We start from the raw sequence: 56,224 nt of genomic DNA on the forward strand, positions 1-56,224 counted from the left end.
AACCAGCCGGCGGGGAGTTGGCCGATGGCATAGGTCCAGAAGAACGCGCCGAGGACGAGCCCCATCTCGCCGTCATTGAAGCCGAGCTCCTTCTTGATGTGGGGCGCGGCGATGGCGAGGTTGATACGGTCGATGTAGCTGATCCCGAGGATCAGGAAGCAGAGGAAGATCATCACCCAGCGGATCGCCGGCAGTGCGCCCTTCTCTTTCGTGGTGTCAGTCATCAGCAAGCTTCGCGGGACTTGGCTTCGTTGAGCTGTGGGCCCCGCTGGCGGGGATGAGAGGGGTGCCGCCGTCAGGAGGCGGGTTCGAGGCCGCTCGCCCGGTAGGCCTCAGCCGCGCTCGGGGCGGTGAGGACGGAGAGGAAGCGGCGGGCTTCCTCGGGCGCCATGGCTTCGCGCAGGATGGCCGCGCAGAAGGTGGTCTCCTCCTGGGCGCCCTCCGGATAGGGGCCGACCACCTCGATGCCCGGAACCACCATCAGCTCGGAGATCTGCTGGACGGCGATGTCGGCCTCGCCCGAGACGAGTTTCGTCGCGGTGAAGCCGGCCGGAATGATCGTCGCCTTGGCGTTGACCGCCTCGGCGATACCGAGCCGCGGCAGGAGGCTGGCGAAGTAAATGCCGCTGGCGCCGGCGCGAGAGTAGGCGACCGAGCGCGCGCCCGTCAGGGTGTCCTTGAACGCCTCCAGCGTGTCGATGCGCGGATGCGGGGCGCCGGCTTTCACTGCTACGCCGTAGCGCGAGCGGCAGACGTCGACGCGGCTGCCCGGAAGAACCAGTCCCTCCGCCTCGAGCTTGTCCATGGCGCCGGACAGCACCAGCACCACGTCCGGTCGCGCGCCCTCGGCGAGCCTGCCCTCGATAACCGTGGTCGGCCCCCACAGAATGTCGAGCGTGCCGCCTTCTGCCTCGAAGCCTGGGATCAGGCTTGCATCGAAGGCGCCCTTGACCGCGAGGGCGCACATGGCGCGCACCGTCTTGCTCTGATCCATGCCGCGATTCATTCTCTGATGATGGATGGGCCGCTCAGTCACTGCGCCCGACCTTGCGGAGGATCTCCGGGCCGAGTTCGTCGAGGCGGTTGGCGCCGAGGAAAGCCATGTCGCGAAGGATCTCCTCCTTCAGGATGCCGATGGCATGCGACACGCAGGGCGCCCCGCCGAGGGCCGCCGCGAACATAAACGGGCGGCCGAGCAACACGAAGTCGGCGCCCAGCGCCAAGGCCTTGAGTACGTCGGTGCCCCGGCGGATACCGCTGTCGACGATCACCTTCATTGATCCCTTGGCGGCCGCGATCTCCGGCAGGACGTCGAGGGGGGCGACGGCGTAATCGAGTTGGCGGCCGCCATGGGTCGAGAGGATGACGCCATCCGCGCCGCAGGCGCGGGCGATCTCGACATCGGCCGGATTGAGCAGCCCCTTGACCAGCAGGTTGCCCTTCCAGCGCCGGCGGATCGCCTCGAGATTGGCCCAGCAGAGCTTGTCCCGCGCGATCGTGTTGCGGACCGCGTTCTGCGACATCATCGGCGGCCCGCGCTCGGCCTCCATGTTCTCGAAATGCGGCACGCCGTGCTTGATGAAGGTCTGCGCCACCACGCCGAGCGCCCAGCGCGGATGCGTTACGCTCTGCCAGAGCACTTTCGGCGTCACCTTGATCGGCATCGAGAAGCCGCTGCGGGTGTTGTGCTCGCGGTTGCCCAGGGTCGGCGTGTCGGCGGTGACGACGAAGGTCTCAAAGCCGGCCCGCGCCACACGATCGACGAGGCGATCGATGCGGTTCTGATCACCCGGAAGATAGGCCTGGTACCAAGCGGCCCGGTTCTGGGCGTGCACGTCCTCCAGCCTGATCAACGACGAGGCGCTCAAGACCATCGGGATGTTCTGCGCGCCGGCGGCCTCCGCAAGTACGAGGTCGCCGCGATAGGCGATGAAGGCCGAGCCGCCGAGCGGGCCGATGCCGAAGGGCGCGGCGTAGGTCTTGCCGAACAGCTCAGTCGTGCAACTCCGCGCCGAGGTGTCCACCATCGTCCGGGTCAGAAAGGCATAGTCGGCATAGGCGGCGCGGCTCCGGTGCATCGCCGTGCCGGTCTCGACGCCGCCCGACACGTACTGGAAGATCATCGGCGGGAGGCGCCGCTTGGCATGCCGTTCGAAATCGTCGAGCGCCAGCAGGTCGCGGAACGCGCGCGGCGTGGTGACGGGTGCGCGTTTCAGGCTCGTGACCAGCGGCTCGTGTGACGCAGTCGCCTGGGCGGTCTGCCCGTCAGCCTTCAGGGCAATTCCGGTATCCGGGTCGACGGCCGATGCCGGCGCGGCTGCCCCCGCAGCAGGCAGCGCATCGGGATCCAACTCCTGGCGCGCCAGCGCAGGCATGCTCGTCCTCCCGCCCATTCGGCCCCGCGACGTTTCTCCGGGCCTAAGTCACCTGCACCCGTGCCAAATGTCACTTTTTGAAACCGATTACAGGTGACGATGTCGGGGAATGGATGTCAATATATTTCTCCCTCCCGTCCCAAACCGATGGTTGGCTTGCCTGCTACGAGACGGACATGTGATCTGTGGCGCAGCCTGAACCGAGAAAGTCCGAGGGCGTGACGAAGCCGGCCATCATCCAGGAACCAGCGCGCTTTCCGGTGACGAAGGATGTCGCGGAACGCGCCGGAGTCTCCACGGCGACGGTGTCGAGGGTCCTAAACGGGACAGCCCGCGTCCGGGCAGACAAGCACGAGGCCGTGATGAAGGCGGCCGAAGAGTTGGGCTTCGTCGCCAACGGCGCCGCGCGCGCCTTGTCCAAGCGGCGCTTCATGGCGGTGGGGGCCGTCGTTCCGAACATCGAGAACGAGGCTTTCATCCGCCTCCTGTCGAGCTTCCAGGATCGCCTGAGGCAAGAGGGCTACACATTGATCGCGGCCAATTCCGGCTACGACATCGACAACGTACTGCGCGAGGCGACCTTTCTGATCGAGCGCGGAATCGATGGGCTGATGCTCGTCGGCGACATCCATCACCCGCTGTTGCATGCACGGATCGAACGCCAAAAGATTCCGATGGTTCAGGTATTTACCCTGTCAGCCGAGCGGGCCTGTATCGGCTTCGACAATGCCGCCTCGGCCGCGCGCGCGACCAGTTACCTGCTCGATCTCGGCCATACCCGGATCGGCGTGATCTCGGGCCTGCGCAAGGACAACGACCGTGGCGGCGCGCGCGTCGAGGGTATCCACCAGGCGCTCGCAGCGCGGGGGCTTCGCATGCTGCCCGAGCACGACGTCGAGATTTCCTATGGCATCGGCGGCGGCCGCGATGGCTTCCGCCAAATGCTCGCTTCCGGCGTGGAGCCGCCTACGGCGATCATCTGCGGAACCGATCAGATCGCCTTCGGAACGATGATCGAGGCGCGTTCGCGTGGGCTCGACATTCCCGGCGATCTCTCAGTCATCGGCCACAACGACTCGGATTTCGCAGCCTTTCTCAGCCCACCGCTGACGACGATCAACGTGCATTCTGCCGCCATCGGGCGCGCGGCCGGCGACCACCTCCTCGCCCGCATGTCCGGCCGAGCGACGATCCGGCTCACGGAAATCGATGCGGAGTTGATCGTCCGCGGCAGCACGGCTCCGCCGCGAAGCCACCTCCGAGCTTAGGTGCGGGCTGCATCCGGCGATATCTTGCACATGATTTGAAATCGCTTACAAGATCGGCGACCTTCACGGTGGACCGGTCATGGCACCTCGCATCGTCCTTCTCCACGCGACCCCCGTCGCCATGCAGCCGATCCAGACGGCGATGGCCGAGAACTGGCCAGACGCCGAGCCGATCAACCTTCTCGACGACGGCCTGTCGATCGACCGCGCGCGGGAAGGCAATGGTCCGATCTCGCCATCGATGATCGAGCGCTTCGTCGCCTTCGGCCGATACGGCTACAGCAACGGCGCCGATGGCATCCTCGTCACCTGCTCCGCCTTCGGCCCAGCGATCGAACTGCTGGCCGAAGTCTTGCCGATCCCGGTGGTCAAGCCGAACGAAGCCATGTTCGAGGCAGCGATCGCCCGAGGCGGCCAGGTCGGCATGCTCGCCACCTTCGGCCCCTCCGTCGCCCCCATGACGGACGAGTTCGACGCCTTCGTCGCCGGGTCCGAGAAGTCGGCGAGCCTTCGCACCGTCGTCGTGGGCGACGCGATCCGGCACCTGCGCCAAGGTGATGCCGAGACCCACAACCGTCTCGTCGCCGAGCAAGCGCCCGAACTCTCGGATTGCGATGCGATCATGCTCGCGCATTTCTCGACCTCGCGCGCGGCTCAAGCGGTGCGGCAGGCTGTCTCCGTGCCGGTGCTCACGGCCCCGCACGCGGCAGTGGACCGGATGCGCGCCCTGGTCGAAGGCAAGGCGGGCGGGCAGGGCTGACCATGCTGCTCGGCGTCATCGCGGACGATTTTACCGGTGCGAGCGACATCGCCGCGACGATCGCCAAAGGCGTTGCGGGCGAGGGCGGCTTGCGGACGGCGCAGTTCCTCGGCGTTCCCGCCGCGCCCGCCGCACCCGAGGTCGAAGCCGGCATCGTCTCCCTCAAGAGCCGTTCCATCCCCGCTGCCGAGGCGGTGGCCCAATCCCTTGCCGCGCTCGACTGGCTCAAGGCCCAGGGCGCTCGGCAGATCGTCTTCAAATACTGCTCGACCTTCGACTCGACGCCAGCCGGCAATATCGGACCGGTGGCCGAGGCACTCGCCGAACGCCTTGTAACCTCCGGCGTCGTGGTCTGCCCCGCCTTCCCGGGAGCGGGGCGCACAATCTACCAGGGGCACCTCTTCGTGAACGATCGCCTGCTCAGCGAATCGGGCATGGAGAACCATCCGCTTACGCCGATGACCGATCCCGACATCCGCCGCGTGCTCTCGGCCCAGGCGCGTAGGCCTGTCGGGCATGTCGCGCAGCCGACCGTCGCAACCGGCTCCGACGCGATTGCGAAGGCGCTCGCCGCAGCCGGCGAACGAGGCGAGACCCTGGTTGTGGTCGACGCGATCGGCAATGACGACCTCATGACGATTGGCGCCGCGCTGGCTGACGCCCCCCTCGTCACCGGAGGCTCGGGCATCGCACGCGGCCTGCCGCACAACTTCATCGCCCGTGGGCAAGCCTCTGGCAGCGGCGCGGAGGCACCTGCCGTCGACGGACCCGAGGCGATCCTGGCTGGAAGCTGCTCCGGCGCGACGCGCAGCCAGATTGCCCATCACCGCAAGCACCATCCGGTCGAGACCATCGCGGTGGATGCGGTGATGGAAGGCTGCTTCGAGCACGAAGCGGTGCTCCGCTTCGTATTCGACAATGCCGGCCGGGCGCCGCTGGTCTATTCCTCGGCCGAGCCGGCCGACATTGCTGCCGCGCAGGCCAAATATGGACGCGAGCGTCTGGCCGCAGCCCTGGACGCCGTGTTCGGAGAACTCGCATGCGGCTTGGTCGAACGCGGCCTGCGCCGACTCGTCGTCGCCGGCGGCGAAACCTCTGGCGCGGTGGTAGGCGCCCTCGGCCTCACGGCCCTCATGGTCGGACGCGAGATCGATCCCGGCGTCCCGGTTCTCGTGTCACAGAGCGCGCCGAGGCTCGGCCTTGCCCTCAAGTCCGGCAATTTCGGTGCCGTCGATTTTTTCGATAAGGCACTCGCCCAGATCGCAGGCAGGGTATGACGGAAGCGGCCCTACGCAACGACATCGCCCGGCTATGCAAGTCGCTGTTCGACCGCGGTTTTTCCGTCGGCTCGGCCGGCAATGTCAGCGTGCGTCTCGACGACGGCTACCTCATCACGCCGACGAATTCCTGTCTTGGCTTCCTCGACCCCGCCCGGATCAGCAGGCTCGACCGGAAAGGGCATCACGTCGGCGGCGACAAGCCCTCCAAGGAGGTGTTTCTGCACCGCGCCTTCTACGACACGAGGGCGGAGGCTCGCGCGGTCGTGCACCTGCACTCGACCTACGCCACCGCCCTGTCGTGCCTCGCCGATACCGATCCCGACGACTGCATCCCCCCGCTAACGCCCTACGTCGTGATGCGGGTCGGGCAGGTACCCCTCGTGCCGTATTTTCGTCCGGGCGATGCCAGGGGCGGGGAGTTGATCCGGGCCCTGGGCGGACGCCATGCGGCGGTGCTGCTCGCCAATCATGGTCCGGTCGTCAGTGGCCGGGATCTGACGAGCACAGTCTATGCCGCCGAGGAACTGGAAGAGACCGCCAAGCTCCTTGTTACCCTGCGTGGTCAAAGCCTGCGAATGCTCGATGTGGCTCAGGTCGCCGAGTTGAAGGCGACGTTCGGCTGACGCTCTGCAACGTCTCGCGATTGGAGAATAAGTCGATGCCGATCGACCTCGGTCCCTTTGCTGGCCGCCTCAGCGCGCATCTCGGCTTTCTCTATACCGAGCACCCGCTGCCCGAACGCTTCGCCGCAGCCGCGGAGAACGGTTTCCGCATCGTGGAGCATCCTAACCTGTTCGCACATGCGGCAAACGAAATCGCCGGCTGGCTCGCGGCATCAGGCCTGACACTCGTCCAGACCAGCTTTCCTGCCGGCGAGACGGCTCGAGGCGAGAAAGGCTTCGCCGCCCTGCCGGATCGCGCTGGGATCTTTCGCGAGAGCGTCGAGCCGACCCTCGACTTCGTTGAGGCGATCGGCGGCTGCCGCCTCGTCCATGCCATGGCCGGGGTCAGTCCGGTCGGCGTGCAGCAGGACCGGCTCCTCGACATTTATCGCGAGAGCTTGGCTTACGCAGCCGATGCGGCGGCACGGCGCAACATTGAGATCATGATCGAGCCAATTGGGCCCGGATCGATCGCAGACTACATCGTCGACGATCCACTGCTCGCAATCCGGCTGATCCGCGAGGTCGGGCGGCCGAATATCAAGCTCCTGTTCGACGCCTACCACTGCCATTGCCTCGGCCATGATCCCGCATCGCTGATCCGTGAGCACGCGCCGCTGATCGCCCATGTCCAGATTGCCGACGATCCGGGCCGCCACGAGCCCGGTACCGGCACGATCCGTTTCGAGCCGATCTTCGAGGCACTCGCCGAGGCTGGATACGAAGGCGCTATTGGCTGCGAGTACCATCCGGCCGACACGACGGAGGAAGGGCTCGGCTGGATCAGAGGAGCAGCCTGAACAGCTCACCCGATAAGACAGGGGAAGAGATCGTGACGTACGCTGATCACAGCAGACGTACCGTGTTCGGCGGCGCGATGGCGGCTTTCGGAGCCTCAGTCGGGATTCGCCTCACCCGCCCGGCCTCTGCCTGACCCTCCGTTGTATCAGGCTCCGACCTATCGCGTTCCCGCCAACCCCACCAATTGCCACTTCCACATCAACTGCCGAGGCGCTCTTCTCCAATCGGCGCCGCGGAGAATAATCCAGCGAAGGTCCTGGCTCGTCGCGCACGACAACAACGGCTGTAGCAGCGTCGATGTCAGCTTTTCGAGTTTGTACCGGCGCGCCCGATACTCCAGCGGAGGCCCTCAACGAAAAAGTCCCGCCGTTAGGCAGGACTTTCATGTCGTACTATGCGGAGCCGACTTACGCCGGCCCCACAATTCGAGGGCGCTTACGAGCAGCCCGTCGTGCCTCCACAGGTGTCGCATTTCAGGCAAGTGCCGTTGCGGACCAGCGTGAAGTTCGCGCATTCGGGGCAGGCTTCGCCGACATAGCCCTTCATCTTCGCCTCGGCGCGGCGGTCGGCGACCGTGCGCTCGGGTTTGGCGAAGGGGAGGGTATCCGCGATCGTTTCGGCATGGCCTGCCTGGACTGGCTCCGCCTTCAGCGCCGTCGCGCCGCGGGTGGCGTGGACCACGGCGCCGGCCGGTGACGAGGCGCTGGCAGCGCCGACGCCTGTGGCTGCACCGCCCGGGCCGCCCTGGATCAGGGTGAGCCGGTCGGCCGAGCCGCGCAGCAGGCCGCGGGAAACCACGCTGGAGGCCACAGGGCCTGGCTTGCCCGCATCGCGAGTGGTGTCGCCCTCGCCGCCGCCGAGCACGGTCGAGCCGATGTCCGATGGGTTGACGTGGGCGAGGTCGGTGCGGCCGAGATACGAGATGGCGAGTTCGCGGAAGACGTAGTCGAGCAGCGAGGTCGCGTTCTTGATCGCGTCGTTGCCCTGCACGAAGCCCGACGGGTCGAACCGGGTGAAGGTGAAGGCCTCGACATACTCCTCCAGCGGCACGCCGTATTGGAGGCCGAGCGAGATCGCGATGGCGAAGTTGTTCATCAGGCTTCGGAAGGCAGCGCCCTCCTTGTGCATGTCGATGAAGATCTCGCCGAGGCGGCCGTCGTCGTATTCGCCGGTGCGCAGATAGACCTTGTGGCCGCCAACCACCGCCTTCTGGGTGTAGCCCTTGCGGCGGTCGGGCATCTTCTCACGCGAGCGGATGTGCTCGACGCGCTCGATCACTCGCTCGACGATCTTCTCGGAGATCGCGGCGGCCTTGGCCGCGGCCGGGGCCTGAATCACGGCCTCGATGGCGTCGTCCTCATCCTCCTCGTCGGCAATCAGCGCGGCGTTGAGGGGCTGCGAAAGCTTGGAGCCGTCGCGGTAGAGCGCATTGGCCTTGAGCGCGAGCGTCCAGGACAGGCGGTAGGCCGCCTTGCAATCCTCGACGGTAGCGTCATTCGGCATGTTGATGGTCTTGGAGATCGCGCCCGAGATGAAGGGCTGTGCAGCCGCCATCATGCGGATGTGGCTCTCGACCGAGAGATAACGCTTGCCGGTACGGCCGCACGGGTTGGCGCAGTCGAACACCGCGTAATGCTCAGGCTTGAGGAAGGGCGCGCCCTCCAGCGTCATCGCCCCGCAGACGTGGATGTTGGCGGCCTCGATCTCCTTCTTCGAGAAGCCGAGGAAGGGCAGCAGTTCGAAGGTCGGGTCCGCGAGCTTCTCGGCGGGCACCTTGAGGGTGTCCTTCAGGAAGTCGTCGCCGAGCGTCCAGCGGTTGAACACGAACTTGATATCGAAGGCCGACTTCAGGCCCTTCTCCACCGCGGCGATCTTCTCGTCGGTGAAGCCGCGGGCCCGCAGGCTCGCCGGGTTGATGGCCGGCGCCTGGCCCAAGGAGCCGTGGCCGACAGCGTAGGCCTCGATCTCGGCGATCTCGCTCTCACGGTAGCCGAGCGCCCGCAGGGCATCGGGGGCCGCCTGGTTGATGATCTTGAAGTAGCCGCCGCCAGCGAGCTTCTTGAACTTCACTAGGGCGAAGTCGGGCTCGATGCCGGTGGTGTCGCAATCCATGACGAGGCCGATCGTACCGGTCGGCGCGATGACGGTGGCCTGGGCGTTGCGGTAGCCGTGGGTCTCGCCGAGTTCGAGCGCGCGGTCCCAGGCGGCCTTGGCATGAGCGCCGAGATCGTCTTGCGGGATGTTGGCGTGGTCGAGCGGCACCGGGGCGATCGAGAGGAACTCGTAGCCCGTGGCCTCGCCATGGGCCGCGCGGCGGTGGTTGCGGATCACCCGCAGCATCGCATCGGCATTGTCCTCATAGGCGGCGAAGGGGCCGAGTTCGGACGCCATTTCGGCGGAGGTCGCGTAGCTCACGCCGGTCATGATCGCTGTGAGCGCGCCAGCCAACGCGCGGCCTTCCTTCGAGTCGTAGGGCAGGCCCATGGTCATCAGCAGGCCGCCGATATTGGCGTAGCCGAGACCGAGTGTGCGGTAGCGGTAGGAGAGCTCGGCGATCTCCTTCGAGGGGAACTGCGCCATCATCACCGAGATCTCGAGCACCACCGTCCAGAGGCGGTTGAGGTGCTCGAAGGCCTCGACGTCGAAGCGCCTGGTGGCGCGGTCGTACATCGTCAGCAGGTTGGCCGAGGCCAGGTTGCAGGCGGTGTCGTCGAGGAACATGTATTCCGAGCACGGGTTCGAGGCCCGGATCCGGCCGCCCTGCGGGCAGGTGTGCCAGTCGTTCATCGTGGTGTTGAAGTGCAGGCCCGGATCGGCCGAGGCCCAGGCGGCCTCACCGATCTTCTCCCAGAGGTCGCGGGCCTTCAGGGTCTTGGCGACCTTGCCGGAGGTGCGCGAGGTCAGGTGCCAGTCGCCGTCGGCATCCACCGCGCGCAGGAAGTCGTCGGTGAGCGAGACCGAGTTGTTGGAGTTCTGGCCGGCGACCGTCAGGTAGGCTTCGGAATCCCAGTCGGTGTCGTAGACGGGGAATTCGAGCTTGGTGAAGCCCTGCTTGGCGAACTGGATGACGCGCTTGACGTAGGCATCCGGCACCATCGCCTTGCGGGCAGCCTTGATCTCGCGCTTGAGGGCCGGGTTGCGCTCCGCGTCGTAGCAGGCATCGCCCTCGGCCTCGCACTGGGTGCAGGCCTTCATCACGGCGGTGAGGTGCTTCGAGACGACCTTGGAGCCGGTGACGAGGGCGGCGACCTTCTGCTCCTCCTTCACCTTCCAGTCGATGAAAGCCTCGATGTCGGGGTGGTCGATGTCGACGATCACCATCTTGGCGGCGCGGCGCGTGGTGCCGCCCGACTTGATCGCCCCGGCAGCCCGGTCGCCGATCTTGAGGAAGCTCATCAGGCCGGACGACTTGCCGCCGCCGCCGAGCTTCTCGTTCTCGCCGCGCAGCATCGAGAAGTTGGAGCCGGTGCCCGAGCCGTACTTGAACAGGCGCGCCTCACGGACCCAGAGGTCCATGATGCCGCCCTCGTTCACGAGGTCGTCCTGGACGCCCTGGATGAAGCAGGCATGCGGCTGCGGGTGCTCGTAGGAGGAGGTCGAGCGGGTCAGCTCACCGGTCTTCCAATCGCAGTAGAAGTGGCCCTGGCCGGGGCCGTCGATGCCGTAGGCCCAGTGCAGGCCGGTATTGAACCATTGCGGCGAGTTCGGCGCGACCATCTGCTTGGCGAGCATGTAGCGAAGCTCGTCCATGAAGGCCGAGGCGTCCTCCTCGGAGGTGAAATAGCCGCCCTTCCAGCCCCAGTAGGTCCAGCAGCCGGCGAGGCGATCGAAGACCTGCTGGGACGAGACCTCGGAGCCGAACCGCTGATCCTCCGGAAGCTCGGCGAGCGCCTTCTCGTCGGGCACCGAGCGCCACAGGAAGGAGGGAACATCGTTCTCCTCGACCTTCTTCAGGCGCGCGGGCACGCCGGCCTTGCGGAAATACTTCTGCGCCAGCACGTCGGCGGCAACCTGGCTCCAGCTCTCGGGCACGGAGATGCCGTCGAGGCGGAAGACGATCGAGCCATCCGGATTGCGGATCTCGCTCACCGCCTCGCGAAACGCGATCGCAGCGTAAGGGGACTGACCCGCCGTGGTGTAGCGACGCTCAAACCGCATGAAACATCTCTCCATCGAGACACGAGGTCTCGGCCCGCGCCGAACGCAGGTCTTCGATCAGAAAATGGGGCGACCGCTCCCGACGGAACTCACGCTCGCGAGCGGGTCCGATAAACCCACATCGACCGTCCGAAGCAGTGCACGAAGAGTAACGCTGGCCGCGCTCTCACGTCAACAACTGGTAGCGGCCGACTCCGGATCCTCTAGATCTTGTGTTTCTGGACGGCTTCCTGTGGATAAGTCCGGTCCGGCCCTAAGTGCGCTTGCCGCCCCATAAAAATCGCCCGGGAATTTTTTGCCTCCACAGGATCGGATGTGGAAACGTGGCCGGAGGCTGCGCACCACCCTTCGCGAGGCGCCCGAACGTGGCCCGAAAGCGACAGTCGGAGGGTGCTGGACTTCGCGGGGCCCTCTCAGCATAAGAGCGGCGGCTTCCATGCCCTCCGTTCGGTGGCCGTATCCGGCAACCCTGCGGCCGCGGCGTCGTTCAAAAGCGCTCAAGCGAGAGCAACCATGGCCCTCAAGGACACGCTCCTGCGGATCTTCACCTGGTGGAACGGCCAGACCGTCTCGCTGGCGCTCCTGACCGCGCGCAGCGGTCAGTTCGTCGGAGCGGACGAATTCGGCAACCGGTACTACAAGGCCCTCGGCCCCTTGATCGACCGCTCGGTCGGGCCGGAGCGGCGCTGGGTTGTCTATAACGGCTACGCGGACGCCTCGCGCGTGCCGCCCGGCTGGCGCGCCTGGCTCTGCCACAATGGCGACCTGCCCCCGAGCGAGGAGGACTATCAGCCTCGCGAGTGGCAGAAGCCCCACCTCGAGAACCAGACCGGCACCGCGGCAGCCTACCGGCCGAAGGGCTCGCAGCTCTCCTGGGGCTCGCGACCGGCTGCGACCGGGGATTACGTGCCGTGGACACCGGGCGAGTAGGCAAGAGCGCCTCCTGCTGAGCCGCCCTTTTTCCACCAAGCTTCCCGTGTCTACACCGCGCCATGCCGGCGCAGCTCCGGCCACACGCCCAGCACTGTCTTGAGAGGGGCGCGCCTTGAGCCGCAGAACTGCACGTCTTGTCTCCTCGATAGCCCTCGCGGCGGCGCTCGGCCTCGCTGCGGGTCCTGCCTCGGCCGACAAGATCAAGAACCCCACCGCGGTCTTCTCCGGCCTCGACAAGATCACGGGCCGGATCGTGTCCTTCGAGGTGGCCGTCGACGAGACCGTGCAGTTCGGTGCCCTGCAGCTGACGCCCCGCGTCTGCTACTCGCGTCCGCCCACCGAGACGCCGAAGACCACGACCTTCCTCGAGGTCGACGAGGTCACCCTCGACAACAAGTACCGGCGCATCTTCACCGGCTGGATGTTCGCCTCCAGCCCCGGCCTGCACGCGATCGAACATCCGATCTATGATGTCTGGCTCGTCGATTGTAAGGGCGGCACCGACGTGATCGCCGAGGTGAAGGAGCAGGAGGACACGCCTGCGCTCGCCTCTCGCGCCGACAAGAAGAAGCGCGATCGCGGCAACGATCCGACCAAGGCGACGGCTCAGATCAACCAGCAGGGCCAGGTCGACGTCGAGGGTCCGCGCGGCGTGCCGGTTCAGCCGAAGCAGAAGCCATCGCGCAAATTCTTCCCGACGAACGAGGGGCCGACCGCCGCCGCGCAGCGTCCGTCCCAGCCGCGGGAACCGGAGAATTTCTTCGACCGCCTGTTCCGGTAGCCGGCTAGGCGGCGATGCGCTGGCGGGAGGTCATGAACGGACCGACCGGCGCCTGCTCGGCCGCGAATGTCGCGAAGCCGATCGGTTTCGGCAGGTTCAGATAGATCGCTTCCATCCCGCCCGAGCGGCGATAGGCTTCGTGCCAGAAACCCGAGCCGGCGGGGTCCCTGCCGAAGTCCCGCCACCAGGTCTTGTGCGGTTCCGAGCGGGTGAACGCCTCCAGGCTCTCGAAGTCGCGCCAGTACTGGCGCATGCCGATGTGGTTGAGGCCGTAGATCACGGTCTCATGGCATAGAAGCCCATCGGGTTTCACCCGGTCGATCCGGTTCAGTCCCTTGCCGATGCCGAGCAGCGCCTTCAGGCCGCGCCAGGTCGTTACCCGAAACCCGAGATAGACCACGACGAGATCGGGATAGCCCGAGGGGTCGACGGAGATACGCGGCGTTTGCCCTGCCGTCGCCGTGCTTTTCCCTTGCATGGCCGAGCCTCCTGCTGACACTGTAAACATACGCGGGATGATTACAGTGTCAACATCAGCCAATCGATCAGCCAGCTACCACCATGGCGACCTGCGCGAGGCCCTCGTCGTGGCTGGCCTCGCGATCCTGGAGGAGGGGGGTGATCCGAAGGCGCTGTCCTTGCGGGAGGCGACCCGTCGGGCCGGCGTCTCCGCCATGGCGCCCTACCGGCATTTCGCGGACAAGGACGCTCTGCTTGCCGCGGTCGCGACCATCGGCTTCCAGCGGCTTCGGGAGGCCCTTCTCGCGGCGGATGGGCAGGGAGGCGGCATCATGGCTCTTCGAGAGCAGGGCGTGGCCTACGTCGCCTTCGCCTGCGCCAACCCGGCGCTGTTTCGGCTGATGTTCGGCTCGGCCACCGCCAAGGACGACGCCATGGTTGCGGCGTCAAACGCGTCCTACGCGGTCATGGAGGAGCGGGTGCGCAGCCTCGTCCCGGCAGACAGGGTTGAGGACTGGGCTCTGCATTGCTGGGCGACGGCGCATGGCCTGGCTGCACTCGCCGTCGACGGACAGTTCGACGATACCGCCGAGACCATTGAGGCCATGACTCGCCGCGTGATGAGCCTCGGCGCGGTGCCCGCGGTCTGCTGAGCGATCAGGCCTCCGCAGAGGCCAGGGCCGCCAGCACCTCTCCTCCGCCGACGGCGCGATCGCGCGGCCAGACGTTCCAGTTCGCGTCCTGCGCCACGGCCTCGTTGAGCCGCCGCTTGTAGACGTTGCGGGGGATCTCGGCGGCGCCGAACTGGCTGAGGTGATCGGTCAGGAATTGCGTGTCGGCGAGGCGATAGCCACCGGCGCGGAGCCGCGCGACGAGATGGACGAGGGCCACCTTCGAGGCATCGCGGGCCTCGTGGAACATGCTCTCGCCGAAGAAGGCCGCGCCGAGCGAGACGCCGTAGAGGCCACCGACCAGCCGGCCCTCGGCATAGACCTCGATCGTGTGGCAGCGGCCGGCATCGAACAGGGCCCCGTAGAGCTCACGGATGCGGCGATTGATCCAGGTCCGACTAGAATCGCGCCGCGGCGCCGCGCACCCATCGATCACCGCGTCGAAGTCGCGGTCGCTCACCACCTCGAACACGTCAGAGCGGACGGTGCGGGCGAGACGGCGCGGGACGTGGAAGCGGTCGAGCGGCAGCACCCCGCGGGCGCGAGGCTCGACCCAATAGATCGTCGGATCGTCGGCATCCTCCGCCATGGGAAAGATGCCGGCGGCATAAGCCTTCAGCAGGACGTCCGGCGTGATCTCGACGGGGATCCGATCGTGCATCCCATCTTGTCGCGCGCCGGTCGCGCGAGCGCCAGTGCCCTTACACGCCGTCGAGGCCGCCACGCTCGAGGAAATGCTCGAGCCAGTGGATGTCGTAGAGGCCGTTCTGCACGTCCGCGTTGCGTACCAGCGTGCGGAACAGCGGCAGCGTGGTGTCGACGCCGTCGACCACGAACTCGTCCAGCGCCCGGCGCAGCCGCATCAGGCACTCGTTGCGGGTGCGGCCGTGCACGATGAGCTTGCCAATCAGCGAGTCGTAGTTCGGCGGGATGCGGTAGCCCTGGAACACGGCCGAATCGACGCGCACGCCGAGGCCGCCCGGCGGATGGAAATAGGTGATCAGGCCGGGGGAGGGCCGGAAGGTCGAGGGGTGCTCGGCATTGATCCGGCACTCGATGGCGTGGCCATTCACGTGGATGTCCGACTGCGTCACCGAGAGCGGGTTGCCGGCCGCCACACGGATCTGCTCGTTCACGAGGTCGATGCCGGTGATCATCTCCGTGACGGGATGCTCGACCTGGATGCGGGTGTTCATCTCGATGAAGTAGAAGCGCCCGTCCTCGTAGAGGAACTCGATGGTGCCGGCGCCGAGATAGCCGAGCTCCTCCATCGCCCTGGCGCAGATGCCGCCAATCTCGGCGCGCATCTCGGCGTTGAGCGCCGGCGAGCCGCCCTCTTCCCAGACTTTCTGGTGGCGGCGCTGCAGCGAGCAGTCGCGCTCGGCCAGATGCACCGCATTGCCCCGGCCGTCGCCGAGAACCTGCACCTCGATGTGGCGCGGCTTCTCCAGGTACTTTTCGAGATAGACCGCATCGTCGCCGAAGGCGGCCTTGGCCTCGGTGCGGGCCATGGAGAGCGCCGCTTCGAGATCGGCCTCGGTACGAGCCACTTTCATGCCGCGCCCGCCGCCGCCGGAGGCCGCCTTCACGAGCACAGGGTAGCCGATCTCGGCCGCGACCTTCTTCGCCTCGTCGGTATCGGTGACGCCGCCTTCGGAGCCCGGCACGCAGGGGATGCCGAGGCGCTTGGCCGTGCGCTTGGCCTCGATCTTGTCGCCCATCACACGGATGTGCTCGGCCTTGGGGCCGATGAAGCCGATATTGTGGTGGGCGAGAACCTCGGCGAAGCGGGCGTTCTCCGAGAGGAAGCCGTAGCCGGGATGGACCGCGTCCGCCCCGGTGATCTCGCAGGCCGCGATGATCGAGGGAATGTTGAGGTAACTGTCGCGCGCGGCCGGCGGGCCGATGCAGACGCTCTCGTCGGCGAGCCGCACATGCATCGCGTCGGCATCCGCCGTGGAGTGGACCGCCACGGTGGCGATGCCGAGTTCCTTCGCCGCCCGCAGGATGCGCAGTGCGATCTCGCCGCGATTGGCGATCAGGATCTTGTCGAACATTTTTTCCGACTTACTCGATCACCATGAGGGCTTCGCCGAATTCCACCGGCGTGCCGTCCTCGACGAAGATCGCGGTGACAGTGCCGGCGCGCGGGGCGACGATCTCGTTGAAGGTCTTCATCGCCTCGACGAGCAGCACCTTGTCGCCCGCCGCCACCTTGGAGCCGACCTCGACGAAAGGCTTCGCCTCGGGGGAGGGGCGCAGATAGGCGGTGCCGACCATGGGCGAGGGAACAGCGCCGGGATGGGCTCCACCCTTGGCCGGCGCCGCCGGCGTACCGGGCGCCGAGGCCGAGGCGATGGCGGCGGGAGCCGGCGCGGCTGCCGCGACAGGAGCCGCAGCCGGGGCCACCTGCACCGCGATCTGCTCGATCTTGCGGGCGACGCGGATGCGCAGGTCGCCCTTCTCGACCTCGATCTCGGTCAGGTCGGTCTCGGCGACCATACGCGCGAGTTCGCGTACGAGGTCCGGATCGAAGGGTTCGTTCTTGGCCATCGCCTGCCGTCTTATGCGTCGGGGGAGGGGGACTGCCGTCCCCGAAGAAGATGCACGAGGGCGTCGAGCCCCGCGCGATAGCTATAGGCGCCGAAGCCGCAGACCACCCCGGCACAGACCGGCGCGATCAGCGAGACGTGGCGGAATTCCTCGCGGGCATGCACGTTCGAGAGGTGGATCTCGACGGCCGTGACCTTGGACCCTGCGATCGCGTCGCGCAGCGCGATCGAGCTGTGCGTATAGGCGGCCGCGTTTATCAGCACGCCGGCCCCCGCCTCGCCCGCCTCCTGCACGAAGCCGACGAGTTCGCCCTCGTGGTTCGTCTGCCGGAAGGTCAGGGAAACGCCGAGCTCACCGGCCCGCACCACGCAATCCCGCTCGATCTCGGCGAGCGTGACACTGCCGTAGATCCCCGGCTCGCGGCGACCGAGCAGGTTGAGGTTCGGCCCGTTGAGGACGTGGATGGCGAGCATGGACCCCTAGGGCTGCGGCGGCCGGGCGTGCCCGGCCGTGACGATGCCGGTCTTAGACGACCGGCGAAGGCTGCGACAAGGGGCCACGCAGTCGAGGCCCACCGCCCGATCCGCCGAGATCAGCAGCTCGCGTGGCCGCACTGGCGAACGTCGGCGATGGTCTTCTTCATCGGATCGACGCCGACGGCGCCGGGCAGGATCTCGTCGCCGATGATGAAGGCGGGCGTGCCGGAGAGGCTGAGCTTGTCGCCGAGCCCCATATTCTCGGTGAGCGCAGCCTTCACCTCGGGACCGGCTGCGTCCTTCTTCAGGCGCTCGATGTCGAGGCCGAATTCCTTGGCGACGGCCAGCGCGCGCTCGCCGTTGACGCGGCCCTTGCTCTCGAGAAGCTTCACGTGGAAGTCGAACATCTTCTCGGGCTTGAGCTGCTGTTTGGCGGCCAGCGCGATCTTGCTGGCTTCCACTGATTCGTTGCCGAGAACCGGGAAATCCTTGAGCACGACCTTCAGCTTCGGGTCGGTCTTCATCAGCGTCTGCACGTCGGACAGTGCCTTGCGGCAGTAACCACAATTGTAGTCGAAGAACTCGACCAGGGTGACATCGCCCTGGAGGTTGCCGGTGACCACGCTGTGCGGCGAGTCGATCAGGGCGGAGCTCGCCTCCTTGAGTGCCGCGGCCTGTGCGAGCTTCTGCGTCTCCTGGGCGCGGCGCTCGCCCTCGGCGACGGCTTCCTGAAGCACCTCGGGGTTCTTGACGAGGTAGTCCTTCACGATCGCCTCGATCGCCTTGCGCTGCGCGTCGTTGAAGACCGGCGCGTCCTCGGCCGAGACGGACGAAACAGCGCTGAAGGCAAGGGCGGCGGCGAGGGCAAGCGCGGAGACGGAGCGGAGCAGGGGCATCGATGTCCTCGAAGAAATCAAGGCGGGCCTCGCAACGGCGGCAAGGCGGCACGCTTCGGGGTCTGCGATAGCGGCGGGGTTAGGCGTTTTCGCGGCGCTGGGTCAAATCGCGGCGCGATCGGTGAGAACGCGCCCGCGGCGTGGAGGGGAAGCCTGCCATGAGCGATGAGGTCGAGCGTCTGCGCAGGATCTGTCTGGCGCTGCCCGAGGCGAGCGAGAAACAGGCCTTCGGCGGCCCGACTTTTCGCGTCGGCGACAGGATTTTCGCGATGCCGCGCAAGGGCGATGGCCGACCTTCGGTCTGGATGAAGGCGCCCCCGCATGCACAGGAAATCCTGATCGGCGCCGATCCCGCACGCTTCTTCGCACCGCCCTATGTCGGCCCGAAGGGCTGGGTCGGGATGCGGCTGGACGACGGCGTAGACTGGGCGGAGGTCGAGGCGCTGGTCACCCGCAGCTACCGGCTGATCGCGCCGAAGCGCCTCGCCGCGAAAGTGCCGCAGGCAAGTGGCGCGAGCTGAATTCCCCTCACCATGCGCCCCGGCCGGGTGGAACGGCGGCGGAACCCGATCCGCGGCCTGGCACGAAGAGCCGCGCAGCGTCCGAAGCTCGGCGCCGTCCATATCGACTCGCTGGGTTTAGGATCATCTCCGCCGGCGTTCCAGGCGGCTGGTGAGAGCGCTTTCATCGTCTCCTCGATCGTTCGAGGCCTTGCCAGCGGCGCCATCTCGCCCGATCGAAGCGCGATGAAGAGCCAACTCGAGCCGATCTCCCGCCGCGCGCAGGCCGTGGCCCCCTTCCTCGCCATGGACGTGATGGCGGCGGCAGCGGCCAAGGCGCGCAGTGGCGCGAGCGTGATCCGGATGGAGGTCGGCCAACCCTCGGCGCCGGCGCCGCGGGCGGTGATCGCGGCGGCGCAGGCTGCGCTCGCCGATGGACGCGTGCCCTACACGGAGGCGCTCGGCATCCCGGCTTTGCGCGAGCGCATCGCTCGGCACTATGCCGAGACCTACGGCGTCGCGGTTCCGCCGGAGCGCGTCGTCGTCACGACGGGCTCGTCGGCCGGCTTCATCCTCGCCTTTCTCTCCCTGTTCGATGCGGGCGCGCGGGTCGGTGTGCCGCAGCCCGGCTATCCTGCCTATCGCAGCATCCTCACCGCCCTCGATCTCGTGCCGGTGCCGATGGCGCTTCAGCGAGCCGATCGCTTCGCGCCGACGAGCGCCCTCATCCGCGACGCCCATGGACAGGGCGGGCTCGACGGCGTGCTGGTGATGAGCCCGGCCAATCCGTCAGGCACGGTGATCGAGCCGGCTCGCCTCGCCGAACTCTGCGCGACGGCGAAGGCGCTCCGCCTGCCCTTCATCTCGGACGAGATCTATCACGGCCTCAGCTACGGCGTGCCGACGGCGACCGCGCTGCAGTTCGAACCGGACGCGGTGATCATCAACTCGTTCTCGAAGTTCTACTGCATGACCGGCTGGCGCATCGGCTGGATGGTGGTGCCCGAGGCCCTGGTGCGCCCGATCGAGCGGCTGGCACAGAACCTCTACATCTCGGCGCCCTACCTGTCGCAGGTGGCCGCGCTCGCCGCCTTCGACACCCTCGACGAGATCGGCGCAATCCGCGACGGCTATGCCGAAAATCGCACGATCCTGCTCGACGCGCTGCCGGGCCTCGGACTCGGCGAGACGCATCCCGTGGACGGTGCCTTCTACCTCTACGCGGATGTCGGGCGGCTCACGAATGACGCCACCGCGTTCTGCCGCAGGATGCTGGACGAGGCGGGCGTGGCGGCCACGCCCGGGCTCGATTTCGATCCCGTCGAAGGTCACCATCACGTCCGCTTCTCGTTCGCGGGATCGCGAGAGGAGTGCGTCGAAGCCGTGAAGCGGCTGCGAGCCTGGCTCGGCTGACGCCTCGGCTCAGGCAGCGCGCAAGGTCGCGGACGATCCCGAGAGACGGACCGCCTCGGCGCAGGCAGCCTCGAAGCCCTGGAACGCGGTCGTGGCGACGCTCCAGTCCTGGAACTTCACGCGTTCGACCATGAGCTTGGCCTGACGTTCGGCCTCGCCCAGGACGTTGCGAAGGGCGCTGTCGAGGCCTGCTTCCGCCGCCGCATCGGCGCCTGGACGCTGCGCCACGGAGAGATCAGCCGGCGACAGCCCGACGAGGACGGAGGCCATGCCACGCTTCCAGGCCGCGATATCGGCAGGCAGCCGAGCCCGCAGGATGGGGCACTTATCCTCTGCATCGACGTCGAGCAGGGCGCGGCTGGTGGTTTCCAGGCCGACGAGGCGGGTGATCGCCGAGGAGATCTCGGTGCGTGCCTTCGCGGTACCGGCGGCGATGCGCTCGACGCTCGACGAGATCTCGCCGGTCGCCTGCTGCTGCTGGTTCATGACGTCGGCGATCGCCCGCATCTCGGCAGCGGCCTCGGCGACGGCACCACTCTCGGCCTCGACGCGGAGGTTGGCGCGCTGGACGGCGCCGGCACCGGCCGCGACGGCCTCACGGGTATGGGTGACGGTGTCGCGCATGGCAGCGAGCTCACCGCGCAGGCCGTCGAGCCGCGTGCGGATCTCTTCCGTCGCCTTGGCGGTTTGGCCAGACAGAGCCTTGACCTCGCCAGCGACCACCGCGAAGCCGCGGCCGGCCTCACCCGCGCGGGCCGCCTCGATGGTGGCATTGAGGGCGAGCAAGTTGGTCTGAGCCGAGATCCCGGCAATGGCGCTCGCCATCTCTTCGATCTGGGTCGCGGCGCGCTCGAAGGCGGCGAGACAACCGGCGATCTTGCCGGCATGGGTTTCAATGGCGCTCATGCGGGCGCCAGCCTGGGCGATGTCGCCGGCACAATCGGCGATGCCGGTGCGGGCGCGCTCCGCGGTGGCCGCGGCGTTCTGCGAGCGACTGGCGATCTCGACAGTCGAGACAGCAACCTCCTCGCTCGCCGCAGCGATGGTGCGGGCTTGGTCGGCAATCTGCGCGGCGTCGTGGGTCAGCCAGCCGATCGCCATGCCCGCCTCGGAAGCATCGGCTGCCATGCCGGCCTGGCGGGCCAGGAGATCAAGGTCAATCTTGGGGGCAACCGGTTCGGCGGCGGGAGCCGGCACCGAGGCGCGCTCCTCGGCCGGGGCAGATACAGGATTGGCCGCAGCATCCGTGATAAGGCGAGGCTTGCGGAAGCGTCCGAGCATGATGATGGCTTCTCCCATCGGCCGGACAGGACCGGCTCGACGACGTCCATCGTTAGTCCTCAGATGCAAATCCGAGGTTAACGCAGGCCCGGACAAGCTAAAAACCAATATTGGTCCAATGCTGCGCTGCAAGATGCAACACCGACTGCAGCCAGCTCCAATAACATAAAGTTATTTTTGCGAATGCGCTCTAGGCCATCTCGACGACAGTGTTCGCGAGCCTCCTGCTGCATCCGCAACCACAGGGCACAACCAGACATTCGCGACGCACGGATTGCAACGCAGAGACGCCGAGCCGATGGGTCGGCTCGGCGTCTTCATGTCCGCGCAGAATGAAGGCTTCGTCGGCGAATGGCTTCGCCGATCGACGATTACTCGCCGGTCAGGGCCGCCTTGGTGCGCGACCACCAGCCGGCGCGCTTGGGCCGGTTGGGATCGACCGGCGTCAAGGCCACGGCGACGGGCTCGGGCAGGGGCTGCGGTGCAGGTGCCGGCTCCGGAGCGGTTTCCGCGACCGGGGCGGACTCCACGGGGAGATCGACGGCGTCCTGAACCGCGGCCTCGGCCTTCGTGGGCGGCTCGGCGCCGTCCGGACCGGTCTCCCGGGCTGCTTCGGTAGCCACGGCGATCACTGTCTCGGCGCTGACCGGCTCCTCGGTGAAGGCGACCGCCTCACCGGTTTCGCGCTCGTCGGAGGCGCTCTCATCATCCCGCTCGGAACGGCCACGGCCACCGCGCTCGCGACCGCGACCACCACGGCGACCCCGGCGGCGACGGCGCGCGCCCTCACCCTCACCCTCGCTCTCACTGTCCCCATCGGAGACGGTCTCTTCGCCCTCGGCACCGGCCGTGAGCTCGGAACCCTCTTCGGCGACGGCCTCGGCATCCTCGGAGGCCTCGCCGGACTCGTCACCCTCGTCGTCTGCGCGGGCGCGATCGTTCTCCGAGCCTCCCCGGCCACCACGCCGACGGCGACGGCGGCGGCGGCGGCGGCCGTTCTCGTCGCTGGACTCGCCACCGGCCTCGCGGCTCTCGGCACCGTCCTTCGCCTCGGTCTCGGCGTCGCCCTCGGCGTCCTCCGTGACCTCGTCCTCGATCTCGTCCTCATCGACCTCGTAGGTCGGCGAGATGGCGACGGCGCGCACGCCGGTGATCGGGGCTGCCGACTTCACGGCGAGATCGCCGCGATCGAGCTGGAACGGCGAGCTCGCCGGAAGCCGATCGTCGGCGGCGACCGTAACGGTGACGCCGAAGCGCGTTTCCAGTTCGTAGAGATGCGCGCGCTTCTGGTTGAGGATGTAGAGGCAGGCCTCGGTGCGCGTGCGCAGCACGAGGTTATGGCTGCTGCTCTTGACGAGCGCCTCCTCGATCGAGCGCAGAATGTGCAGCGCCACGGACGAGGCCGCGCGCACCATTCCCGAGCCGCCGCAATGGGCGCAAGGGATCGACGAGGATTCGAGCACGCCGGTGCGGATGCGCTGGCGGCTCATCTCGAGCAGGCCGAAGGGCGAGATCCGGCCGACCTGGATGCGGGCGCGATCGTTCTTCAGCGCCTCGTTGAGGCGCTTCTCGACGGCGCGGTTGTTGCGCTTCTCCTCCATGTCGATGAAGTCGATCACAACGAGGCCGGCGAGATCGCGCAGGCGAACCTGGCGGGCGACCTCGTCGGCCGCCTCGAGGTTCGTCTTGAGCGCAGTGTCCTCGATATCGTGCTCGCGGGTGGCGCGTCCCGAATTCACGTCCACCGAGACCAGGGCCTCGGTTGGGTTGATGACGAGGTAACCGCCCGACTTCAGCGTGACGTGGGTCGAGAACATCGCGTCAAGCTGCTGCTCGATCCCGTATCGGGCGAAGAGCGGTATCGTGTCGGAATAGGGCTTCACGACCTTGGAGGAGCCGGGCATCAGCATCCGCATGAAGTCCTTGGCCTCGCGATAGGCCTCGGGACCCGCGACGAGCACCTCTTCGAGTTCCTTGTTGTAGAGGTCGCGGATCGCCCGCTTGATCAGCGAGCCCTCCTCGTAGACCAGCGCAGGAGCGGTGGAGGACAGCGTCAGCTCGCGCACGCTCTCCCACAGGCGCATCAGGTACTCGAAGTCGCGCTTGATCTCGGGCTTGGTGCGCGAGGCTCCGGCCGTGCGCAGGATGATGCCCATCCCCTCCGGCACATCGAGATCGGCCACGACCTCCTTGAGGCGCTTGCGGTCTGCGGCCGAGGTGATCTTGCGGGAGATACCGCCGCCACGACCGGTATTGGGCATCAGCACCGAGTAGCGGCCGGCGAGCGACAGATAGGTGGTGAGCGCTGCGCCCTTGGTGCCGCGCTCTTCCTTGACGACCTGGACCAGGATGATCTGGCGGCGCTTGATCACCTCCTGGATCTTGTAGTGGCGGCGGTAGGCGCGGGGACGCTCAGGGAGCTCGGCCATCGCATCGCCGGCGCCGCCGACCTGGGCGACGCGGGCCTCGCCGTCCTCGTCGTCGGAATCCTCGTCGGATTCATCATCCTCATCGTCGTCGGACTCTTCGTCGGACTCGTCCTCTTCCTCCTCGTCGTCGTCGTCGTCCGACTCCTCGTCTTCGTCGGAGGTGTGCTCGTCAGAGGAGACCGGCGCATCGGCGGTCTCGACCGCGGGCTCGGCCTCGTCCACGGGGGCGGGATGGGGCGCCTCTGAGATCGCCGCGACCTCGGAGGGCTCAGGCGTCGTCTCGGCGGCCGGAGCGTCGGCCGAGGCCTCTTCCCCACGGGTGCTGGGATCGAGCACTGCCGCCGGCAGGTCCGACACAGCCTCGGCCGACACCGCCTCATCGGCCGGCTCGGTGGGATCGTCGGACATCGTCTCGGCCGCCGCTGCGGCCTCGGCCGTGCGCTCCTCGGCGGAGGGGGCCTGATCGTCCTCGGCGCTCACCGACTCGTCGGGCTTGGCGGAGGCGGCCTCGGCGCGGTGCCCACGATGACGGCGGCCCCGCGAGCGGCGCTCCTCGCGCTCGTGGTGCTCTTCCTCTTCCTGCTTCTCCGCCTCGATCAGGGCGAGGCGGTCGGCCACCGGGATCTGGTAGTAGTCTGGATGGATCTCGCTGAAGGCGAGGAAGCCGTGACGGTTGCCGCCATACTCGACGAAGGCGGCCTGGAGCGACGGCTCCACCCGGGTCACTTTGGCGAGATAGATATTGCCGCGCAGAGGTTTGCGACTGGCGGACTCGAAGTCGAATTCCTCGACCCTAGAACCGTGGACCGTGACGACCCGGGTCTCCTCCGGATGCGTCGCATCGATGAGCATCTTGTTGGTGTTGGCCATGACGAACTTTCGACATGGCGGCCGACGGAACACTCCTTGGACCTTGCCGTCCCGGTGGCGCCTTCCCCGGCCGCTGGGCCGAGACTAGGAAGGCGCGAACCGGGCTCGTCGCCGAGACCTGCGGGCTCTGGGGCGAGGGGCTGCGGGAAAGGGGATTGCCGTCAACCGCCGCACGGCGCCGACGAGCGGCGCACCGGGGGTTGAACATGGCCGGCGGGAGAGAGGAGAAATCACGACGCAACAGGCGTGCGCGGGGAGCACGAGCAACGGCAACCGATGCTGTGTGTCCTCCCATCCCTTCCGGCCTCACGAAGCTTGATGACCGGTCATGCCGGCCGCATGTCACTCGAAACAGGTGCGGCGAGAGAAAAGCTCGTCGCGCTTGCCGACTCCGATCCAGCCTCGAAACATGTCCGAAGATCACACGAGGAGCCGGCTGCGACAGCGCACGAGGGGGCTTCCGCGTCCGAAGGCTGCAACAGTGACCATCGGGACCGGATGGGGTCAGTTTCATTAGCGTTCGTTACGGGCTTTTGGCAAGAGTCCGCTGCGACAACTTGGTTATTCCAACAGATCGCGGGGCCGGATAACGCAAGCTCGTCTTTCGTGTTTCTGTCACTGCGAAGCAACGCTTGGTTGCATCGAGAGGCCCGAGCGGAAAGATACGATTAACCACGCTCGTCCTATGTCCTAGAGGAAAGGCCCCGGGAACCCGACGCCTGCCGATGCCGCTACGCGCCCGCCCCGTTTCGACCGTCCTGCTCGCGCTGGCCCTCGCTGTCAGCGCGCCGGCGCGCGCGCAGGACAACGACAAGGCCCGCATGAGCGCGGTGGCGATCGCCGCGGAACTCGTCGCGCAGGGGGGCGCCACCACCCTGACCCTCGTCCTGTCCAAGCCGGTGGAGGCCCGCGCCTTCGTGATGGAGCGGCCGGACCGGGCGGTGATCGATTTGCCCGAGGTGAACTTTCAGATCGCATCCGAGGCCGGCACCCGGCGGGAGGGCGTCGTCACCTCCTACCGCTACGGCCTGTTCGCGCCGGGCCGCTCGCGCATCGTCGTCGACCTCGCCGGACCGGCGTTGGTCGATGGAGTCGAGACGAAGACGCGGCGCGACGGCGCAACGCTGCTCTCGATCACCTTCCGGCGCACCGAGCGCGATGCCTTCCGCAAGGCGGCGGTGGCAAGCGATCCCGCGCCGTCCCTGCGCAAGGCGCCGCCGGTCGAGGCCGTCGACAGCCGCCCGCTCGTCGTCGTCGATGCGGGCCATGGCGGCACCGATCCCGGCGCCATCGCCAAGACCGGCGTTCAGGAGAAGGACATCGTCTTCGGCTTCGCGACCTCGCTGGCCGAGCGCCTGCGGTCGTCCGGCCGCTACCGCGTGACCATGACCCGCGACCGCGACGTGTTCGTGCCTCTGGGCGAGCGCGTCCGCGTCGCCCGCGAGGCCAAGGCCGATCTGTTCATCTCGATCCACGCGGATTCGATCTCGGCGGCGCCGCAAGTGAAGGGCGCCACGATCTATACGGGCTCCGAGAAGGCAACCGACACCGAGTCTGCCCGGCTCGCTGAGCGCGAGAACAAGGCCGATGCCGCCGCCGGCACCGACTCGGCGACCGGCCCGGCCGACGTCAGCGACATTCTGCAGGAGCTGACGTTGCGCGAGACGCGCGGCTTCTCCTCCAGCTTCGCGCATCGCCTGATGGGCCAGCTCTCACCGGTGATGGAGATGAGCTCGAAGCCGCATCGCGAGGCCGGCTTCGTGGTGCTGCGCTCGCCCGACGTGCCCTCGGTCCTGGTCGAACTCGGCTACCTGTCGAGCAAAAGCGACCTGGAGAAGCTGCAATCCGAGGAATGGCGCACAGACGTCACCGGCTCGATGGCCAAGGCCGTCGACCTGTTCTTCGCCGGCCGCGCCACCTCCGCACAGCCGATCGGCGCACCGCCGAGCACCACGGGTTCGGTGCCGTTCGGCCTTGGGACGCGCGGCGCACGGATGCCGCGGCAGCGCTGAGAGCCGTCACGCCCGCCGCAGTTTCACCATAGAACCAGTGTCGATACGGGGCCGAACGAGCCCGGTCGGGCCGAGGCCGCCTGAACGGCTCGCGACCGCGCCGACGCCACAGCCTTTCGAGGCCGCATCGTCCTGACGCCGCCCCCCTGGGACCGTCGGCGGGCGGCCAAGCGACGGAACGGACATCCGGATGCGATTCATCCTGCGGCTCTTCGGGATCCTGTTCTCGGCCGGCACCGTGCTGTTCCTGGTCGCGGCCGTGGTCGGAGCGTTCTTCTACTGGAAGTACAGCCAGGACCTGCCGGACCACGCCGCGCTCGCCAATTACGAGCCGCCGGTGATGACCCGCGTCCATGCCGCGGACGGCTCGATGCTGGCGGAATACGCCCACGAGCGCCGTCTCTACCTGCCGATCCAGGCGATGCCGAAGATCCTCGTCGCAGCCTTTCTCTCGGCCGAGGACAAGAACTTCTACAAGCATGGCGGCATCGATCCCGAGGGCATCGTGCGCGCCTTCGTGACCAATGCGTCCTCGGGTAAAAAGCAGGGCGCCTCGACGATCACGCAGCAGGTCGCCAAGAACTTCCTGCTCTCAGCTGAGCAGACCTACGACCGCAAGATTAAGGAAGCGCTGATCGCCCTCCGGATCGAGTCGACCTACTCGAAGGACAAGATCCTCGAGCTCTATCTCAACGAGATCTTCCTCGGCACCATCGTGCCCGGCCGCAACCTGCACGGCGTCGCTGCGGCCTCGCTCGACTATTTCGGCAAGTCGGTTCACGAACTGACCATCAACGAGGCGGCCTACCTCGCCGCCCTGCCGAAGGGCCCGAACAACTACCACCCCTATCGCCGCACCCAGCAGGCGCTGGCGCGCCGCAACGAGATCATCGGTCTGATGGCCCAGAACGGGTACATCACCGCTCAGGAAGCCGACGAGGCCAAGAAGCGGCCGCTCGGCGTCAACCCGCGCGTCGCCTTCCCGAACGCGGCCGTGTCGAACTACTTCACCGAAGAAGTCCGCCGCGAGATCGCAGAGCGCTACGGCGAGACCAAGCTCTACGAGGGCGGACTCTCGGTGCGCGCTACCGTCGACCCGAAGATGCAGGCCTGGGCGCGCAAAGCCCTGGTGGACGGCCTCGTGCGCTACGACCAGGCGCATGGCTGGCGCGGCGCCACCCACAAGGTCGATCTGACCGGTCGGGACTGGGGCCTTGCGGTCTCCGAGGTGCCGCTGCTCAACGACATCGCCCCCTGGCGCGTCGCCGTAGTGCTCAGCACCCAGGGCGGCAACGCCCAGATCGGCCTTCAGCCGAAGCGCGAGCCCGGTGGCGTCGTCAGCAAGGACCGCGAGACCGGCATCATCAGTGCCGAAGGCGTGAAATGGACGGGCCGCAGCGTCGCCGCGGCGCTCAGCCCGGGCGACATCGTCTATGTCGAGGCCATCGAAGGTGGCCAGGGCCGTTTCCGTCTGCGCCAGAAGCCTGAGATCTCAGGCGCCATCGTTGCGATGGACCCCTATACGGGCCGCGTGCACGCCATGGTCGGCGGCTTCTCTTACGACGATTCCGAGTTCAACCGCGCCACCCAGGCGATGCGCCAGCCGGGCTCGTCCTTCAAGCCGATCGTCTACTCGGCGGCGCTGGACAACGGCTACACACCCTCCTCGATCGTGCAGGATTCGCCGATCACCATCGAGGCCGGCCCCGGCCAGGAGGCCTGGACGCCCTCGAACTACGACGGCAAGTCCGGCGGTCCGCATACGCTGCGCTACGGTATCGAGCACTCGAAGAACCTGATGACCGTGCGGCTCGCCAAGGACATCGGCATGCCGCTGATCGCGGAATATGCCCGCCGCTTCGGCGTCTACGACGACCTGCTGCCCGTGCTGCCAATGTCGCTCGGCGCCGGCGAGACCACGGTCATGCGCATGGTCACGGCCTACTCGATGCTCGCCAATGGCGGGCGCCGCATCCGGCCGACCTTGATCGACCGCATCCAGGACCGCACCGGCGAGACCATCTACAAGCACGACAACCGCAAGTGCCTCGGCTGTGAGGCCGAGAAATGGTCGGGCCAGGACGAGCCGAAGCTCGTCGACGAATCCGAGCAGGTGCTCGACCCGCTGACCGCCTACCAGATGGTCTCGATCATGGAGGGGGTGGTCCAGCGCGGCACCGCGACGATCCTGAAGCAGATCGGCAAGCCACTCGCTGGCAAGACGGGTACCACGAACGACGCCAAGGACGCCTGGTTCGTCGGCTTCTCGCCGGATCTCGCCGTCGGCGTCTATCTCGGCTTCGACAAGCCGCGCTCGCTCGGCGACCGCGCCACGGGTGGCGGCCTCGCCGCGCCGATCGCCCTCGACTTCCTGAAGGTCGCCCTCAAGGACAAGCCGCCGACCCCTTTCCGGGTGCCGCCGGGCATCAAGTTGATCCGCGTCGCGGCGGGCTCTGGCGCTCGCGCTGGAGCAGGCGACGGCGCGGGCACCATCCTAGAGGCCTTCAAGCCGGGCACCGCACCTCCGGACGCGTATGTCGCTCGACCCGACGCCCCGACTGCGGTGCCCGATGGAGCCGGTGCCGCTGTGCAGACAGGCGGAGTCTACTGAGCTACGCCGGCAAATCGCCGTACGCACAAGAGAGGGCCATCGCCCTCTCTTTTTTATTTCTTCCCAAGTATTTGCAGGTATCTTTTGATCATTCAGTCAAAGGGGATCGACTGACGGCGTCAGGTAGAGCAGTCGCTCAACCGGCCCCTTTGCGCGCCATCGCCAGCTCGGCCAGCGCGTCAATCCGCATGCCGTAGATCGGTGGCTCGATCATGAAGCGCTCGGCAATCTCGCTGATGATGAAATCAGGACGCACGCTGGCGACGTAGTCCCAGTCGATGCTCGTCGACCAGAGGAAATGCACCTCGCGGAACGTATCTGCGAGGAAGGGTGTGAGCACACCCAGGGCGTACATCGGGCCGTGCTCGCAGTAGGAATCGCCGAACAGCACGACGCGGCGCGGATCGGCCTGCGGGTCATCGTTGCGGAAGATCGCGTGCGCGCCGATATGCGCCTCCCTGGGCTGGCCGAGCGCCTCGAAATGCGCGAGCAGGCTGTTGGCGTAGATCCGCTGCGCCTGCGTCTCGAAGCGGCATTCCTCAACGGTCTCCACGGGCGCAGGCGAGAGCTTGGCGGCGAGGTCGCCGAGATAGGGGAGGCTGTGTGGAAGCCGCCTCGCCGCGATATCGTCGCGGGGTGCGACACCGAGGCGGGCAAGGATCGTGCGGTAGGCGAGGTCGCAGCCTTCGAACGTCCAATGCGTGTCGGTGCGCCGGTAGAGCGGCGTCTGCCAGCGCGCGGCGCGCATCGGGCCGACGAGGTCGACGAATGCCCGCGCGCCCGGCGAACCCCAGAGCCAGCGCCTGAGCCGTAGAGCCGGCGCCCGATCGGGATCGAACACCAGCCCGTCCACCGCGTCGTGGTAGATCGTCAGCTTCTCCGGCGCGACCACATGGAGGTAGGTGGCGCCGAGGCGGCGGCTGCGGCGGCAGCGGTCAGCCAAGTGCTTGCGCCAAAGCCACAAAGTCTCGCGCGCGATGCCCGGTCTTCCGAACTGCGTGAGAACACGGTTCGAGCCGCCCGTGAGGAAGAGCCAGCCATCCCGTCCGACATGAATCTCGGCGACAGGCGAGGGCGGTTCGGGGTTGTCCTGCTGTCGGGGGCCGAGCATCCAATCCGTCTAGCCGGGAGAAGGAGCCGAGGCCAAGCCGACGGCAATGTCCGGCACGGATCCGGAGGGAACCGCTCGCGCCAGGCATGTTCCAATCGTCAGTGCTGGTGTTCGCCCGGAGCGGAGCCGCCGGGCCCCTGCGCGCCGATCGGCGCGACGGCGAAGGTCACCGGAACCTGACCTGCCCGCTCGAAGACGAGTGTGCCCTGGACCGACTCCCCGGCCTTCAGCCCCTGTTTCAGGTCGAGGAACATCAGGTGGAGGCCACCGGGCTTCAGCGCCACGCTGCCGCCGGCAGGAACCGCGAGACCGCCCTCGACGGGGGCCATCTTCATCACGCCGCCCTCCATCGTCATGGAGTGGATCTCACCGCGGCCGGATTGCGGAATCGAGGCGCTCAGAAGCCTATCGGGTTCGGCGCCGACATTGGTGATGGTGACGTAGCCGCCAGCCACCTTGGCGCCGCCCGGAGTGGCACGCAGCCACGGCGTTTCGATTGCGAGATCACCTGCCTTCGTCGGAGCCGCCGAAACGGCAGCATGGCCGGCTGCCTTTGCGGCGACGATCCGCACGCCGGGCGCGGGCGTCTTGAGATCATGCGGGTTCTGTCCTGCCTGCGGCACCTGCGCCCAGGCAACAACGCTCTTATCACCCATACCGGCACATTCCTGCTCGACCGGGAAATAGACGGTCGCACCCGGCGCAAAGTTGTCCGAGATCCGAGCAAAGAAGGTGAACTCGTCGACCTCGTCGTCGCCGAGGCTGCCGCCGCTCCAGGTGATCGCGGTGACACCCTCGGAGACCTTACCGTGGAAGGACTGGTAGGCCTTGGCGTAGCTGCCCTTGGTCGTGGCAAGTTGCCAGCCGGGCTTCGGCATCGGCTTCGCACCGATTACGCCTTCGGGAATCGTCACGGTGACGCGGGTGGTCGCCTTGCCCTCGCAGCCATGCATGATCTGGACGACGCCGCGATAGGCCGCGTTCGGGGAGGCCTCCTTGCGCTCAAGGACAGCGTGGGCCAACGCGGCGGAGGCGGACAGCGTCAGGGACAAGGTGGCAAGGAGAAGGGCGCGGCGAAGGCAGTTCGACATGAAGACTGTCCGAGGTCCCAAGAACGAAGCAGCGTGATCTAAACCCGCGCCTGCCGGACCGCCAAATCCTCCGGGAGCCGTGCGCCTTACTGTTGCCTGCGGGCCGCAAGTCGCCCCGCAATCAAGTTCACGTGCGCCAACACACGGCCAAGGTGTGAAGCGCCACAATATGGCCCGGTGATCATGCGTTTTTAACCTGAGCCCGACATTAGGGACGGCAGGCGAATTCCGGCGCGTATCAAGTCAGGCCGGCTCCGTATCTCCGCCCTCTCAACCGGATCAGAGCATTGGATCGATGCTGAACCAGGTCATCACCACCCGCCCCGCCCTCCGTCTGGCCAGCGCCCTGCTGGCCGGCTCCGCGCTGCTGCTCCCGCTCGTCTCGCCGGCCTCCGCGCGTGAGGATGCTGGGCAGGCTGAGTGGGCCCAGGACTACGCCGCGCCGCAGACGATGCAGGTCCGCCGCTCCTCGACCCCGATCCTGTCGCCGCAGACGATCGCCGCGACCGAGCAGGTGATCGAGAAGTATCGCAGCATCGTCTCCCGCGGCGGCTGGCAGCCAGTCTCCGGTGCCGCAAGCCTGCGGATCGGCTCGCGCGGCGCGGCGGTTGGAGCCCTGCGCCAGCGCCTGATCGCCACCGGCGACCTCGACGCGCAGGCCGGGTCTGGCGTCATCTATGATTCCTACGTCGCGGCCGGCGTGAAGCGCTTCCAGGCCCGCCACGGCCTCAGCCAGACCGGTCAGATGAGCCCGGCGACGCAAGCCGCCATGAACGTCCCGGCCGATATCCGCCTGCGCCAGCTCGAGACCAACCTGATCCGCCTGCGCTCCTATTCGGGCGATCTCGGCCACCGCTTCGTGATCACCAACCTGCCCGCCGCCCTAGTCCAGACGGTCGAGAACGGTCAGGTCGTGACGATCCACGCTGCCGGCGTCGGCAAGATCGACCGCCAGTCGCCGATCATGAACACCAAGGCGACGCAGATCAATTTCAACCCCTTCTGGACGGTCCCGGCTTCCATCGTGAAGAAGGACCTCATCCCCAAGATGCAGAAGGACCCGAACTACCTCACCGACAACAAGATCCGCATCTTCCGCGGCGAGACCGAGATCTCGCCGCGCTCGGTGAACTGGAATTCGAACGAAGGCACGCAGTACCGCTACCGCCAGGATTCGGGCGCCGACTTCAACTCGATGGGCGTCGTGCGCATCAACATCCCGAACCCCTACGGCGTGTTCATGCACGACACGAACTCGCGCGGCGTGTTCGGCGACGACTTCCGCTTCATCTCCTCGGGCTGCGTGCGCCTTCAGAATGTGCGCGAGTACATCACCTGGCTTCTCAAGGACACGCCCGGTTGGGACCGTGCCCATGTCGAGCAGGCCGTGGAAAGCGGCCAACGCATCGACGCGACCCTGGCTCAGCCCGTGCCGGTCTACTGGACCTACATCACCGCCTGGGCGACCCCGGACGGCACCGTCCAGTTCCGCGACGACATCTACAAGCGCGACGGCGTGAACGTGCCCTCGACCATCGAGGCGCCGACCCCGGTGGCCAGCGCCGCATCGACCCAGCCCGAGCGCTTCGAGCAGTTCGACGACGAGAACTGATTGTTCGATAGCGGCGTCGAGGCCAACGCGCCTCACGCGGACTTTCGCGAAAGACCCGCGCCTCCCGACGGAGGCGTGGGTCTTTCTTCATTCTATTCAGGAGAGAACACCGCCTTGGCACCCATCGTGGCGATCGGCCTGCACCTTGTTGCGCTCCTCGGGGGCGCCGCCTTCGTGCTTCAGCAGGCAGCCAATGCCAATCTCAGGGGTGCTCTCGGCTCGCCCTTCTGGGCAGGTCTCACGAACTTCCTCGCCGGCGGCCTCGCGCTGAGCCTCGTCCTCATCGCCATCCGGGAACCGATCCCATCCCTCCAGGTCGTGACCCGGGCACCGTGGTTCGCGTGGTTCGGCGGTTGCCTCGGGGCTCTCTACATCATCGGGATCATCTTACTGCTGCCGAGGCTCGGCGCCGCGACCGTTGTCGCGCTGTTCATGGTCGGGCAGATCCTGACCTCGCTCGCCTTCGACCATTTCGGCCTACTCGGTGCGCCGATCCGGGAGGTCGGTTTGCCGCGCCTGATCGGCGCTTCTCTGATGGTCGCCGGAGTCGGGCTGATCTGTGTCTTCTGAGAACGCGTAACGGCCGGTCCGATCGGCGAGCTATGCGGGCCGATGGAACGCTCGGAAGGACTTAGCTCAGCGCCTTCAGCCGGTGACGACGCCCATCGTCAAAAAATTTGAGCCTCGCGGCAAATTCCCCTGCTGTTGGCGTGCCTCATACCTGCGTGTAGTAAGGCGGGCTGAAACGCCCCCCGTGAACGCCCACGGGTCGACGGGTGCGCGACACCCCTAAGAACACGCAAACGAGGCCATTTTCATGAGCGCCGGTACAGCAGCCGCCAACGACGCCACCAGCCGCTTCTTCTCCGCCCACGTCACGGAGACCGATCCCGAGCTCGCGAAGGCGCTCGAACAGGAACTTGGCCGTCAGCGGCACGAGATCGAGCTGATCGCCTCGGAGAACATCGTTTCCCGCGCTGTGCTCGAGGCCCAGGGTTCGGTGCTCACCAACAAGTACGCCGAGGGCTATCCGGGCCGTCGCTACTACGGCGGCTGCCAGTTCGTCGACGTCGCCGAGAACCTCGCCATCGACCGGGCCAAGCGCCTGTTCAATTGCGGCTTCGCTAACGTGCAGCCGAATTCCGGCTCCCAGGCGAACCAGGGCGTGTTCATGGCGCTCATGCAGCCGGGCGACACCTTCCTCGGCCTCGACCTCGCTGCTGGCGGCCACCTCACCCACGGCGCTCCCCCGAACGTTTCGGGCAAGTGGTTCAAGCCGGTCTCCTACGGCGTGCGCCGCGAGGACCAGCGCATCGACATGGACGAGGTCGCCAGGCTCGCCGAGGAGCACAAGCCGAAGGTCATCATCGCTGGCGGCTCGGGCTATCCGCGTCACTGGGATTTCGCGCGGTTCCGTGAGATCGCCGATTCCGTCGGCGCCTACTTCTTCGTCGACATGGCTCACTTCGCCGGCCTCGTCGCGGCGGGCCTGCATCCGTCGCCGTTCCCGCATGCGCATGTCGCCACCACGACGACGCACAAGACGCTGCGCGGCCCGCGCGGCGGCATGATCCTCACGAACGACGAGGCGCTCGCCAAGAAGTTCAACTCGGCGATCTTCCCCGGCCTGCAGGGCGGCCCGCTGATGCACGTCATCGCCGGCAAGGCAGTCGCCTTCGGCGAGGCGCTCAAGCCCGAGTTCAAGATCTACGCGCAGCAGGTGATCGAGAACGCCAAGGCGCTGGCTGAGACGCTGATCTCGGGTGGCTACCACATCACTTCGGGCGGCACCGACAACCACCTGATGCTCGTCGACCTCACCGGCAAGGGCCTGACCGGCAAGGCCGCAGAGGCTGCCCTCTCGCGCGCCGACATCACCTGCAATAAGAACGGCATCCCGTTCGACCCGCAGAAGCCGACCATCACCTCGGGCATCCGTCTCGGTACCCCGGCCTCGACCTCGCGCGGCTTCGGCGTCGCAGAGTTCAAGCAGGTCGGCGGCTTCATCGTCGAAGTGCTCGACGGTCTCGTCGAGAAGGGCGAGGGCGGCGATTCGGCGATCGAGGCGAAGGTCAAGGAGCAGGTGCACGCGCTGACGGCGCGTTTCCCGATCTACTAGTCGCGCGGGCGCCCTTTCAGCGCCTTCGTCACCACGCTAGAAGCGGCCGCGGATCGACATCCGTGGCCGTTTCTTTTTGGCGTCAGCGAGGTGTACCCAGCCGATGCGATGTCCCTATTGCGGCGGCCCCGATACCCAGGTGAAGGACTCGCGCCCCAGCGAGGATTCCGCCGCCATCCGCCGGCGCCGCGTCTGCCCGGATTGCGGCGGGCGCTTCACCACCTTCGAGCGCGTTCAACTGCGTGAGCTGACTGTGCTCAAGCGCTCCGGCAAGCGCGTGCCTTTCGACCGCGACAAGCTGGAGCGCTCCATCGATGTCGCCTTGCGCAAGCGGCCGGTCGATCCCGAGCGCGTCGAGCGGCTCATCTCCGGCATTACCCGGCAGTTCGAGAGCGGCGGCGAAAGCGAGGTGACGAGTGAAGCGATCGGCGAGGCTGTGATGGAGGGGCTGAAGGGCCTCGACGACGTCGCCTATGTGCGCTTCGCCTCGGTCTACAAGAACTTCGCCGAGCCACAGGACTTCAAGGATCTGCTCGGCACGCTTGCCGGCGACGCGACGCTGCCCTTCGGCGACACGCCCGAGAAGGCCGGATCCCCGCGCAAGCGCGGCCGACCAGCGAAGTCAGAGGCGTGAGCGGGCAGGCGGCGGCCGACCAGCGCTTCATGCGGCTCGCCCTCGCGTTGGGCCGGCGCAATCTTGGCCGGACATGGCCGAACCCCTCCGTCGGCGCCATCGTCGTCAAGGACGGCATCATCATCGGGCAAGGCCTGACCGCACCGGGCGGACGCCCTCATGGCGAACCGCTGGCACTTGCCATGGCCGGCGACCTCGCTCGCGGCGCGACGCTCTATGTCGGCCTGGAGCCTTGCTCGCATCATGGACGCACGCCGCCCTGCACGGACGCGATCACGGCGGCTGGAATTGCACGCGTCGTCTCGGCGCTCGAGGACCCTGATCCGCGCGTCGCAGGGCGGGGGCATGCGCTGCTGCGGGAGGCGGGCATTTTGGTCGAGACGGGCCTGCTGTGCGACGAGGCCGCCCGTGACCATCGTGGCCACGTCAGCCGCGTCACGCGAGGAAGGCCGAGCCTGCACCTCAAGCTCGCCCGGACCCAGGACGGCTTCGCGGCCCATGCCAGCAGCGATCGCCTGCGCATCACCGGGCCGCTCGCCGATGGCGCCGTGCATCTCTGGCGAGCTCATGCTGACGCAATTCTCGTCGGGATCGGTACGGTGCGGGCCGACGACCCTGTGCTGACCGTACGCCTGCCGGGCCTCGCAGATCGCTCGCCGCTGCGCATCGTGCTCGATTCGGATCTGCGGTTGAACTCGGCCTATCGCCTGGTACGCGGTGCACGGGAGGTGCCAACGCTCGTGATCACCACACGCAAGGCACCGGCCCACAGCAAGCGAATGCTCGCCTCCTTCGGGGTCGAGGTCGTCTGCGTCGATTCCGGCGCCAACGGCCGAGTCGATCTCCATGCGGCGCTCGCCGCTCTCGCCGAGCGGGGGATCACGCGGTTGTGCAGCGAGGGCGGACCGAGCCTCGCCGACGCCTTGGCCGAGGCCGACCTCGTCGACGTGCTGACCGTCTTCACTGGTCCGACGGCGATCGGCCCGGGCGGCCTGCCGGCGATCGGCCCGTATCTGGACAAGGCGCTCGCCGAACGCCACCTGCACGAGATCGAGTCCCTGATGTTGGGACCGGATCGTGCCACCACCTATGAGCGGAGCGCCTGACGCGTGTTCACTGGTCTGATCAGCGACGTCGGCCGCATCGTCTCCGTAGAGGGGGACGAGAGGCTGCGGCGCCTGGTCATCGAATCCGCCTACGACCCGGCAACGATCGCACTCGGCGCCTCAATCGCCTGCTCTGGCCCCTGCCTGACCGCGGTCGCCGTCGAGGCTCACGGCGTGGGCTGTCGCTTCTCCGTGGACGCCGCCGCCGAGACGCTTGCGTGCACCACGCTCGGCACCTGGCAGGAGGGCCGCCGGATCAACCTGGAGCGCTCCCTCAAGATCGGCGACGAACTCGGCGGCCATCTTGTCACCGGCCATATCGATGGCATCGCCGAGATCGTGGCGCGCGAGGAGGTGACGGGCAGCGACGGCCCCTGGGGGGCAAGCACCCGCTTCACCCTGCGCGCCCCGGATACGCTCTCGCCTTTCATCGCGGCGAAGGGCTCGGTCTGCCTCGACGGCACCTCGCTGACTGTCAACACGGTGGAAGGCGATCTCTTTTCGGTGCTGCTGATCCCGCACTCGCTCTCGGTAACCACATGGGGCGAGCGCGTTGCCGCCGATCAGGTGAACCTCGAGGTCGATCTGATCGCCCGCTACGCCGCGCGGCTCACGGATGCGCGAAACGGCACGGGCGCCTGATGCTACGTCAGAGGTTGGCGAAGTCCAACATCTCGTAGAGCGGACGGATCTCGATCTCGCTTGGGCCGGGCATCGGATTGGGGCACCGCTTCACCCAGGCCACCGCCTCGTCCATGTCCTTGACCTCCCACAGCCAGAATCCCGCGACGAGCTCCTTCGTCTCGGCGAAGGGACCGTCGATCACGGCGCGGCCCGTGCCGTCGAAGGCGACGCGCTTACCCTGCGAGGAGGGCTTCAGGCCGTCGGCCGTGATCAGGATGCCGGCGGCTTTCAGCTCCTCGTTATACGCCCCCATTGCCGAGAGCAGCTCCTTGCTGGGCAGTTGACCCGTCTCGCTCTCCGCGGTCGCCTTCACCAGAACCATCACGCGCATCGCTGCCTCCCAAACATCCCTCGAAGCCGCGCTGGCCTCAGCTTGAAGACGTGCCGTTGCGAGTGAGGCCGACAACTGATTCGAATCTTTTTCGGCATCGCTGTGGGCTTGATGAAATCGGCGGGCTCGGCCGAGTTGCTCTGCCCGGTCCTAGAAATTCCCCTGCGCGACCGCGCGCGGGCCAATCTCGTCGTCTGCGAGCGCCGCATGCGCGGGTGCTTCCTTTGCCAAGGTCGCGTGAAGCGCGAGCACATCAGCCTCGCATCCGCTTGCCTTGCCGCTCCGGCCCGTTCCGGGCTAACGCTCGCGGCGTCCCAAACACCGCGACAAGGCCTGTAACGGCTCGCGAGGTTGCACCGCTTCTTCCTTCGGATCACGGTTCCATGGTTTCTCACCGCCGCGAGGCGTCCGCGCCGATCGATTCCGACGGCGCCCGCGTCCTCGTCATCGAGGCGCGCTTCTACGATGACGTTGCCGACGCCCTGCTCGACGGCGCCCGCCACGCCCTCGACGAGGCCGGCGCTCAAGCCACGCTCGTCACCGTGCCGGGCGCGCTGGAGCTGCCAGCTGCCATTGCGATCCTGGTCGATTCCGCCAAGCGCGCCGAGCGGCCGTACGACGCCGTGGTGGCGCTCGGCTGCGTGATCCGCGGCGAGACCAGCCATTACGACACCGTCGCCAACGAGAGCGCACGCGGCCTCATGGACCTCTCAGTCGCTGAGCGCCTGCCACTCGGCAACGGCATCCTCACCGTCGAAAACCACGAGCAGGCCATGGCCCGCGCGCGGCGCGAGGAGATGGACAAGGGCGGCGGGGCGGCGCGCGCGGCACTCGCCGTGCTTGCCCTGAAGCGCCAGGCTGCGGAGCAGGCTCGATGAGTAAGGTTCCGCAGACGAAGTCCGAGCGCAGCGGCGCCCGCCTTGCGGTCGTGCAGGCGCTCTACGAGATGGAGATCTCGGGCAAGGGCACATTAGAGGCGCTGGCCGAGTTCGAGGCATTCTGGATCGGCAGCGAGGTCGAGGGCATCACCCATCCGCCCGCTGATGCCACGTTTTTCCGCGACCTGCTGCGCGGGACCGTCGACCAGCAGCGCGCTATCGATCCGGTGCTCGACAAGGCGCTGGTCAAGGGTTGGCCGCTGAAGCGCATCGAGGCGGTTCTGCGCGCCATCCTGCGCGCCGGTGCCTACGAACTGATGTTCCGGCGCGACGTACCGGCCCGCTCGGCCATCTCCGAATACGTCGACGTCGCACACAGCTTCTACGAGGGCGACGAGCCCGGCCTCGTCAACGGCGTTCTCGACCGCGTCGCCCGCGACGTGCGCGCCGAGGAGCTGGCCATGCCCGCCGGCCGCCAGGGGTGACGGCGGACCGCCCTGGCGAAGAGGCGCTGATCGCGCGCTATTTCGCGCCGCTGGCCGGCCCCGGCGCCGAGGGGCTTCGCGACGACGCGGCGAGTCTGACACCGAGCCCAGGCCATGACCTTGTGGTCACCGTCGATGCCGTCGTCGCCGGCATCCACTACTTCCCCGGCGATCCGCCGGCCTCCATCGCCCGCAAGGTGCTCGGAGTGAACCTGTCCGACCTCGCGGCGAAGGGCGCGAACCCGCGCGGATTCCTGCTCACCCTGGCTCTACCCGGCGACTGGACCGAGGACTGGCTCGCCAACTTCGTCGAGGGCCTTCGCGAGGCGAGCGCGGCCTTCGGTTGCCCGCTGCTCGGCGGCGACACCGTCCGCTCGGGCGGACCAATGCTGCTCTCCGTGACTGCCTTCGGCGAGGTGCCTATGGGTGCGATGGTGCGCCGACAGGGCGCGCAGCCCGGCGACCGCCTCTACGTCACCGGCACGATCGGCGATGCGGCTCTGGGACTCGTCCTGCAGGGGGCAGGTGCACCCTCCCTCGATCCCGAGAGCCGAGCCGTCCTGATCGACCGCTACCGCCATCCGCAGCCTCGCCTCGCGCTCGCCCCCGCCCTAAGACGGCATGCCCGCGCGGCGATGGACGTCTCCGACGGTCTCGCCGGCGATCTCGCCAAGATGTTGGGTGGAAGGATCACCGCGCGGGTGCGGATCGCCGACGTGCCGCTCTCGGCTGCGGCCCGGCAAGCACTTCGCATCGACCCTTCGCTGCTCGCTACCGCACTCACCGGCGGCGACGATTACGAAGTGCTCTGCGCCGTGCCACCCGAGGGCTCAGATGCCTTCCTTGCCGAAGCCCGAGAGGCCGGCGTAGCGATCGCGGAGATCGGTACCGTCGAAGCCGGGGAGGGGCCCGCGCTGTTCTTGCGCCAAGATGGCAACGTGCAGCCGTTCGAGCGCGCGTCGTTCAGCCACTTCTGACCGTCGTCCGGGGGCTCGCCGCTAGCGAGAACCCGGGATTCATGACGAGCCTCGTTGCGTCACAGCGGACGGTTTCCCTGTTTCGCCCCGCGTCCCTGAATGTGGGATTAGGAATTGGCAGGCAGCAAGGCCGAACCGGCTCGCGCGATCTCATAATGAATCGGCTTGAAGCTGCCGCCGTTCGACTGAAGCGCCGAGCAGGCCGTCAGCCCGATGATCAGATCCGTCTCTGCCTCGAACACAATGCGGTCACCGGCCCGGCTCAGCGGCGGCTCAACCGTAAGCGCGCCGGTCGTCGCGTCGATTGGCACGTTCATGAAGCAGTTGAAGGCCACCGGGATCGCGTCCGGCTCGATCCCGTAGGGCGCGAGCGCCGCGGCGAGGTTGCCGAAGCAGCCGCGATGCGGGTTGGTGTCTCCGTAGATGATGCGGAAGGTGTCGGCAGAGCACGGCGTGAGCAGGAAATCGTGGCGCCCCACCGTGTCCTCGATGATGCGCAGCAGCACGTTCGACCGGTTGGAGTAGAGCGGGTCGCCCGTCGTCAGGTAGATCCGGCTCGCGTAATCGAGCGTGCGCCCTGACGAGATCACCTCCCCGATATCGTGCCGGTTATAGGCGAGGAGGTCGGCGACCTGCTCGCCCCGCGGGTCGATCACCGTGAGCCGGTCTCCCCGATCAAGGGTGAAGGCCGTGCCAGAGCGCGGCGGGATCTCGTGATGGTGGCACTCAGCGGTCATTGAGAGCCATTTCCTTGACGCGCCCTTGAAAGGGGCATTTCCAGGATTCGTCGACGACGCGTCCGCTATACTGGCGCGCCTCGGAAGCCTCGCCGTGGCGGGCCAGCATCGGGTTGATCGACCCGGCGAGCGCCTCATCCCGCTTGAGGATCGAGCTGCGCAGGGTCTCGTAGCGGCCCTCCTCGCGAAGCTGCTCGAACTGCGCATGCAGGTTGAAGACGAGGGCAGGGGAGGAGAAGCGCCGCGCCGGACGGCTGGCACGCGGATGCAGCCCGACGATGAAGAAGCCCTCGCCGCCAAAACTCAGTGAGAAATGCGGATTTTCAGGGTCGGCATTCACCCGCTCATCGAGGGGCTGGCCGAGCCAGGAATCCTTGTCCGACAGGGATTGCGCGCGCGTCCAGAGGTGGTGCTCGAAAGCCTCCTCGGAGAGATCGTCCGGCCCCTCGAACACCACGACGAAGCTCTGAAAGAGCGCCGGATCACGACGGTAGCGCGCGATGAAGGCGAGCAGCGCCGGGTAGATCCGCATGTCGTCCCAACCGGAAGTGATGTCGCGCGCCACCACGATCTTCATGCGTCCCTTGGCGGCCGCGGATTTCGCGCCGACACAGGGGAAGGGCCGACTGCCTATGAACTCCCGAAACTCGCGTGCGCGCGCATGGTCGTGGTCGTCGCGGGGGAACTGCATTGAGGTCCGTTGCTGGGGAGATCGACAGGGGAGGGAGCCCCTTCGGGAGTCGAGGAACGACACATGCCGAGGCGTGTTCCGAGAGGGTCTGGTATCGGACAGGGGTTTTCCACAGCGCCGACGCCCTACCAGTTGGGGCCAACCTCGCCTTCCCTTCCATAGCCAACCACCCACCTTGCCTCGGGTTCGAAATCCACCTGCCACGCGATGAGGGGAGCCGCTGCGCCGTTACCAGGAAAAGGCCCAGCGCGCGTTCGCTTAGAAAGATCAGGGGGGCCGGGCGCGAGATCATGCTCCAGTTGGCCATTCGACAGCGTGTAGTCGAACAGCGCGTCGACCGGTCCGTCATAGGCGGGATTGCAGAAATGCACGCCGAGATCGTCAGGCCCGCGCAGAAGCATCAGCGAGCCCCAGCCCCTGCTGACTAGCCTGCAGAGCCGCTAGGCTCCGGAACCTTCGAGCCAAACCTCGCAGAACTTTGGCCAGGTCAGGGCTCGGCTTCGATCAGCGGCCCGAATTCACCCAGTGCACGATATCGGCGAGCACCCGGCCGAGCGCCGCGTCGAGAGCGACCGCGGCATTGCCGGCATCAACGGCGGAAACCGGGACGCGGGCCGAGAAGATTCTGGCGTTGACCACCCGGCCACTGCTCTCCGCGATGATTTTGGCGGAGATGTCGACCACCGCCTCGCGGGAACCGGCGGCGATATCGAACTCACGAATCTCGCTGACGAGTTGGTAGTCCGAGACGACCTTGTCGCCCGGACGCGTCACCGAGCGCAGCCGGCCAGAATTCTCCAGGCTTTGGATGATGCGGGTCTGGATCAGGCGCGGCAGCCGGTCCGACCATTGCCCACCACCCAGGAATGAGAGCGAGCCGTTCGCCTCACGCACCAGGATGCGATCGGCTTCGAGCGTCTGCAGCCCGATCGGCTCGGCCACGACGATTGAGCGCGAGGAAGCGGCCGCACGCGCGTTGCCGGGAACTGCGGCGAGGTCGAAGGTCAGCGGCGTGGCCCCGCCCCCGCATCCGGCGAGACCCACGGCGACCAGCGCAAGCCCGGCCGCCCGCAGCCGCATCGGGCCACGGCAAAGCGCCGGGAACGCGAAGGTCGAGGCCGTCGTCATGGGCGAAGTCGTCCGCACTCCACGGGCCGCAAACGGCCCCACCACACTAAAATACGGCAAAGCTTGGCACGTGCCCGTGCGCCGCGGCACATTCGGCGGTCAGCGCAGTCTTCAGCGGCCACCGTTGTATTCCGGCAACGACGGCTTTCCACCGAAGATCACCTGCGACGGGTCGCGTTCCAGGCTCTTGGCGGCACGGTTGAGGGTGTTCAGCGTACGCTGACCGTCGCTCGCCAAGGCCTCGACCTCGCGGCGGCTCGACCCGCTGAGGCGGGTCACGCTCGACGAGATGTTAGCCGTGCGCTTGTCGAGATTTTCCGACAGCAAGCGGAAAGCCTTACCGGCGTCACGTACCGAGATCGCGGCCTCGCGGATCTCGGCGAAGGTCGAGGAACCCTGCTCGCCCGAGGCCGAGCCGAGGAACCCTTGCGCTCCCTTCAGCACGGCATCGATCTGGTCGGAGGCGGAATTGAGCTTGGCCATCATCGCGCGGGCATCGGTGAGGCCGGCCTCGATGTTCGGACTCGAATTCGCGAGTGCTGAGGAGAAGCGGTCGACGTTGTCGATCACGCGGTTGAGCTTCTCGCCGTCGATCGCCTTGACCAGCGTACCGATCGCCGGGCCGGCATCGGCCAGGGCCTTGGAGAAGGTGTCGACGTTGGCGAGCGTGCGGCTGATGGCACCCTCGTTGCTGGAGATCACCTTGTCGAGGCGCGAGAGCATGTCGTCGGCACGCTGCGCGATTTGGCGCGCGGCTGCCATCATGTCCTGGATGTCGCTGGAATCGGCGAAGATCGTCGGAATAGAGTCGTCTGCGGCCGGCTTGAGGGCAGGAGCATCGGCGCTGCCGCCGGAGAGCGAGATCTGCGAGACGCCGGTCAGCATGGCCGAGTCGAGGCGGGCGCGGGTGTCGGCACGCAGCGGCGTGGAAGGCAGCACCTCAACAAGGGCCACCACCCGGCGAGGATCCTGGGGCAGCAGGCGCACGTCGGTCGCCTCGCCGACCTTGATGCCGTTGAACGAGACGGTCGAGCCCTTGGCGAGGCCGCCGACGCTGCCGGAGAAGACGATGCGCAGCGCCTGGTTCGCCGCGCTGCGCGAGCCGCCGTTCAGCCAGAACGCGAAACCGAAGCCTGCGAGCACGACCGCGATGGTGAAGGCGCCGATCAGCGCGTAGTTGGCACGGGTCTCCATCAGTTCACCCGTCTGTTCGGTTCGAGGCTGTGCTTCGGTGCGCAACGGCACGCGAGGCGCGAGTGCGCGTCACGCATGGACCGCGCTCGCGAGCTGGGCGCTTGGCCGCGGCATGATTGCGCGCGCACGCTTGCCGTGGAAATACGAGCGCAGCCAGGGATGATCGCTCGCGAGCATAGCCTCGATCGGTCCCTCGGCGATGATCTTGCCGTCGCCCAGCGCCGCGATGCGGTCACAGGCCGTGTAGAGGCTATCGAGGTCGTGGGTGACCATGAACACCGTCAGCCCGAGCGTCTGCTTGAGGGTGGCGACGAGCTCGTCGAACTCGCCCGCGCCGATCGGGTCGAGCCCGGAGGTCGGCTCGTCGAGGAAGAGGATTTCGGGATCGAGTGCCAGCGAGCGGGCGAGCGCCGCGCGCTTGATCATGCCGCCCGACAGCTCCGAGGGGTACTTGTCCGCGGCGTCCGGCTTAAGGCCGACCATCTCGATCTTGAGACGCGCGAACTCGTCGAGCAGCCGCTCGGAGAGGTTCAGGTGCTCACGCATCGGCATCTGGATGTTCTGCTTCACCGTCAGCCCGGAGAAGAGGGCGCCCTGTTGGAAGAGGACGCCCCAGCGCTTTTCTAGCTCGCGCCGGCGATGCAGCGTGAGATTGTCGACGTCCTCGCCGAAAATCTCGATGGTGCCCGCGCGCTTCTGGATGAGGCCGAGGATCGTGCGGGTGAGCACGGACTTGCCCTGCCCCGAGGGCCCGACGAAGCCCAGGATCTCGCCGCGCCAGATGTCGAGGTCGAGCCCCTTCATCACGTTGCGCGCGCCGAAGCCCACCACGAGCTCGCGCACGCGGATGATGGCGTCCTGGCCCGGCTGGCGAGGCGATGAGGTCACATTGCGTCCCGATTGAGGTCCCGCGCCCAAAGCGCTGATCCTGCTCTAGAATTCGATCGCGGCGAAGAACACCGCGAACAACCCATCAAGCACGATGACCATGAAAATAGACTTGACGACTGAGGCGGTCACGTGGCGGCCCAGCGACTCCGCCGAGCCCTGCACGGCGAAGCCCTCGATCGTCGCGATGATGCCGATGGTGAGGGCCATGAAGGGCGCCTTGGCGAGACCCACCCAGAGGTGGCGGTCCGACACCGCGCTCTGCAGGCGCGAGAGGAAGCCCTCCGAGGTCAGCCCACCATAGATCATCGCCGTGACGCCGCCGCCGGCAAGCGCGGCGAGATTGGCGATGAAGGCGAGCATCGGCAGGCCGATCATCAGCGCCAAGATCCTGGGAACAATCAGGATTTCGATCGGATCGAGCCCCATCACGCGCAGGGCGTCGACCTCCTCGCGCATGCGCATCGAGCCGATCTCGGCGGTGAAGGCGGAGCCCGAACGGCCCGCCACCATGATCGATGTGAGCAGCACCCCGAGTTCGCGCAGGACGAGGATGCCGATGAGGTTCACCACGAAGCTCTGGGCGCCGAAGCGCTGGAGCTGGATGATGCCCTGCTGGGCGACGATGCCGCCGACGAGGAAAGAGATCAGCGCGATGATCGGCACGCCGCGATAGGCGATCGCCTCAAGCTGGTTGACCAGAGCCGTGAAACGGAAGCTCGACGGGCGCAGCGCGACCCGCCCGATCGCGGCCACCACCTCGCCCAAAAACGAAAGGCCGGCAAGCATTTCGCGCCCGCCGACGACCACGCTGCGGCCGATCCCATCGAGCACCGCGAAGGCCCAGGCGACGCGCGGCGCCGCCGGCACCTCGGCCGGGCGCAGGGCGACCTCGCCGAGCAGAATCTTGTGTTCCGGCCGTGGGTTGACGTAGGCGAGCCGCCCGCCCGCCGCCTCGATCTCGGCCCGCGTCCGCTCCAGCACCCAGGCCCCGAGCGTGTCGAGCCGGACGATGTCCGCGAGATCGACGAGAACCGGATTCGTCTGTCCGTGCAATGCGATAGCAGCCGCCGCGCGCTCGACGGCGGGGCCCTGGTCGGCGGTCCAGCGGCCCGTGAGCGCGACGGCGCCGCCCGCGCCGAGGCTGGCGCCGGCCGCGTCGGGATGGGCTGTGCCGGCTTCGATCAGCACGGAAAAGGGGTCTCCGGGTCCGGTCCTGGGGCGGGGATGGCCTCCATCATGAGGTCAACATGGTGACCAAAGCGTGTCTTTGCCGGCCGCCTGAAGCTATCCCGCGTGCTCACACCTGCCACGCATACGGGAAACATGGCCCGCGTGCTCACGCGCAGCATCATCCCGCGCGCCGGGAGGCCCGGGCGGCGAGCCCGACGAGGCAGAGCCCGGCCAGCGCCAGCGGGGCCATCATGGCGAAGGTCACCGCCGGCCCGGCGCTCCGGTAGACGACGCCGCAACCGAGGGTCGCCAGGGACGAGCACAGGGCGGTGGCCGAGCTCACCGTTCCCTGCGCCCGGCCGCGGGCGCCGTCCGGGGCGAGGCTCGAGACGGCGTTCATCGCGCCGAAATGCGTAGCGCCGAAGGTGAAGGCGTGGAGCATCTGCAGGCCGACGAGGGCGGGCAGCGAGTCGCCGGCCAGCGCCATGCCGATGGCCCGAACGATCGCGGCGGCGGCGCCGAGCGCCAGGAGCCGGAAGGGCTGGCGCCACGGCGCCGGCAGCCGGCCGATCACCGCGAAGAGCAGGATCTCGGCGGCGACGCCGATGGCCCAGAGCGTGCCGATCCAGGCGCCGGGCACCCCGGCCGTGCTCCAGGCGATGGAGCCGAAGGCGTAGATCGCCGCGTGGCTCGCCTGGATCAGCGCGGCCGCGCCGATGGCCAGCCACAGAACCCGGGGCAAGCGAGGGCGCCCGGTGGCGTGGGACGCGTGTCCCGCCTGTCCCGCCACGTCCCGGCTGGCATAGGCGACGGCGGAAGCGATCAGCGCCAGCCCGGTGAGCAGAAGCGGCACCGCGAAGGCCTCGCCGAGCACCCCGAACAGGGCGCCCCCGGCGAGGTTCGCCCCCAGGAACCCGATCGAGCCGGCCATGCGGATGCGCGGATAATCGAGTTTCCTCCGGGCCCCTTTCGCGCCCTCCCGCACGGAGCCGGCCTCCCGTTCGGCGGAGAGCCGCACGGCGGCGAGCGTCAGGTAGTCGATGCTCGCGACCATCGGCGCCGCGGCCACGGCGTTGACCGCGATCAGCCCGGCGAGCACGCCCCAGCCGATTGCGGCCCCGGCCGGCATCAGCGCGTAGGTCGCGGCCAGAACCAGGCTGCCCACGAGCAGAAGGCTGCGGGCCGAAATCCCCCGGTCGATCAGCCCCATCAGCGGCGCCGTGGCGACGATGCGGATGGCGATGGGCAGGGCCAGCAGCCCGCCGATCAGCCCGGCATCGAGATGCAGGGTGTTCAGCCAGACCGGCATGAACGGCATCGCGATGCCGATCTCGACGAAAACCACGGTGTAGAGCAGCGCCAGCCGGAAGGCGTTGGGCGCGTCGCTTGGGCCGGGCGGGGGCGGGGCAGGGGGCACGGAGGGAACGGGGCGACGGAGACTGGCCGGACGCATGCACGTCCGACCCGGTTTCGTCCATGCGCGGAGGGACAGCCTGCCCGCGTCACGCGCCGCGGCGCGTGTGGTTCGTCAGCGCCCGAGCGCAAGAACCCTCGCGCCGGGGCCACTCGTTCGACCCGCTCCACCGAACCCGGCAGACGGGGAAGGCGCCGCAGGCCCGTTACTCGGAGGCCGCCGCGACGGGCTCGAGGACGGGTTCCGCGGTGATCCCGTAGCGCACGGAAACTGTCAGCAGCGTCAGGGCCGCCAGCGTACAGACGACGAGCGTCAGGATGGTGCCGGCGCGCGTGCCGTGCTTGCCGGTCGTGCTGGAATTGGTGGGGAGAGAACCGCGAGCAAGAAGTGTAGCCATAGCCAAAACCTCCTAGGCGTCGCGAGGCGGCGAGAGCGATGAGGATTTACGCCAGGTGACACAGAGGCTGCGTCGCTCGAAAGCGGCGCAGTTACCGGGCGATCCGCGGCCAAGCTGTCGATCGAATTTTTCTTGCTGTTCAATATTCGCGAATACAGACCGCAGATTTTCATTCGCTTTCTACAATGTCTGTGATCCGCCGCACATTTTATCGACGGTGCCGTATTTCTGCGGGGCATGTCCCTCGGCTGAAAAATTGCGTCGGATTTGGAGCGAACGCGATCCCGATGGTGTTAGCCGCAACCCGGTCGATGGCTTGCAGGGAACTGCCCAAATGCAGACAGACTGCTTCAGAAGAGCAGAATATCGAAGCCGGATTCACAGGAATTATATAATACCAAAGCAAACATCAACAGTAGTTTATGTAATTTTTATAAACATTCATCTTTTTAGCTCGCGGAGTTTTTCTCTATGACTTCCATTAAAAAGCAAATTCTCATCTAGATTATCGAAGAGATTATAGTTTCTAGCGTACTGCAACAAACGTTCGCCATGCTCTGAGAAGCAATTGTAAAATATAAGAACCAGCTCCGCGTCTGAGAGCTGCGCGCGGATGATTCTCATGTACTCTATCCGAGCGGTCTTATTAGTAGCCTCGCCGACTCGCGGGGTCTTCGTCTCAAGAAATCGGATCATATTGTAGAGCAATCTGAAATAGTGACCAAGAGCATCTCGATGACTGTTCCAGAAATCTCGGTAGACACTTGCCCACAAGTTCAAATCAGTTGGATCGTAACCTTTAATGGCAGGATTGGCGTACGTCCGGCTTAATTCTGTAACATAATGGGCGAGCACAGCACGTCCACTAATCGGGAGGCGGTTTCCATCAAACCCACGCAACTCATTCACATTTGCGCTGTGCAACGAAAGCATTTGAAAGAGAGTTGCTTCGAAATTCTGCTTCGCGATGGCGTCGAGCTGAGTTTCCAAAGCATCAGCCTGTCACGAAACCTCCTCTCGCGTCTCCTTAAGCTCCTCACGTTGAAGAAAAATTGTGGCAAGTACGCCGATGAACGTTAGGAACGTCAGGAGCGGATTGAGAACACCGCCGAAGAAGTCCCCAACCTGCCCAAGGCGCGTGTAGGCTTCCGCATCGGAGAATCGGTAACATGCCTGGAGTTGCAGGTCGCGTCGGTCATTGGGCATTGCTGTGCCGACCACGCTGACGATACCGAGCGGGAATATAGAGCTCGGGAGAAGCTCAATAAACAGGAGGACTACCTGTTAGCCTCCCTCCCCTTACTGCAGGGGAAGCTGAAAACTCTCGCATCACTAAAGGGCGCTGCAAACGACGCTTCGCTGCTTTACCGAAGCCTCCGTGCGAAGTCACCCAAGGTGCAGCAGCAGCTCCGCCACCTGAAGGATCGTAGTAATGCAGTCCTTCGGCTTACCGAGACCATCACCGACGCCAAGGGACTGGAGGTAAAGGGGTACGGCCCTGCCGGCTACCGGCGAGGAAGTGTTCTCAGTCGCGATGTCGAGTTCGGCCAGATGCGCGGCACTACCGCGCTGATCCGAAACTACCGTCCAGTGGTTGAGCCGGAGGACGCAATCCGGACGGCAAATAGCTTCAACTTCGACGGCGACGAGGAAACCGCCCTGAATATGATCGCTGAAATGAGCCTGAAAGAGCGTGGCGCCGCTGTACGGATCGTTCAGATGGTCGACAGCTACTACGAGAAATTCATTAATCGCTTACGGGACTTTGCGGAGTTCTGGTCCGCTGCGAACATAAAGAACCTGAACGACTTCGGCACCAGTCCTCTGAACCCGACACCGTTCGAGGCGCGACACATCGTAAATCATAAGCGGCCGACAGTAGTGATTCGCCAAGCCGGCAACGAATTCCGAATGCTGATTCCGGAACGACTTATGGAACTTGACCGAGAATGGAAGGCGTTTAGTTACAAGAATTGACGCAGCGCGCGCCTCGTTTTTTAACATCAGCAGCCGGAAAACCAAAGCTTCAAGATCGTCAGCTAGTGGCTGAAATCTGACGTTTGAGCCCGTTTGGGGTTTCGAGTTCGGGGTTGTGATGCGAGTCTGTGGGGATGTGGCATGGCATCTCGTTCACTCTCACGCCTTCGGATCGCGACCGGCTCGCGTCGATCGTCGGGGACCGGAACACAGCCCAGAAGCATGTCTGGCGCGCCCAGATCGTCTTGCTGAGCGCCGCTGGTTTGGGCACGCATGCGATCATGCGCGAGGCCGGCGTGTCCAAGACAGCGGTCTGGCGTTGGCAGGAGCGGTTTGCTCAGGAGGGCGTCGAGGGATTGCTGCGGGACAAGACGCGCCCGGCGGGCATAGCGCCTCTCGGGCCGGAGGTGGCGGAACGCGTGGTGGCGCCGACGCAGGGGGATCCGCCCGGAGAGACCACGTATTGGACCGCCGCGGCCATGAGCAAGGTTGCGGCCATCAGCGTCTCATCGGTCCAGCGCATCTGGCGTGGACACGGCTTGCAGCCGCACCGGGTCCGTCAGTTCAAGCGGTCCACCGATCCGGCCTTCGCGGCCAAGCTGCGTGACATCGTCGGACTCTATGTCGATCCGCCCGCTCATGCCGTGGTGCTCTCAGTGGACGAGAAGTCTCAGATCCAGGCGCTGAGCCGAACACAGTCCTCCCTGCCGATAAAGCCAGGCCGACCCACGACGCGCACCCATGACGATATCCGCCACGGCACCACGACGCTGTTTGCCGCCTTGAACGTCCTGGAAGGCAAGGTGATCGGCCGCTGCATGCAACGGCATCGCCACCAGGAGTTTATTCGCTTCCTCAACGCGGTCGAGGCAGCCGTGCCAGCCGGTAAGGTCGTGCATGCGATCCTCGACAACTATGCGGTTCACAAGCACCCGAAGGTGCGCGCTTGGCTCGACCGGCATCCGCGATGGACCTTCCACTTCACGCCGACCTCGGCGTCCTGGCTCAACGCCGTCGAGGGCTTCTTCGCCAAGCTCTCGCAGCAGCGGCTGCGACGCGGTGTGTTCCGATCACTGGTCGACGTCCAGGCCGCCATCAAACGCTTCGTCGCCGAGACCAACCGCCAACCAAAGCCCTTCGTCTGGACCGCTGACCCGGATCGCATCATCCAAGCCGCAAAGCGCGGGCACCAAGTGTTAGACTCGCGCCACTAGTCGTTGCCATACAATGGCAGCGCTGCTTTAGATCAAACGACCGCGAGCCACCCATTCCACGCCTTGGCGAAACCGTCGCACGGGTTGAATAAAGTATCCCAACCGGGTCGCGGCGAAGGTCGGCCCGGAACCGGGAGTGACGTGATGAGATCGAGCCTGTCCGTGGGCCTTGCCGCCCTGGTCGCGAGCCTGGGGGCAGGGATGCTCGCGCCGCTGCCGCTCCTCGCTCAGGAGGCGGCCCCGAAGGCGGCGGCCCCGGCTGCGGCGCCCGCGGCCGCGCCGGTCGACAAGGGCTCGGCGCTCTACGGGCGGCCGGAGGGGGCGGGGGCCTCGAAGCTCGCGCCGATCTCCGGGCCGCCGCTGGCCACGGCAGCCGCCAAGCTGCCGCTCGACAAGTTCAAGGTGCCGGAGGGGTTCAAGGTCGAGGTCTATGCCAGCGGGCTCGCCAATGCCCGCTCCATGGTCCAGGCGCCGGACGGCACGGTCTTCGTCGGCACCCGCACCGTCGGCAAGGTCTACGCCGTGCTGCCGCAGCCCGATGCCGAGGGCAAGCGCGTGGTCAAAACCCTGTTCTCGGGGATGCACCGGCCGAACGGCGTCGCGGTGCATGACGGGGCGCTCTACGTCGCCGAGCTCTCGCGGATCACGCGCTACGACGACATCGCGGGGCACCTCGACGATCCGGGCAAGGGCACGCTCGTCACCGACGACCTGCCGAAGGACGAGGCGCATGGCTGGAAGTTCATCGCCATCGGGCCGGACAACAAGCTCTATGTGCCGGTCGGCGCGCCGGGCAACATCAACATGCCGCCCGAGACCCACGCCCAGATCCGGCGGATGGACCTCGACGGCAAGAACGCCGAGGTGATCGCCCGCGGCGTGCGGAACACCGTCGGCTTCGACTGGAACCCGGCGACCGGGCAGCTCTGGTTCACCGACAACGGGCGCGACTGGGTCTCGGAGGACATCCCGAACGACGAGCTGAACGTGCTCACCGAGCCGGGCCGGCAGCATTTCGGCTTCCCGTTCTGCCACCAGGGCAGCTTCACCGATCCGGAATACGGCTGGGGGCATTCCTGCCAGGAGTTCACGCCGCCGGCCGCGCTGCTCGGGCCGCACAGCGCCTCGCTCGGGATGCGCTTCAACACGGGTGGGGGGTTCCCCGAGGGCTACAGGAACCAGATCTTCATCGCTCGGCACGGCTCCTGGAACCGCACGCAGAAGATCGGCGGCGACGTGGTGGTGGCGCGCCTCGGCGCGGACGGGAAGGTCTCCGCGGTGGAGCCGTTCCTCACCGGCTTCCTCCAGGACAACAAATATGTCGGCCGGCCTGTCGACGTGCTGTTCATCAAGGACGGCTCGATGCTGGTCTCGGACGACTATAACGGCGCGATCTACCGCGTGAGCGCCGCGCAATGAGGCGGGGTCTCGCGGGATTGATGGGGGCCGCGGCGCTCCTCCTCGCGGGAGGGGCGGGGGCCGAGACGGTGGCCGAGCGCCTGCCGGCCTGCCTCGGCTGCCACGGCGAGAGCGGCACCTCCGCAACCGAGGGCGTGCCCTCGCTCGGCGGCCAGCGGGCCGATTACGTGGTGACGCAGCTCTTCCAGTTCCGCGAGGGCCAGCGCACGGCCCCGCCGATGAACGAGATGGCGAAGGGCCTCTCCGACGACGACCTGCGCGCCTTCGCCGACGCCATCGCCGCCCTGCCTCCGGCGAAGGCCGCGGGGCCGGCGGCCGATGCGGCGCTCGCCGAGCGGGCGAAGGCCGCCCTGGCCAAGCATCAATGCACCTCCTGCCACGGCCCCGACCTCACCGGGCAGGACGCGATCCCGCGCATCCGGGCGCAACGCCGCGAGTATCTCGCCGCGGCGCTCGCCGGCTACCGCTCCAACGCCCGGCCCGGCTACGATGCGGCCATGAACGAGGCGGCGCAGGATCTGAAGGACGACGAGATCGCCGATCTCGCCGCCTACATCTCCGGGCTCTGACGCCGCGCCACGAGCCGGCTTGACGCCACCCGGCGATCGGCTCATCCGTGCCGCCGCGGCGTCCGTCACACGGGCGTCGCGCCCCATCCGCACCCCAGCCCCGCCATGCCCAGCGACAGTTCCAGTCGATCGTCCATGCCGTCTCCGGCTGCCGGGGCCTGATCTCGCGGATCGGCTCACCCTGGCCGCCCGGAGGCGGCCGGCCAAGAGAGGTGAGCCATGAACGACCTCGTCACCCTGCGCGATCCGGTGGCCGATCCGGCCGTGCTCGCGGCCCGGCTGCGCGACGAGAGCGCGCCCGATATCGTCGAGGCGCTGAACCAGCAGCCCCCGGAGGTGGCCGCCTCCGTCCTGCTCGGACTCGGTGCCGAGCGCGCCGTCGAGGTGCTCGACCAGCCCGGCCTCGACGAGGCGGTCGAGATCGTCGAGGCGCTGCCGCGCGACCGGGCCGGCCCGCTGCTCGCCGGCATGGCCGCCGACCGCCTCGCCGACGTCTTCCGCCTGATGGAGGAGCCGGGCCGCTCCGATCTGCTGGAACGCCTCGACCCGGAGACGCAGGCCACCATCCGCGCGCTGCTCGCCTATCCGGAGGAGAGCGCCGGATCGATCATGACGACGGAGTTCGTCAGCGTGCCGGCCCACTGGACCGTCGGCCAGACCCTCGACCATATCCGCCGGGTCGAGCGCACCCGCGAGACGGTCTATTCCGTGTATGTCCTCGACCCCGCGAGCCACGTGCTGCGCGCGGCCGTGCCCCTGCGCCGGCTGATCTCGGCCGAGCCCGGCGCCAGCGTCCTCTCCGCCGCGCCCGGCCGGCGGCCGGTGACGATCTCGGGCCTCGCCAGCCGGGACGACGCCGCGCTGCTTATTTCGAAATACGATCTCCTCGCCGTGCCCGTGGTCGACGGGGCCGGGCATCTCATCGGCATCGTCACCGTGGACGACGTGATCGACGCCATGGTCCAGCGCCAGACCGAGCAGGTCCAGCGCTTCGGCGGCATGGAGGCCCTCGACGAGCCCTACCTGCGCATCTCCTTCGGCGAGATGCTGAGGAAGCGGGCCGGGTGGCTCGCCGTGCTCTTCCTTGGCGAGATGATGACGGCCTCGGCCATGCAGGGCTTCCAGGACGAGCTCGAGAAGGCGATCGTGCTCACCCTGTTCATCCCGCTCATCATGAGCTCGGGCGGCAATTCCGGCTCGCAGGCGACCTCGCTGCTGATCCGCGCGCTCGCCCTCGACGAGGTGCGCCTGCGCGACTGGTGGCGCGTGGCGCTGCGCGAACTCCCCACCGGCATCGCGCTCGGCGCGATCCTCGGCGGCCTCGGCATGGCCCGCATCGCCGCCTGGCAATGGCTCGGTTTCCACGATTACGGCGCGCATTGGGGGCTGGTGGCGCTCACGGTCGGCGCGGCGCTCGTCGGCATCGTCACCTTCGGCTCGCTGACCGGCTCGATGCTGCCCTTCCTGCTGCGTCGCCTCGGCTTCGATCCGGCCAGCGCCTCGGCGCCGGCCGTGGCCACGCTCGTCGATGTCTCGGGACTGGTGATTTATTTTGGCGTGGCCGCGATCATCCTGCGTGGAACGCTGTTGTGAAGGATAAAGCCGGGCGAGTGACGTAAGCCCCCGTTAAACACGATCGACGACAATCCTCCGGACTTAGGACCGGTCAGTATGCGGATCGCCGGTCGACAAGGACGTTCGCTCCATGATGGGTTCCGGTTCGCCGTCACAGCTCGACCAGACCGAGTACGACATCATCGAGTCGGCCCTGGCCGAATCCGAGCGCGGCCGTCGCTTCCTCGCGGAATTCGCGCGCCGCCACCGCGGCGCGGATACCGACACGCTGCTCCAGGCGATCCACCGCCTGGAGGGCGTCGTCACGCGGGACATCGCACCGGCCTCCGAGCCGGACGCGCTACACGAGGCGCTGTCGGCCATGGCGGACCGCATCGCCCAGACCCGCGTCGCCATCGCAGCAGGGACCCCGGCCGAGGGCGGCGAGGGGGCGGCGCCCGATACCCTGGAAAGCTTCCTGCACAAGGCCGAGCGGGCCACCGCGGAAATCCTCGGCGCGGCCGAGGCCATCCAGGAAGCGGCCTGGGGCCTGCGCGAGAAAGGGGCAGATGCCGAGCTCTGCGACGTGCTCGATCGCCGCGCCATCACCATCTACACGGCCTGCTCGGCCCAGGATCTCGCCGCCCAGCGCACCGGCCTCCTCGTTGAGACACTGTGCGATCTCGAGGCGCGGATCGCCGGGCAGATCGGCGAGGCGGCCGCGCCGGCCTCCTCCGAACCAAGCCAGGCCGCGGCCGTGCCGCCGCCGCTGGAAGACGAATTCGGGGAGCATGACCTCGACTTCCTGCCGAGCGAGACACGGGCCGAGACCTCGGAGCCTCCCGCCGAGATCAAGGAGCCCGGGCCTGCACCGGTCGCCTTGCGCGAGCCCGACGACGATGACCTCGCCCTCGCCTTCGGCGATCTCGATAGGCTCAGCATCGAGGAGAAGATCGCGCTGTTCTCTTGAGGGCGGCCAGCATCCTATAAGCCGGGCATGGCCCTGCACCTGCTGAAGCTCGCCGTCGGACCGGCCTCGATCGGCGACCTCGAAGCCAACATCGCCCGCAGGCGCGCCGAGATGATCGGCCTCGGCCAGGAGCCGCGGACCTTTCACACCACGCGGATGGTGCCCAAGCGCAAGGGAGAGATCGCCGGCAAGGGCTCGATCTACTGGGTGATCAAGGGCACGCTGCTCTGCCGGCAGGCCATCATCGCCATCGAGCCCTTCACCGGCACAGACGGCATCGGCCGCTGCCATCTGGTGCTCGATCCTGAGGTGAGGCCGGTGACCCCGCGCCCCTGCCGGCCCTTCCAGGGCTGGCGCTACCTCACCCAGCGCGACGCCCCACGCGACCTCGACGCCGCCACCGCCGGGGATCTCGGCGAGATGCCGGAGACCCTGCGGCGGGAGCTGGCGTCTCTGGGATTGATCTGAGGGAAGGGCGCCCAGCTCCGCGAGCCCAGCACAGCGTCCAGAAGAGCGGGCACGTCGACGTCGGCATCGAGCCGCGGAAAAGGGAGCCCCAAGCGACGCGCCCCCCGGACCGCGAGCATCCGAGATGCCTGTCGGACACTCTACCGAGCAGGAATATTGCACCGGCTTCGGCTGCACAGCTGTCCCCGGCATGAAGAAGGGGGCGCAATCCCTC

53 protein-coding genes (1 of these 53 running past the window's edge) are annotated in these 56,224 nt (G+C 67.1%); 28 read left to right on the forward strand and 25 right to left on the reverse strand.

Annotated features, from left to right (window positions below; all coding sequences use genetic code 11):
- The 3 genes from MGN01_RS10145 to MGN01_RS10155 all read right to left on the reverse strand — a co-directional run.
- Positions 1 to 224 carry the start of an MFS transporter gene (locus MGN01_RS10145; protein WP_238257835.1) on the reverse strand. The gene continues 1,120 nt to the left of window position 1, outside the view, so 224 of the gene's 1,344 nt are visible here — the first part of the coding sequence; the start codon lies at positions 222 to 224; its stop codon lies beyond the left edge, outside the window.
- Between the two features lie 71 nt (positions 225 to 295).
- Positions 296 to 994, reverse strand: coding sequence for a molybdate ABC transporter substrate-binding protein (locus MGN01_RS10150; RefSeq protein WP_147046492.1), 699 nt, complete (start codon positions 992 to 994; stop codon positions 296 to 298).
- Between the two features lie 34 nt (positions 995 to 1,028).
- Positions 1,029 to 2,375, reverse strand: a complete 1,347-nt coding sequence (locus tag MGN01_RS10155; RefSeq protein ID WP_147046493.1) for an alpha-hydroxy acid oxidase — start codon at positions 2,373 to 2,375, stop codon at positions 1,029 to 1,031.
- Positions 2,376 to 2,593: 218 nt separating this feature from the next.
- On the opposite strand from MGN01_RS10155, the gene MGN01_RS10160 reads away from it, so the two are divergent.
- From MGN01_RS10160 to MGN01_RS10180, 5 genes are all read left to right on the forward strand, one after another.
- Positions 2,594 to 3,643, forward strand: a complete 1,050-nt coding sequence (locus MGN01_RS10160; protein WP_147046494.1) for a LacI family DNA-binding transcriptional regulator — start codon at positions 2,594 to 2,596, stop codon at positions 3,641 to 3,643.
- 79 nt (positions 3,644 to 3,722) lie between these two features.
- A complete protein-coding gene (locus MGN01_RS10165; protein ID WP_147046495.1) occupies positions 3,723 to 4,403 on the forward strand; it encodes an aspartate/glutamate racemase family protein in 681 nt (226 codons plus the stop codon).
- 2 nt (positions 4,404 to 4,405) lie between these two features.
- Positions 4,406 to 5,680 (forward strand): 3-oxo-tetronate kinase, encoded by a 1,275-nt coding sequence (gene otnK, locus MGN01_RS10170; RefSeq protein WP_147046496.1) that lies wholly within the window; start codon positions 4,406 to 4,408, stop codon positions 5,678 to 5,680.
- Positions 5,677 to 6,306, forward strand: a complete 630-nt coding sequence (otnC, locus tag MGN01_RS10175; RefSeq protein ID WP_147046497.1) for a 3-oxo-tetronate 4-phosphate decarboxylase — start codon at positions 5,677 to 5,679, stop codon at positions 6,304 to 6,306. Before otnK ends, otnC begins: the two co-directional genes overlap by 4 nt.
- 35 nt (positions 6,307 to 6,341) lie before the next feature.
- A complete protein-coding gene (locus MGN01_RS10180) occupies positions 6,342 to 7,145 on the forward strand; it encodes a hydroxypyruvate isomerase family protein (RefSeq protein ID WP_238257838.1) in 804 nt (267 codons plus the stop codon).
- Positions 7,146 to 7,581: 436 nt separating this feature from the next.
- Here MGN01_RS10180 and MGN01_RS10185 read toward each other — a convergent pair whose 3' ends face one another.
- Positions 7,582 to 11,304: a vitamin B12-dependent ribonucleotide reductase gene (locus MGN01_RS10185; protein WP_147046498.1), complete on the reverse strand. Its 3,723-nt coding sequence runs from the start codon at positions 11,302 to 11,304 to the stop codon at positions 7,582 to 7,584.
- Between the two features lie 513 nt (positions 11,305 to 11,817).
- Between MGN01_RS10185 and MGN01_RS10190 the strand changes: the two genes are divergently transcribed.
- Positions 11,818 to 12,234: an NADH:ubiquinone oxidoreductase subunit NDUFA12 gene (locus MGN01_RS10190; protein WP_147046499.1), complete on the forward strand. Its 417-nt coding sequence runs from the start codon at positions 11,818 to 11,820 to the stop codon at positions 12,232 to 12,234.
- Between the two features lie 115 nt (positions 12,235 to 12,349).
- Positions 12,350 to 13,018 carry a DUF2155 domain-containing protein gene (locus tag MGN01_RS10195; protein ID WP_147046500.1) on the forward strand — a complete coding sequence of 223 codons (669 nt, stop codon included), beginning with the start codon at positions 12,350 to 12,352 and terminating at the stop codon, positions 13,016 to 13,018.
- A 4-nt stretch (positions 13,019 to 13,022) separates the two neighbouring features.
- Here MGN01_RS10195 and MGN01_RS10200 read toward each other — a convergent pair whose 3' ends face one another.
- On the reverse strand, positions 13,023 to 13,496 hold the full coding sequence (locus tag MGN01_RS10200; RefSeq protein WP_147046501.1) for a monooxygenase family protein: 474 nt from the start codon (positions 13,494 to 13,496) through the stop codon (positions 13,023 to 13,025).
- 37 nt (positions 13,497 to 13,533) lie between these two features.
- On the opposite strand from MGN01_RS10200, the gene MGN01_RS10205 reads away from it, so the two are divergent.
- On the forward strand, positions 13,534 to 14,130 hold the full coding sequence (locus MGN01_RS10205) for a TetR/AcrR family transcriptional regulator (RefSeq protein WP_147046502.1): 597 nt from the start codon (positions 13,534 to 13,536) through the stop codon (positions 14,128 to 14,130).
- A gap of 4 nt (positions 14,131 to 14,134) precedes the next feature.
- Here MGN01_RS10205 and aat read toward each other — a convergent pair whose 3' ends face one another.
- From aat to MGN01_RS10230, 5 genes are all read right to left on the reverse strand, one after another.
- The gene (gene aat / locus MGN01_RS10210) at positions 14,135 to 14,809 is read right to left on the reverse strand and encodes a leucyl/phenylalanyl-tRNA--protein transferase (RefSeq protein ID WP_147046503.1); all 675 of its coding nucleotides are present in this window, start codon (positions 14,807 to 14,809) and stop codon (positions 14,135 to 14,137) included.
- A 40-nt stretch (positions 14,810 to 14,849) separates the two neighbouring features.
- Positions 14,850 to 16,205: an acetyl-CoA carboxylase biotin carboxylase subunit gene (gene accC, locus MGN01_RS10215; protein WP_147046504.1), complete on the reverse strand. Its 1,356-nt coding sequence runs from the start codon at positions 16,203 to 16,205 to the stop codon at positions 14,850 to 14,852.
- 10 nt (positions 16,206 to 16,215) lie between these two features.
- Positions 16,216 to 16,701, reverse strand: a complete 486-nt coding sequence (accB, locus tag MGN01_RS10220; RefSeq protein ID WP_147046505.1) for an acetyl-CoA carboxylase biotin carboxyl carrier protein — start codon at positions 16,699 to 16,701, stop codon at positions 16,216 to 16,218.
- A gap of 11 nt (positions 16,702 to 16,712) precedes the next feature.
- Positions 16,713 to 17,174, reverse strand: a complete 462-nt coding sequence (gene aroQ, locus MGN01_RS10225) for a type II 3-dehydroquinate dehydratase (RefSeq protein ID WP_147046506.1) — start codon at positions 17,172 to 17,174, stop codon at positions 16,713 to 16,715.
- A 119-nt stretch (positions 17,175 to 17,293) separates the two neighbouring features.
- Positions 17,294 to 18,073, reverse strand: coding sequence for a DsbA family protein (locus tag MGN01_RS10230; RefSeq protein ID WP_147046507.1), 780 nt, complete (start codon positions 18,071 to 18,073; stop codon positions 17,294 to 17,296).
- A gap of 158 nt (positions 18,074 to 18,231) precedes the next feature.
- Here MGN01_RS10230 and MGN01_RS10235 point away from each other — a divergent pair, with 158 nt between their 5' ends.
- Together MGN01_RS10235 and MGN01_RS10240 are read left to right on the forward strand one after the other, a co-directional pair.
- Complete coding sequence (locus MGN01_RS10235; RefSeq protein ID WP_147046508.1) at positions 18,232 to 18,594, forward strand: MmcQ/YjbR family DNA-binding protein; 363 nt, start codon at positions 18,232 to 18,234, stop codon at positions 18,592 to 18,594.
- 225 nt (positions 18,595 to 18,819) lie between these two features.
- Entirely contained in the window at positions 18,820 to 19,986 is a 1,167-nt protein-coding gene (locus tag MGN01_RS10240) for a pyridoxal phosphate-dependent aminotransferase (RefSeq protein ID WP_147046509.1), read from the forward strand.
- A gap of 9 nt (positions 19,987 to 19,995) precedes the next feature.
- Here MGN01_RS10240 and MGN01_RS10245 read toward each other — a convergent pair whose 3' ends face one another.
- Together MGN01_RS10245 and MGN01_RS10250 are read right to left on the reverse strand one after the other, a co-directional pair.
- Positions 19,996 to 21,267: a methyl-accepting chemotaxis protein gene (locus tag MGN01_RS10245; protein WP_147046510.1), complete on the reverse strand. Its 1,272-nt coding sequence runs from the start codon at positions 21,265 to 21,267 to the stop codon at positions 19,996 to 19,998.
- A 371-nt stretch (positions 21,268 to 21,638) separates the two neighbouring features.
- Complete coding sequence (locus MGN01_RS10250) at positions 21,639 to 24,566, reverse strand: Rne/Rng family ribonuclease (protein WP_147046511.1); 2,928 nt, start codon at positions 24,564 to 24,566, stop codon at positions 21,639 to 21,641.
- A 725-nt stretch (positions 24,567 to 25,291) separates the two neighbouring features.
- Here MGN01_RS10250 and MGN01_RS10255 point away from each other — a divergent pair.
- Positions 25,292 to 26,578, forward strand: a complete 1,287-nt coding sequence (locus MGN01_RS10255; protein WP_147046512.1) for an N-acetylmuramoyl-L-alanine amidase — start codon at positions 25,292 to 25,294, stop codon at positions 26,576 to 26,578.
- Positions 26,579 to 26,768: 190 nt separating this feature from the next.
- Positions 26,769 to 29,189: a penicillin-binding protein 1A gene (locus tag MGN01_RS10260; protein WP_147046513.1), complete on the forward strand. Its 2,421-nt coding sequence runs from the start codon at positions 26,769 to 26,771 to the stop codon at positions 29,187 to 29,189.
- A 136-nt stretch (positions 29,190 to 29,325) separates the two neighbouring features.
- On the opposite strand, the gene MGN01_RS10265 is transcribed toward MGN01_RS10260, so the two are convergent.
- Together MGN01_RS10265 and MGN01_RS10270 are read right to left on the reverse strand one after the other, a co-directional pair.
- Positions 29,326 to 30,300, reverse strand: a complete 975-nt coding sequence (locus MGN01_RS10265) for an alginate O-acetyltransferase AlgX-related protein (RefSeq protein WP_147046514.1) — start codon at positions 30,298 to 30,300, stop codon at positions 29,326 to 29,328.
- 98 nt (positions 30,301 to 30,398) lie between these two features.
- Positions 30,399 to 31,391: a copper chaperone PCu(A)C domain-containing protein gene (locus MGN01_RS10270; protein WP_147046515.1), complete on the reverse strand. Its 993-nt coding sequence runs from the start codon at positions 31,389 to 31,391 to the stop codon at positions 30,399 to 30,401.
- Between the two features lie 295 nt (positions 31,392 to 31,686).
- Between MGN01_RS10270 and MGN01_RS10275 the strand changes: the two genes are divergently transcribed.
- The 6 genes from MGN01_RS10275 (at position 31,687) to MGN01_RS10300 (ending at position 37,504) form a co-directional block, all read left to right on the forward strand.
- Positions 31,687 to 33,003, forward strand: a complete 1,317-nt coding sequence (locus tag MGN01_RS10275) for a L,D-transpeptidase family protein (RefSeq protein ID WP_147046516.1) — start codon at positions 31,687 to 31,689, stop codon at positions 33,001 to 33,003.
- 114 nt (positions 33,004 to 33,117) lie between these two features.
- A complete protein-coding gene (locus tag MGN01_RS10280; protein WP_306437172.1) occupies positions 33,118 to 33,573 on the forward strand; it encodes a DMT family transporter in 456 nt (151 codons plus the stop codon).
- Positions 33,574 to 33,820: 247 nt separating this feature from the next.
- On the forward strand, positions 33,821 to 35,122 hold the full coding sequence (gene glyA, locus MGN01_RS10285) for a serine hydroxymethyltransferase (protein WP_147046517.1): 1,302 nt from the start codon (positions 33,821 to 33,823) through the stop codon (positions 35,120 to 35,122).
- A 103-nt stretch (positions 35,123 to 35,225) separates the two neighbouring features.
- Complete coding sequence (gene nrdR / locus MGN01_RS10290) at positions 35,226 to 35,756, forward strand: transcriptional regulator NrdR (RefSeq protein WP_147046518.1); 531 nt, start codon at positions 35,226 to 35,228, stop codon at positions 35,754 to 35,756.
- Positions 35,753 to 36,862 carry a bifunctional diaminohydroxyphosphoribosylaminopyrimidine deaminase/5-amino-6-(5-phosphoribosylamino)uracil reductase RibD gene (ribD, locus tag MGN01_RS10295; RefSeq protein ID WP_348529917.1) on the forward strand — a complete coding sequence of 370 codons (1,110 nt, stop codon included), beginning with the start codon at positions 35,753 to 35,755 and terminating at the stop codon, positions 36,860 to 36,862. Before nrdR ends, ribD begins: the two co-directional genes overlap by 4 nt.
- A 3-nt stretch (positions 36,863 to 36,865) precedes the next feature.
- The gene (locus MGN01_RS10300) at positions 36,866 to 37,504 is read left to right on the forward strand and encodes a riboflavin synthase (protein WP_147046519.1); all 639 of its coding nucleotides are present in this window, start codon (positions 36,866 to 36,868) and stop codon (positions 37,502 to 37,504) included.
- Positions 37,505 to 37,511: 7 nt separating this feature from the next.
- On the opposite strand, the gene MGN01_RS10305 is transcribed toward MGN01_RS10300, so the two are convergent.
- Positions 37,512 to 37,877, reverse strand: coding sequence for a YciI family protein (locus MGN01_RS10305; RefSeq protein ID WP_147046520.1), 366 nt, complete (start codon positions 37,875 to 37,877; stop codon positions 37,512 to 37,514).
- A gap of 383 nt (positions 37,878 to 38,260) precedes the next feature.
- Between MGN01_RS10305 and ribH the strand changes: the two genes are divergently transcribed.
- From ribH to thiL, 3 genes are read left to right on the forward strand one after another with little or no spacing between them, the layout of a single operon-like run.
- Positions 38,261 to 38,755, forward strand: coding sequence for a 6,7-dimethyl-8-ribityllumazine synthase (gene ribH / locus MGN01_RS10310; RefSeq protein WP_147046521.1), 495 nt, complete (start codon positions 38,261 to 38,263; stop codon positions 38,753 to 38,755).
- On the forward strand, positions 38,752 to 39,240 hold the full coding sequence (gene nusB / locus MGN01_RS10315) for a transcription antitermination factor NusB (RefSeq protein ID WP_147046522.1): 489 nt from the start codon (positions 38,752 to 38,754) through the stop codon (positions 39,238 to 39,240). Before ribH ends, nusB begins: the two co-directional genes overlap by 4 nt.
- Positions 39,237 to 40,217, forward strand: a complete 981-nt coding sequence (gene thiL / locus MGN01_RS10320; protein ID WP_147046523.1) for a thiamine-phosphate kinase — start codon at positions 39,237 to 39,239, stop codon at positions 40,215 to 40,217. Before nusB ends, thiL begins: the two co-directional genes overlap by 4 nt.
- A 107-nt stretch (positions 40,218 to 40,324) precedes the next feature.
- Here the strand turns inward: thiL and MGN01_RS10325 are convergent, their stop codons facing one another.
- The 10 genes from MGN01_RS10325 to MGN01_RS10370 all read right to left on the reverse strand — a co-directional run bounded on the left by MGN01_RS10325 (position 40,325) and on the right by MGN01_RS10370 (position 48,829).
- Positions 40,325 to 40,954, reverse strand: a complete 630-nt coding sequence (locus tag MGN01_RS10325; protein ID WP_147046524.1) for a DUF1989 domain-containing protein — start codon at positions 40,952 to 40,954, stop codon at positions 40,325 to 40,327.
- Positions 40,944 to 41,645 carry a guanitoxin biosynthesis heme-dependent pre-guanitoxin N-hydroxylase GntA gene (gntA, locus tag MGN01_RS10330; RefSeq protein WP_147046525.1) on the reverse strand — a complete coding sequence of 234 codons (702 nt, stop codon included), beginning with the start codon at positions 41,643 to 41,645 and terminating at the stop codon, positions 40,944 to 40,946. Before gntA ends, MGN01_RS10325 begins: the two co-directional genes overlap by 11 nt.
- A gap of 125 nt (positions 41,646 to 41,770) precedes the next feature.
- Entirely contained in the window at positions 41,771 to 42,046 is a 276-nt protein-coding gene (locus MGN01_RS10335; RefSeq protein WP_147046526.1) for a hypothetical protein, read from the reverse strand.
- Between the two features lie 103 nt (positions 42,047 to 42,149).
- On the reverse strand, positions 42,150 to 42,725 hold the full coding sequence (locus tag MGN01_RS10340; protein WP_147046592.1) for an ABC-type transport auxiliary lipoprotein family protein: 576 nt from the start codon (positions 42,723 to 42,725) through the stop codon (positions 42,150 to 42,152).
- 159 nt (positions 42,726 to 42,884) lie between these two features.
- The gene (locus MGN01_RS10345; RefSeq protein WP_147046527.1) at positions 42,885 to 43,967 is read right to left on the reverse strand and encodes an MlaD family protein; all 1,083 of its coding nucleotides are present in this window, start codon (positions 43,965 to 43,967) and stop codon (positions 42,885 to 42,887) included.
- Between the two features lie 69 nt (positions 43,968 to 44,036).
- A complete protein-coding gene (locus tag MGN01_RS10350; protein ID WP_238257853.1) occupies positions 44,037 to 44,771 on the reverse strand; it encodes an ABC transporter ATP-binding protein in 735 nt (244 codons plus the stop codon).
- Positions 44,772 to 44,900: 129 nt separating this feature from the next.
- Positions 44,901 to 46,046, reverse strand: a complete 1,146-nt coding sequence (locus tag MGN01_RS10355) for an ABC transporter permease (protein ID WP_147046528.1) — start codon at positions 46,044 to 46,046, stop codon at positions 44,901 to 44,903.
- A 160-nt stretch (positions 46,047 to 46,206) separates the two neighbouring features.
- Positions 46,207 to 47,481: an MFS transporter gene (locus MGN01_RS10360; protein WP_147046529.1), complete on the reverse strand. Its 1,275-nt coding sequence runs from the start codon at positions 47,479 to 47,481 to the stop codon at positions 46,207 to 46,209.
- Between the two features lie 166 nt (positions 47,482 to 47,647).
- The gene (locus MGN01_RS10365) at positions 47,648 to 47,839 is read right to left on the reverse strand and encodes a hypothetical protein (RefSeq protein ID WP_147046530.1); all 192 of its coding nucleotides are present in this window, start codon (positions 47,837 to 47,839) and stop codon (positions 47,648 to 47,650) included.
- 441 nt (positions 47,840 to 48,280) lie between these two features.
- Entirely contained in the window at positions 48,281 to 48,829 is a 549-nt protein-coding gene (locus tag MGN01_RS10370; RefSeq protein ID WP_147046531.1) for a putative phage abortive infection protein, read from the reverse strand.
- A 405-nt stretch (positions 48,830 to 49,234) separates the two neighbouring features.
- Here MGN01_RS10370 and MGN01_RS10375 point away from each other — a divergent pair, with 405 nt between their 5' ends.
- From MGN01_RS10375 to MGN01_RS10405, 7 genes are all read left to right on the forward strand, one after another.
- Complete coding sequence (locus MGN01_RS10375) at positions 49,235 to 49,816, forward strand: hypothetical protein (RefSeq protein WP_147046532.1); 582 nt, start codon at positions 49,235 to 49,237, stop codon at positions 49,814 to 49,816.
- Positions 49,817 to 49,950: 134 nt separating this feature from the next.
- A complete protein-coding gene (locus tag MGN01_RS10380) occupies positions 49,951 to 51,030 on the forward strand; it encodes an IS630 family transposase (protein ID WP_147046533.1) in 1,080 nt (359 codons plus the stop codon).
- A gap of 144 nt (positions 51,031 to 51,174) precedes the next feature.
- Entirely contained in the window at positions 51,175 to 52,449 is a 1,275-nt protein-coding gene (locus tag MGN01_RS10385; protein ID WP_238257844.1) for a PQQ-dependent sugar dehydrogenase, read from the forward strand.
- Positions 52,446 to 53,018, forward strand: coding sequence for a c-type cytochrome (locus MGN01_RS10390; RefSeq protein WP_147046534.1), 573 nt, complete (start codon positions 52,446 to 52,448; stop codon positions 53,016 to 53,018). Before MGN01_RS10385 ends, MGN01_RS10390 begins: the two co-directional genes overlap by 4 nt.
- 219 nt (positions 53,019 to 53,237) lie before the next feature.
- Positions 53,238 to 54,611: a magnesium transporter gene (gene mgtE / locus MGN01_RS10395; protein WP_147046535.1), complete on the forward strand. Its 1,374-nt coding sequence runs from the start codon at positions 53,238 to 53,240 to the stop codon at positions 54,609 to 54,611.
- A gap of 112 nt (positions 54,612 to 54,723) precedes the next feature.
- Positions 54,724 to 55,542, forward strand: coding sequence for a hypothetical protein (locus MGN01_RS10400; protein ID WP_147046536.1), 819 nt, complete (start codon positions 54,724 to 54,726; stop codon positions 55,540 to 55,542).
- 27 nt (positions 55,543 to 55,569) lie between these two features.
- Complete coding sequence (locus MGN01_RS10405) at positions 55,570 to 56,010, forward strand: DUF1489 family protein (protein WP_147046537.1); 441 nt, start codon at positions 55,570 to 55,572, stop codon at positions 56,008 to 56,010.
- Positions 56,011 to 56,224: the final 214 nt, after the last annotated feature.

The sequence above is a fragment of the Methylobacterium gnaphalii genome (assembly GCF_007992215.1).
Taxonomy (GTDB): Bacteria; Pseudomonadota; Alphaproteobacteria; order Rhizobiales; family Beijerinckiaceae; genus Methylobacterium; species Methylobacterium gnaphalii.

Coding starts and splice junctions, on each gene's coding strand:
- MGN01_RS10150 (WP_147046492.1), bottom strand. CDS start 994: ATGGATCAGAGCAAGACGGTGCGCGCCATGTGCGCCCTCGCGGTCAAG.
- MGN01_RS10155 (WP_147046493.1), bottom strand. CDS start 2,375: ATGCCTGCGCTGGCGCGCCAGGAGTTGGATCCCGATGCGCTGCCTGCT.
- MGN01_RS10165 (WP_147046495.1), top strand. CDS start 3,723: ATGGCACCTCGCATCGTCCTTCTCCACGCGACCCCCGTCGCCATGCAG.
- otnK (WP_147046496.1), top strand. CDS start 4,406: ATGCTGCTCGGCGTCATCGCGGACGATTTTACCGGTGCGAGCGACATC.
- otnC (WP_147046497.1), top strand. CDS start 5,677: ATGACGGAAGCGGCCCTACGCAACGACATCGCCCGGCTATGCAAGTCG.
- MGN01_RS10180 (WP_238257838.1), top strand. CDS start 6,342: ATGCCGATCGACCTCGGTCCCTTTGCTGGCCGCCTCAGCGCGCATCTC.
- MGN01_RS10185 (WP_147046498.1), bottom strand. CDS start 11,304: ATGCGGTTTGAGCGTCGCTACACCACGGCGGGTCAGTCCCCTTACGCT.
- MGN01_RS10190 (WP_147046499.1), top strand. CDS start 11,818: ATGGCCCTCAAGGACACGCTCCTGCGGATCTTCACCTGGTGGAACGGC.
- MGN01_RS10200 (WP_147046501.1), bottom strand. CDS start 13,496: ATGCAAGGGAAAAGCACGGCGACGGCAGGGCAAACGCCGCGTATCTCC.
- MGN01_RS10205 (WP_147046502.1), top strand. CDS start 13,534: ATGATTACAGTGTCAACATCAGCCAATCGATCAGCCAGCTACCACCAT.
- aat (WP_147046503.1), bottom strand. CDS start 14,809: ATGCACGATCGGATCCCCGTCGAGATCACGCCGGACGTCCTGCTGAAG.
- accC (WP_147046504.1), bottom strand. CDS start 16,205: ATGTTCGACAAGATCCTGATCGCCAATCGCGGCGAGATCGCACTGCGC.
- accB (WP_147046505.1), bottom strand. CDS start 16,701: ATGGCCAAGAACGAACCCTTCGATCCGGACCTCGTACGCGAACTCGCG.
- aroQ (WP_147046506.1), bottom strand. CDS start 17,174: ATGCTCGCCATCCACGTCCTCAACGGGCCGAACCTCAACCTGCTCGGT.
- MGN01_RS10230 (WP_147046507.1), bottom strand. CDS start 18,073: ATGCCCCTGCTCCGCTCCGTCTCCGCGCTTGCCCTCGCCGCCGCCCTT.
- MGN01_RS10235 (WP_147046508.1), top strand. CDS start 18,232: ATGAGCGATGAGGTCGAGCGTCTGCGCAGGATCTGTCTGGCGCTGCCC.
- MGN01_RS10240 (WP_147046509.1), top strand. CDS start 18,820: ATGAAGAGCCAACTCGAGCCGATCTCCCGCCGCGCGCAGGCCGTGGCC.
- MGN01_RS10245 (WP_147046510.1), bottom strand. CDS start 21,267: ATGCTCGGACGCTTCCGCAAGCCTCGCCTTATCACGGATGCTGCGGCC.
- MGN01_RS10250 (WP_147046511.1), bottom strand. CDS start 24,566: ATGGCCAACACCAACAAGATGCTCATCGATGCGACGCATCCGGAGGAG.
- MGN01_RS10255 (WP_147046512.1), top strand. CDS start 25,292: ATGCCGCTACGCGCCCGCCCCGTTTCGACCGTCCTGCTCGCGCTGGCC.
- MGN01_RS10260 (WP_147046513.1), top strand. CDS start 26,769: ATGCGATTCATCCTGCGGCTCTTCGGGATCCTGTTCTCGGCCGGCACC.
- MGN01_RS10265 (WP_147046514.1), bottom strand. CDS start 30,300: ATGCTCGGCCCCCGACAGCAGGACAACCCCGAACCGCCCTCGCCTGTC.
- MGN01_RS10270 (WP_147046515.1), bottom strand. CDS start 31,391: ATGTCGAACTGCCTTCGCCGCGCCCTTCTCCTTGCCACCTTGTCCCTG.
- MGN01_RS10275 (WP_147046516.1), top strand. CDS start 31,687: ATGCTGAACCAGGTCATCACCACCCGCCCCGCCCTCCGTCTGGCCAGC.
- glyA (WP_147046517.1), top strand. CDS start 33,821: ATGAGCGCCGGTACAGCAGCCGCCAACGACGCCACCAGCCGCTTCTTC.
- nrdR (WP_147046518.1), top strand. CDS start 35,226: ATGCGATGTCCCTATTGCGGCGGCCCCGATACCCAGGTGAAGGACTCG.
- MGN01_RS10305 (WP_147046520.1), bottom strand. CDS start 37,877: ATGCGCGTGATGGTTCTGGTGAAGGCGACCGCGGAGAGCGAGACGGGT.
- ribH (WP_147046521.1), top strand. CDS start 38,261: ATGGTTTCTCACCGCCGCGAGGCGTCCGCGCCGATCGATTCCGACGGC.
- nusB (WP_147046522.1), top strand. CDS start 38,752: ATGAGTAAGGTTCCGCAGACGAAGTCCGAGCGCAGCGGCGCCCGCCTT.
- MGN01_RS10325 (WP_147046524.1), bottom strand. CDS start 40,954: ATGACCGCTGAGTGCCACCATCACGAGATCCCGCCGCGCTCTGGCACG.
- gntA (WP_147046525.1), bottom strand. CDS start 41,645: ATGCAGTTCCCCCGCGACGACCACGACCATGCGCGCGCACGCGAGTTT.
- MGN01_RS10335 (WP_147046526.1), bottom strand. CDS start 42,046: ATGCTTCTGCGCGGGCCTGACGATCTCGGCGTGCATTTCTGCAATCCC.
- MGN01_RS10340 (WP_147046592.1), bottom strand. CDS start 42,725: ATGCGGCTGCGGGCGGCCGGGCTTGCGCTGGTCGCCGTGGGTCTCGCC.
- MGN01_RS10345 (WP_147046527.1), bottom strand. CDS start 43,967: ATGGAGACCCGTGCCAACTACGCGCTGATCGGCGCCTTCACCATCGCG.
- MGN01_RS10350 (WP_238257853.1), bottom strand. CDS start 44,771: ATGAAGGGGCTCGACCTCGACATCTGGCGCGGCGAGATCCTGGGCTTC.
- MGN01_RS10360 (WP_147046529.1), bottom strand. CDS start 47,481: ATGCGTCCGGCCAGTCTCCGTCGCCCCGTTCCCTCCGTGCCCCCTGCC.
- MGN01_RS10365 (WP_147046530.1), bottom strand. CDS start 47,839: ATGGCTACACTTCTTGCTCGCGGTTCTCTCCCCACCAATTCCAGCACG.
- MGN01_RS10380 (WP_147046533.1), top strand. CDS start 49,951: ATGTGGCATGGCATCTCGTTCACTCTCACGCCTTCGGATCGCGACCGG.
- MGN01_RS10385 (WP_238257844.1), top strand. CDS start 51,175: ATGAGATCGAGCCTGTCCGTGGGCCTTGCCGCCCTGGTCGCGAGCCTG.
- MGN01_RS10390 (WP_147046534.1), top strand. CDS start 52,446: ATGAGGCGGGGTCTCGCGGGATTGATGGGGGCCGCGGCGCTCCTCCTC.
- mgtE (WP_147046535.1), top strand. CDS start 53,238: ATGAACGACCTCGTCACCCTGCGCGATCCGGTGGCCGATCCGGCCGTG.
- MGN01_RS10400 (WP_147046536.1), top strand. CDS start 54,724: ATGATGGGTTCCGGTTCGCCGTCACAGCTCGACCAGACCGAGTACGAC.
- MGN01_RS10405 (WP_147046537.1), top strand. CDS start 55,570: ATGGCCCTGCACCTGCTGAAGCTCGCCGTCGGACCGGCCTCGATCGGC.